General features: G+C 47.5%; 53 protein-coding genes, 1 tRNA gene, 2 pseudogenes and 2 other annotated features (2 of these 58 only partly in view). Of the genes and pseudogenes, 6 read left to right on the top strand and 50 right to left on the bottom strand.

Features of this window, described 5'->3' with window-relative positions:
- The 14 genes and pseudogenes from obgE to KTG14_RS05610 all read right to left on the bottom strand — a co-directional run.
- A protein-coding gene (gene obgE, locus KTG14_RS05545; protein ID WP_216969997.1) for a GTPase ObgE crosses the window boundary here: on the bottom strand, window positions 1–622 show its 5' portion. It extends 668 nt beyond the left edge of the window; only the first 622 of its 1,290 coding nucleotides appear in the window; its start codon is at window positions 620–622; the stop codon falls past the left edge of the window.
- A gap of 1 nt (window position 623) precedes the next feature.
- Window positions 624–1,136, bottom strand: coding sequence for a Spo0B domain-containing protein (locus KTG14_RS05550; protein ID WP_216969998.1), 513 nt, complete (start codon window positions 1,134–1,136; stop codon window positions 624–626).
- A 129-nt stretch (window positions 1,137–1,265) separates the two neighbouring features.
- Entirely contained in the window at window positions 1,266–1,556 is a 291-nt protein-coding gene (rpmA, locus tag KTG14_RS05555) for a 50S ribosomal protein L27 (protein WP_068461850.1), read from the bottom strand.
- A 12-nt stretch (window positions 1,557–1,568) separates the two neighbouring features.
- A complete protein-coding gene (locus KTG14_RS05560; RefSeq protein ID WP_216969999.1) occupies window positions 1,569–1,898 on the bottom strand; it encodes a ribosomal-processing cysteine protease Prp in 330 nt (109 codons plus the stop codon).
- Between the two features lie 2 nt (window positions 1,899–1,900).
- On the bottom strand, window positions 1,901–2,209 hold the full coding sequence (rplU, locus tag KTG14_RS05565) for a 50S ribosomal protein L21 (protein WP_058380995.1): 309 nt from the start codon (window positions 2,207–2,209) through the stop codon (window positions 1,901–1,903).
- 14 nt (window positions 2,210–2,223) lie between these two features.
- Window positions 2,224–2,297: a sequence feature (ribosomal protein L21 leader region), on the bottom strand.
- 1,064 nt (window positions 2,298–3,361) lie between these two features.
- Window positions 3,362–4,165 (bottom strand): septum site-determining protein MinD, encoded by an 804-nt coding sequence (minD, locus tag KTG14_RS05570; protein ID WP_216970000.1) that lies wholly within the window; start codon window positions 4,163–4,165, stop codon window positions 3,362–3,364.
- A 1-nt stretch (window position 4,166) separates the two neighbouring features.
- Entirely contained in the window at window positions 4,167–4,856 is a 690-nt protein-coding gene (gene minC, locus KTG14_RS05575; RefSeq protein WP_216970001.1) for a septum site-determining protein MinC, read from the bottom strand.
- A complete protein-coding gene (gene mreD / locus KTG14_RS05580) occupies window positions 4,856–5,386 on the bottom strand; it encodes a rod shape-determining protein MreD (protein WP_216970002.1) in 531 nt (176 codons plus the stop codon). The genes minC and mreD overlap by 1 nt, the downstream gene beginning before the upstream one ends.
- Entirely contained in the window at window positions 5,383–6,270 is an 888-nt protein-coding gene (gene mreC, locus KTG14_RS05585) for a rod shape-determining protein MreC (protein WP_216970003.1), read from the bottom strand. Before mreC ends, mreD begins: the two co-directional genes overlap by 4 nt.
- A gap of 46 nt (window positions 6,271–6,316) precedes the next feature.
- On the bottom strand, window positions 6,317–7,345 hold the full coding sequence (gene mreB / locus KTG14_RS05590) for a rod shape-determining protein (protein WP_216970004.1): 1,029 nt from the start codon (window positions 7,343–7,345) through the stop codon (window positions 6,317–6,319).
- Between the two features lie 94 nt (window positions 7,346–7,439).
- Window positions 7,440–7,643, bottom strand: a pseudogene (locus tag KTG14_RS05595) (JAB domain-containing protein); the annotation flags it as partial.
- A 104-nt stretch (window positions 7,644–7,747) separates the two neighbouring features.
- Window positions 7,748–9,559, bottom strand: a complete 1,812-nt coding sequence (ltrA, locus tag KTG14_RS05600; RefSeq protein WP_216970005.1) for a group II intron reverse transcriptase/maturase — start codon at window positions 9,557–9,559, stop codon at window positions 7,748–7,750.
- 558 nt (window positions 9,560–10,117) lie between these two features.
- Window positions 10,118–10,612: pseudogene (gene radC, locus KTG14_RS05605) on the bottom strand (RadC family protein); the annotation flags it as partial.
- On the bottom strand, window positions 10,602–11,213 hold the full coding sequence (locus KTG14_RS05610) for a Maf family protein (RefSeq protein WP_216970006.1): 612 nt from the start codon (window positions 11,211–11,213) through the stop codon (window positions 10,602–10,604). The pseudogene radC and the gene KTG14_RS05610, both read right to left, overlap by 11 nt.
- A gap of 378 nt (window positions 11,214–11,591) precedes the next feature.
- Between KTG14_RS05610 and KTG14_RS05615 the strand changes: the two genes are divergently transcribed.
- The gene (locus KTG14_RS05615; protein WP_216970007.1) at window positions 11,592–13,118 is read left to right on the top strand and encodes an AbgT family transporter; all 1,527 of its coding nucleotides are present in this window, start codon (window positions 11,592–11,594) and stop codon (window positions 13,116–13,118) included.
- Window positions 13,119–13,368: 250 nt separating this feature from the next.
- Here KTG14_RS05615 and KTG14_RS05620 read toward each other — a convergent pair whose 3' ends face one another.
- The 10 genes from KTG14_RS05620 to KTG14_RS05665 form a co-directional block, all read right to left on the bottom strand.
- Window positions 13,369–14,124: a prepilin peptidase gene (locus KTG14_RS05620; protein ID WP_216970008.1), complete on the bottom strand. Its 756-nt coding sequence runs from the start codon at window positions 14,122–14,124 to the stop codon at window positions 13,369–13,371.
- A 97-nt stretch (window positions 14,125–14,221) separates the two neighbouring features.
- On the bottom strand, window positions 14,222–14,977 hold the full coding sequence (locus tag KTG14_RS05625) for a pilus assembly protein PilO (protein ID WP_216970009.1): 756 nt from the start codon (window positions 14,975–14,977) through the stop codon (window positions 14,222–14,224).
- Window positions 14,974–15,711 (bottom strand): PilN domain-containing protein, encoded by a 738-nt coding sequence (locus tag KTG14_RS05630; RefSeq protein WP_216970010.1) that lies wholly within the window; start codon window positions 15,709–15,711, stop codon window positions 14,974–14,976. The genes KTG14_RS05625 and KTG14_RS05630 overlap by 4 nt, the downstream gene beginning before the upstream one ends.
- Window positions 15,712–15,714: 3 nt before the next feature.
- Complete coding sequence (pilM, locus tag KTG14_RS05635; RefSeq protein ID WP_216970011.1) at window positions 15,715–16,653, bottom strand: type IV pilus biogenesis protein PilM; 939 nt, start codon at window positions 16,651–16,653, stop codon at window positions 15,715–15,717.
- 40 nt (window positions 16,654–16,693) lie between these two features.
- Window positions 16,694–17,173, bottom strand: a complete 480-nt coding sequence (locus tag KTG14_RS05640) for a prepilin-type N-terminal cleavage/methylation domain-containing protein (RefSeq protein ID WP_216970012.1) — start codon at window positions 17,171–17,173, stop codon at window positions 16,694–16,696.
- Window positions 17,174–17,302: 129 nt separating this feature from the next.
- Window positions 17,303–18,514 carry a type II secretion system F family protein gene (locus KTG14_RS05645; RefSeq protein ID WP_216970013.1) on the bottom strand — a complete coding sequence of 404 codons (1,212 nt, stop codon included), beginning with the start codon at window positions 18,512–18,514 and terminating at the stop codon, window positions 17,303–17,305.
- On the bottom strand, window positions 18,515–19,555 hold the full coding sequence (locus tag KTG14_RS05650) for a type IV pilus twitching motility protein PilT (protein ID WP_216970014.1): 1,041 nt from the start codon (window positions 19,553–19,555) through the stop codon (window positions 18,515–18,517).
- A 4-nt stretch (window positions 19,556–19,559) separates the two neighbouring features.
- Window positions 19,560–21,221 (bottom strand): GspE/PulE family protein, encoded by a 1,662-nt coding sequence (locus KTG14_RS05655; protein ID WP_216970015.1) that lies wholly within the window; start codon window positions 21,219–21,221, stop codon window positions 19,560–19,562.
- Between the two features lie 20 nt (window positions 21,222–21,241).
- Window positions 21,242–22,675 carry a VanW family protein gene (locus KTG14_RS05660; protein ID WP_216970016.1) on the bottom strand — a complete coding sequence of 478 codons (1,434 nt, stop codon included), beginning with the start codon at window positions 22,673–22,675 and terminating at the stop codon, window positions 21,242–21,244.
- 1 nt (window position 22,676) lies between these two features.
- On the bottom strand, window positions 22,677–23,036 hold the full coding sequence (locus tag KTG14_RS05665) for a hypothetical protein (RefSeq protein ID WP_216970017.1): 360 nt from the start codon (window positions 23,034–23,036) through the stop codon (window positions 22,677–22,679).
- A gap of 428 nt (window positions 23,037–23,464) precedes the next feature.
- Between KTG14_RS05665 and KTG14_RS05670 the strand changes: the two genes are divergently transcribed.
- Genes KTG14_RS05670 through KTG14_RS05680 form a run of 3 tightly spaced genes read left to right on the top strand, consistent with a single transcriptional unit; the run spans window position 23,465 to window position 26,194 of the window.
- The gene (locus tag KTG14_RS05670; RefSeq protein WP_216970018.1) at window positions 23,465–23,869 is read left to right on the top strand and encodes a type IV pilus modification PilV family protein; all 405 of its coding nucleotides are present in this window, start codon (window positions 23,465–23,467) and stop codon (window positions 23,867–23,869) included.
- On the top strand, window positions 23,862–24,419 hold the full coding sequence (locus KTG14_RS05675) for a PulJ/GspJ family protein (RefSeq protein WP_216970019.1): 558 nt from the start codon (window positions 23,862–23,864) through the stop codon (window positions 24,417–24,419). The genes KTG14_RS05670 and KTG14_RS05675 overlap by 8 nt, the downstream gene beginning before the upstream one ends.
- A complete protein-coding gene (locus KTG14_RS05680; RefSeq protein ID WP_216970020.1) occupies window positions 24,416–26,194 on the top strand; it encodes a hypothetical protein in 1,779 nt (592 codons plus the stop codon). Before KTG14_RS05675 ends, KTG14_RS05680 begins: the two co-directional genes overlap by 4 nt.
- A gap of 51 nt (window positions 26,195–26,245) precedes the next feature.
- Here the strand turns inward: KTG14_RS05680 and KTG14_RS05685 are convergent, their stop codons facing one another.
- Complete coding sequence (locus KTG14_RS05685; RefSeq protein ID WP_216970021.1) at window positions 26,246–27,952, bottom strand: sensor domain-containing diguanylate cyclase; 1,707 nt, start codon at window positions 27,950–27,952, stop codon at window positions 26,246–26,248.
- 45 nt (window positions 27,953–27,997) lie between these two features.
- Window positions 27,998–29,188: a bifunctional folylpolyglutamate synthase/dihydrofolate synthase gene (locus KTG14_RS05690; protein WP_216970022.1), complete on the bottom strand. Its 1,191-nt coding sequence runs from the start codon at window positions 29,186–29,188 to the stop codon at window positions 27,998–28,000.
- Between the two features lie 71 nt (window positions 29,189–29,259).
- Between KTG14_RS05690 and KTG14_RS05695 the strand changes: the two genes are divergently transcribed.
- Together KTG14_RS05695 and KTG14_RS05700 are read left to right on the top strand one after the other, a co-directional pair.
- Window positions 29,260–30,123 (top strand): ATP-grasp domain-containing protein, encoded by an 864-nt coding sequence (locus KTG14_RS05695; protein ID WP_216970023.1) that lies wholly within the window; start codon window positions 29,260–29,262, stop codon window positions 30,121–30,123.
- Complete coding sequence (locus tag KTG14_RS05700) at window positions 30,120–30,914, top strand: ATP-grasp domain-containing protein (protein ID WP_216970024.1); 795 nt, start codon at window positions 30,120–30,122, stop codon at window positions 30,912–30,914. The genes KTG14_RS05695 and KTG14_RS05700 overlap by 4 nt, the downstream gene beginning before the upstream one ends.
- Window positions 30,915–30,952: 38 nt before the next feature.
- On the opposite strand, the gene KTG14_RS05705 is transcribed toward KTG14_RS05700, so the two are convergent.
- The 24 genes from KTG14_RS05705 to KTG14_RS05820 form a co-directional block, all read right to left on the bottom strand.
- Window positions 30,953–33,586: a valine--tRNA ligase gene (locus tag KTG14_RS05705; protein ID WP_216970025.1), complete on the bottom strand. Its 2,634-nt coding sequence runs from the start codon at window positions 33,584–33,586 to the stop codon at window positions 30,953–30,955.
- 80 nt (window positions 33,587–33,666) lie between these two features.
- Window positions 33,667–33,884, bottom strand: a binding site (T-box leader).
- A gap of 21 nt (window positions 33,885–33,905) precedes the next feature.
- Entirely contained in the window at window positions 33,906–34,973 is a 1,068-nt protein-coding gene (locus KTG14_RS05710; RefSeq protein WP_308461991.1) for an AbrB family transcriptional regulator, read from the bottom strand.
- 150 nt (window positions 34,974–35,123) lie between these two features.
- The gene (hemL, locus tag KTG14_RS05715; protein ID WP_216970026.1) at window positions 35,124–36,410 is read right to left on the bottom strand and encodes a glutamate-1-semialdehyde 2,1-aminomutase; all 1,287 of its coding nucleotides are present in this window, start codon (window positions 36,408–36,410) and stop codon (window positions 35,124–35,126) included.
- Between the two features lies 1 nt (window position 36,411).
- A complete protein-coding gene (hemB, locus tag KTG14_RS05720) occupies window positions 36,412–37,392 on the bottom strand; it encodes a porphobilinogen synthase (protein ID WP_216970027.1) in 981 nt (326 codons plus the stop codon).
- Window positions 37,389–38,075, bottom strand: a complete 687-nt coding sequence (locus KTG14_RS05725; protein ID WP_254178006.1) for a uroporphyrinogen-III synthase — start codon at window positions 38,073–38,075, stop codon at window positions 37,389–37,391. Before KTG14_RS05725 ends, hemB begins: the two co-directional genes overlap by 4 nt.
- Window positions 38,068–38,997: a hydroxymethylbilane synthase gene (gene hemC / locus KTG14_RS05730; protein ID WP_216970029.1), complete on the bottom strand. Its 930-nt coding sequence runs from the start codon at window positions 38,995–38,997 to the stop codon at window positions 38,068–38,070. Before hemC ends, KTG14_RS05725 begins: the two co-directional genes overlap by 8 nt.
- Before the next feature lie 18 nt (window positions 38,998–39,015).
- Window positions 39,016–39,846: a cytochrome C assembly family protein gene (locus KTG14_RS05735; protein WP_216970030.1), complete on the bottom strand. Its 831-nt coding sequence runs from the start codon at window positions 39,844–39,846 to the stop codon at window positions 39,016–39,018.
- Between the two features lie 161 nt (window positions 39,847–40,007).
- Window positions 40,008–41,390, bottom strand: coding sequence for a glutamyl-tRNA reductase (gene hemA, locus KTG14_RS05740; RefSeq protein ID WP_216970031.1), 1,383 nt, complete (start codon window positions 41,388–41,390; stop codon window positions 40,008–40,010).
- A 1,871-nt stretch (window positions 41,391–43,261) separates the two neighbouring features.
- Window positions 43,262–43,843, bottom strand: a complete 582-nt coding sequence (gene yihA / locus KTG14_RS05745; RefSeq protein WP_216970032.1) for a ribosome biogenesis GTP-binding protein YihA/YsxC — start codon at window positions 43,841–43,843, stop codon at window positions 43,262–43,264.
- The gene (lon, locus tag KTG14_RS05750; RefSeq protein WP_216970033.1) at window positions 43,840–46,167 is read right to left on the bottom strand and encodes an endopeptidase La; all 2,328 of its coding nucleotides are present in this window, start codon (window positions 46,165–46,167) and stop codon (window positions 43,840–43,842) included. The genes yihA and lon overlap by 4 nt, the downstream gene beginning before the upstream one ends.
- 163 nt (window positions 46,168–46,330) lie before the next feature.
- On the bottom strand, window positions 46,331–47,602 hold the full coding sequence (clpX, locus tag KTG14_RS05755) for an ATP-dependent protease ATP-binding subunit ClpX (RefSeq protein ID WP_101190147.1): 1,272 nt from the start codon (window positions 47,600–47,602) through the stop codon (window positions 46,331–46,333).
- Window positions 47,603–47,774: 172 nt separating this feature from the next.
- Window positions 47,775–49,076, bottom strand: a complete 1,302-nt coding sequence (tig, locus tag KTG14_RS05760) for a trigger factor (protein WP_216970034.1) — start codon at window positions 49,074–49,076, stop codon at window positions 47,775–47,777.
- A 103-nt stretch (window positions 49,077–49,179) separates the two neighbouring features.
- The gene (locus KTG14_RS05765; protein ID WP_216970035.1) at window positions 49,180–50,160 is read right to left on the bottom strand and encodes a tetratricopeptide repeat protein; all 981 of its coding nucleotides are present in this window, start codon (window positions 50,158–50,160) and stop codon (window positions 49,180–49,182) included.
- Between the two features lie 64 nt (window positions 50,161–50,224).
- Window positions 50,225–50,659: an OsmC family protein gene (locus KTG14_RS05770; RefSeq protein WP_216970036.1), complete on the bottom strand. Its 435-nt coding sequence runs from the start codon at window positions 50,657–50,659 to the stop codon at window positions 50,225–50,227.
- Window positions 50,660–50,758: 99 nt separating this feature from the next.
- A complete protein-coding gene (locus KTG14_RS05775; RefSeq protein WP_216970037.1) occupies window positions 50,759–51,355 on the bottom strand; it encodes a YdcF family protein in 597 nt (198 codons plus the stop codon).
- A 164-nt stretch (window positions 51,356–51,519) separates the two neighbouring features.
- A tRNA-Arg gene (locus tag KTG14_RS05780) sits at window positions 51,520–51,593 on the bottom strand.
- A gap of 83 nt (window positions 51,594–51,676) precedes the next feature.
- Window positions 51,677–52,273: an XTP/dITP diphosphatase gene (locus KTG14_RS05785; RefSeq protein WP_216970038.1), complete on the bottom strand. Its 597-nt coding sequence runs from the start codon at window positions 52,271–52,273 to the stop codon at window positions 51,677–51,679.
- The gene (gene rph, locus KTG14_RS05790) at window positions 52,270–53,019 is read right to left on the bottom strand and encodes a ribonuclease PH (protein ID WP_216970039.1); all 750 of its coding nucleotides are present in this window, start codon (window positions 53,017–53,019) and stop codon (window positions 52,270–52,272) included. Before rph ends, KTG14_RS05785 begins: the two co-directional genes overlap by 4 nt.
- Before the next feature lie 76 nt (window positions 53,020–53,095).
- Window positions 53,096–53,899: a glutamate racemase gene (racE, locus tag KTG14_RS05795; protein ID WP_302054929.1), complete on the bottom strand. Its 804-nt coding sequence runs from the start codon at window positions 53,897–53,899 to the stop codon at window positions 53,096–53,098.
- Window positions 53,900–53,915: 16 nt separating this feature from the next.
- On the bottom strand, window positions 53,916–54,368 hold the full coding sequence (locus KTG14_RS05800) for a MarR family winged helix-turn-helix transcriptional regulator (protein WP_058381035.1): 453 nt from the start codon (window positions 54,366–54,368) through the stop codon (window positions 53,916–53,918).
- Window positions 54,369–54,442: 74 nt separating this feature from the next.
- Complete coding sequence (locus KTG14_RS05805) at window positions 54,443–54,910, bottom strand: acyl-CoA thioesterase (RefSeq protein WP_216970041.1); 468 nt, start codon at window positions 54,908–54,910, stop codon at window positions 54,443–54,445.
- 132 nt (window positions 54,911–55,042) lie between these two features.
- Window positions 55,043–55,813 carry a succinate dehydrogenase iron-sulfur subunit gene (sdhB, locus tag KTG14_RS05810; protein ID WP_121300194.1) on the bottom strand — a complete coding sequence of 257 codons (771 nt, stop codon included), beginning with the start codon at window positions 55,811–55,813 and terminating at the stop codon, window positions 55,043–55,045.
- A gap of 25 nt (window positions 55,814–55,838) precedes the next feature.
- A complete protein-coding gene (gene sdhA / locus KTG14_RS05815) occupies window positions 55,839–57,587 on the bottom strand; it encodes a succinate dehydrogenase flavoprotein subunit (protein WP_216970042.1) in 1,749 nt (582 codons plus the stop codon).
- Between the two features lie 45 nt (window positions 57,588–57,632).
- A protein-coding gene (locus tag KTG14_RS05820; RefSeq protein ID WP_302054928.1) for a succinate dehydrogenase cytochrome b558 subunit crosses the window boundary here: on the bottom strand, window positions 57,633–57,671 show its final stretch. Its footprint extends 573 nt past the window's final position; only the last 39 of its 612 coding nucleotides appear in the window; the start codon falls outside the window, past its right edge — the gene reads right to left on this strand; its stop codon occupies window positions 57,633–57,635.

The raw sequence follows: 57,671 nt of genomic DNA on the forward strand, positions 1-57,671 counted from the left end.
AGCTGCGCTGGTCTTCTGTTTGGACCATACCGAGATTCGGGACGATCGTCGTGAAATGATACGCGCCAATTTTCGGTTTAGCCGCAGTAACGACCGACAATAGCGTCGATTTTCCGACACTTGGGAAGCCGACCAGGCCGACATCCGCCAATACTTTCAATTCCAAGATGACGTTGCGCTCTAAGCCCGGTTCACCCTTTTCCGAAAGTTCAGGAGCCGGGTTTTGAGGCGTCGCAAAACGCGAGTTTCCGCGTCCGCCGCGCCCACCGCGTGCGATAACGGCCGATTGTCCTTCTTCGACCAAATCGGCAATCGTTTCACCAGTTTCTGAGTCTTTCACGACAGTGCCCGGCGGAACTTTGATGATGGTGTCATGCGCTTTGGCACCGTGCTGATTTTTGCTCATGCCATGCGTTCCGCGTTCGGCTTTAAAGATCCGTTTGAAACGGAAATCCATCAATGTGCGCAAGCCTTCATCGACTTGGAAGACGATATCAGCGCCTTTTCCTCCGTCACCGCCGGCTGGCCCGCCATTCGGTACGTATTTTTCGCGCCGGAATGCTACCATGCCATCCCCGCCGTCTCCACCTTTTACATATACTTTTACGTGATCGACAAACATATTATCCCTCCATCTGTGCGTGGATCTCAACTCTCGAGCGATCCGATCCGCACGCTTTACCAATTGCTAATTGCGGTGTATCCAAAATCAGTGACGACCAGTCTCCGGGACCAGAAAGCTCCAGTGAAAACCGGCCGTCCGCTTCCATTATGTGCAGCTCTACCGGATATGGCCAAGCGTCGGAAAACGCTTGTTTTACAGTCTCCGCAAATATCTCGAGCCAGCTGCAGAGTGCCGCATCCAACTCACGCGGCGCCCGCTTCGCTTCACAAAAAACCGCGAGGCGCAATTCCGGAAAACGCCAGCCAGCCGTCAATAGCCACTCTTCCGTTTCGGGCATAGAGAGAGCCGACAGCCGGCTTTGGTGCATAGCCGCTTCGGCATACGTACGAATGAGCGCCTGGGCTCTATCTGTGCGCCCCAAATCCAGATTCAATTTGATCATCTGCAGCTCATTCATAAAATCATGGCGCGCATGCCGAAGCGATTGTGCCACCGTTAGCCTGTCGTCCATAATGCACTTCCTTTTCACACACTTTAAACCAGTATACCAAGTTTCCGGCCGGATTTCCCGGCGCGGGTTTTGGCATATCTCTTGTTTCAAAAGAAAAAGGACTGCGAAAGCAGCCCTTTTCGTTTTTTATTAAGCTTCCTGAGCAACCGGGTAGACGCTCACTTTTTTCTTATCGCGGCCGTAGCGCTCAAAGCGTACTGTTCCGTCGATTTTCGCGAAAAGTGTGTCATCTCCGCCGCGTCCAACGTTCTCGCCTGGATAGATTTTCGTACCGCGTTGACGGTAAAGAATAGATCCGCCAGTTACGATTTGTCCGTCAGCGCGTTTTGCGCCAAGGCGTTTTGATTCCGAATCACGACCGTTCTTCGTTGAACCAACACCTTTTTTGGATGCAAAAAACTGAAGATTTAATTTCAACATATGTCCCACCTCCTAAGCTGTGAAGGTTATTTTTATAAAGTCTGCATAATCATGTTCAATCGTTTCCAGAGAAATGATCATAGCGCGTACCAGCAGTTGAACCTGCTCATCCGTCTTTTTGTCCATGTTCTCCGGAAAGGCGATTTTCAAAAAACCGCTATCCGCCTGTTCGATGTCCGGTTCAATTCCCGTCAGCTCCATAATGGCGTTCACTGCCCCGAAGGAAACAGCGGAAGCCCCAGCGCATACCAGATCCTTGCCATGTTCGGCAAAATCCGCATGCCCCGACATTTCAAAGCCTTTAATGTAGCTGCCGGTTTGATGAATAGTCACCCGGATCATTTTTACAGGTTGATTGCATCAACAGTCAATTTCGTGAATGGCTGACGATGACCTTGTTTTTTGTGATAGTTCTTTTTCGCTTTGTATTTGAAGACAGTGATTTTCTTGCCGCGGCCCTGTTTTTCAACTTTCGCTGTAACAGTTGCTCCTTCTACGAAAGGAACACCCACTTTAGTATCGTCTCCACCTACAAATAGAACTCTGTCAAATGTTACTGTGTCGCCAGCTTCTGCGTTCACTTTCTCAACGTAGATCTCTTGGCCAGCTTCCACTTTGATTTGTTTTCCACCAGTTTCAATAATTGCGTACATATCCTTGCACCTCCTCTTAGACTAAGACTCGCCTCTCCAGGTGATCTTGCGATGCTTAACAACCTGGTTCGAGCGGTTGTAGCACGGGTGCGCTACAAACATAACATTAGAATAATATCATGCGAGAGAGACTCGCGTCAACAGAGAACTGAAAAGAGTTGGTGATGTGTGCTTTTCATTTTTGGGATTGTAGTTAAAGGAATGAAATATCGCTTCTTTACTAGCTTGTGGTTTTGGGAATGAAGAGTGTAGTGATATTGTTTGTGTTCGAGTTTACATGATTGTGGAGTGTCGCCTCCCGGCTTTGGGTTGACCTCTCACAATGAGCCAGAAAGAGCATCTGTCTCATTGCTTCGGCTCACCCTTAGCGCTGGTCGGCTGAGAGATTTCATTGGTTCATGTTTGTTTAAACAGTTCTGCTTTTATAGTTAGTTGCCGGCTAGCGGGGGAATCGCTTCCCTGTCAGGGTTTGTGATTTGCAAGATGAATTGTGCGACGATAAATCCAGTGTTCGAGTTTGCGTCATTATAGAATTTTGCCTCCCGGCTTTGGGTTGGCCTCTCACAATGAGCCAGAAAGAGCATCTGTCTCATTGCTTCGGCTCACCCTTAGCGCTGGTCGGCTGAGAGATTTCATTGGTTTATGTTTGCTTAAGCAGTTCTGCTCTATAATTAATTGCCGGCTATTGGGGGAATCGCTTCCTTGGAGAGGAGAAGAAGTTAATCCTTAGATTATGGCGTCTTGACGGAAAGATAGAGCAAACCTTCTAAAAAGTTATAACATCTCTCACAATGCTGCTTTTATCCGATAAAAATCCTGTTGAAGAAAACCCAACAGTTAGTAACCAATTCCTATTCGAACTATTAAAAACTTGAACAGATTTTAATTGTTGAATATACATATATATTTATCTAAATAGCTGGCTAACACTGAAGAGCAACTCTTTATCTATTTCATCTTAAAACATAGTGAAGCGTAAGGCGGTGACGCCGGGAGGAATAGCGAGACAATTGAGACCTTGCAGGAGCGTAGCGACGAAGCGGCTCAATGCGAGCCCTCCGGCAAGCTTCCGCCTGGAGAGAAACCTTCCTGAAAAAACCTTTCAAAACAAAAACGCCACCGCAAAAGCAGTGGCGTTTCTACTATTGAATATTATTTGCTTGAGAAAATGGATTTGAGTTTGCCGAACATGCCAGGTTTTGGCTTGTCCATGGTCATGAGCGGAACCGATTCACCTAGCAGGCGGCGTGCGATGTTGCGGTAGCCAAGTGCTGCTGGGTTCGATGGGTCCATGACGACTGGTTCGCCTTTGTTCGAACTCGAAATGACACGTTCGTCATCCGGTACGATACCGAGCAAGTCGATCGATAAATGCGTCGTGATCTCATTGACATCGAGTGCGTCTCCCGCTTCCATCAAATGCGAGCGGATGCGGTTGATGATGAGTTTTGGCGCTTCGAGATTTTCCTCGAGCTCCAGTAAACCGATAATGCGGTCAGCATCGCGCACTGCGGAGATTTCCGGAGTCGTGATGACGATCGCGCGATCTGCACCGGCGACAGCGTTTTTATAGCCTTGTTCGATGCCGGCTGGGCAGTCGATGATGATGAAATCGTAGTCCGCTTTCATCCCTTCGATCAATTCTTTCATCTGCTCCGGGTTGACGTCGTTTTTATCGGCCGTCTGTGCTGCCGGAAGCAGGAATAATTTATCTTCGAAGCGCTTGTCTTTGACAAGCGCCTGATGGATTTTGCAACGGCCTTCGAGCACATCGATCAAATCGTAGATGATGCGGTTCTCGAGGCCTAAAATAACATCCAGGTTGCGAAGCCCGATATCAGTATCGATCAAGCACACTTTTTTGCCTTGAAGAGCCAATGCAGTGCCGAGGTTCGCAGTAGACGTCGTTTTGCCGACGCCTCCTTTGCCTGATGTAATTACGATAGCTTCTCCCACACTAGCTTCCTCCTTTAAACGTAGAAATTTGCGGCCGCAGGAATCTCAGTTCCTGCAAACGGTCGATGATGATTTTGCCGCTGGTATGTAAATAAGCACATTCCATTTCAGGCTGCTCCGATAAGCTGTCGAGTTCATCAGTCATCGTCTCGAGTTCATCAGCAATCTTCAGGTGCGTCGCTTCAAGCCAAGATGCGGCGATGACCGCTTCCTTATTGCCGCTTGCGCCTGCGTGGGCAAATCCTTTGAGGCGCCCAAGCACATAGACATTACCGCCCGCTTCGATGCGGCCGTTCTGGTTCACATCGCCGATAACGACGAGGTCGCCTTTTGCCTTGATGACTTGCCCTGAACGGACGATGCCGACATAAGTTTCCGACTGGCGCTCAGCGATCATCCGATTGCATTCTTCGACGGTGACGACATCGCATTTTGTGCCGATCACTTTCATCTTCGAATTATCGTGGATGACTTTCTTGATTTCTTCCAATTGGGCTTTGCTGTAATGGCGCTTTGCCAATTGGATCTGTACTTCCGCGTCCCCTTCGAGCGCAGGATCGGATACTTTCTTCTTCAGCTCATCAAGGATTTCCGTATAGGAGGCCATATCATTGAGCTGGATGAGAAGCCCTTTGTTCGTTCCTTTGATATTCACGATATTTTTCAAAAAACCTGTCACCTGCGCTTTCATTAATATAACCCGAACTTAGTGCCACGCTGTGGATCTTGCGTGACCATCATCGACCTGAACACCCAGCCAAGCAATCCTAGGTACAGGGCGTTGGCGATTAAGGTCGGCCACAATCTGGATGTTAAAAACGTCCCGGCTGGCGCGTCGGTCAAGCCGATCAATAGGAAGAACAGGTAAAGTGCCACTTCCATCGCGATAAGGAGACCAAGTGCCAGCAGCGTCGCCGACAGCAGATTTTGTGGAATCTTTTTGAAAAAGTACGCGGCGATCAGGCAGACGGCCGGATACAGAAAAGAATATAATCCAATAATATCAATGTAAAAGACATCATACAAGAGGCCGAAGAACAAACCGTAAAACAACGCATGACGCAGTTCATAGAAAACAGTCAGGAAAATCAGGAATAAAATGAGGAAACGCGGGACAACGTAATACAGTGAGCCGCTGATCGACAGCGGCGAGAACAGCCCGAAGATCGGTTCGACGAAAAACAGCACGAGGCAGACGATGGGCACGAGGAAGCGGATCATGATTCCTCTTCCTCGTCTTCTGTCATGCCATTATCTTCCCCGTCGACTTCCGGCGCGAGACGGTCTGCAATGACGACGTGATTGAGCATCGAGAAGTCAGCTGCTGGTTTGACGTACGCCAATTTCGTCAAGCCGAATTCATCGATTGTCACTTCAGTGATTTCCCCGATGACGATGCCTTTCGGGAAGATGCCGCCGAGCCCGCTCGAGACGACTTGGTCGCCTTCTTTCAAGTCGACCGAGAAATCGATGCGCTTGAGCAACAGCTCACGGCGCTCAGCATCGTAGCCTTCAATCAACCCGAACACATCATCCTCGCCGAGCACCATCGCCGATACGCGGTAGTTCGGGTTTTGCGTCGTTACCAGTTCCACCGTCGATGTAGTCGGAGTAACAATTGTCACTTTGCCGATCAAGCCGCCGGCGGTCATGACGGCCATATTTTCCTTGACGCCGTGATTGGTCCCACGGTTCAAGATAATTTTTTCTTCCCATTGATCCGGGTTGCGGGCGATGACGACCGCTTGGATCGGGTTGTATTCACGTAAATCTTCTTCTTTGCCGACGAGTTCTTTCAGTTCCTCGTTTTCGGAACGAAGATCGGTCACTTCTGCCTGCACGCCCGCGAATTCTTCAAGGCGCGCTTTCAGCAGGCGGTTTTCTTCAAATGTGTTGATCAGCGAGTCGATATTGTCAAAAACACCGGTCACAAAATGTGCGGGCCGTGAAAATACCGATTGCCCGGCGCCTACCGCTTCCTTGACAATCTGTTCGGGCAGCGACACTTGGCCGCGGTCCCGGAGCGTCAAGGAAATCAAAGCGACGAGCAGGATGACGCCGATCAACAGCAGGATAAGCCGCTTATTCGATAAAAATTGTGGCATGTGAGGCCATCCTCCTTATTGATTGGCTCGTGTAGAGCAGTAAAACTTAGCGTCTTTCGATCGCCGTGCGGTAACGGTCGAAGTTTTCGAGTGCGCGCCCTGTTCCGAGCGCGACACAATCGAGCGGCTGGTCCGCTGTGAACACTGCCATGCCAACCGCATCCGCGATCACTTTGTCGAGATTCTTCAACAGTGCCCCGCCGCCCGTCAAGACGATGCCGCGGTCCATGATATCGGATGCCAGTTCAGGCGGCGTCTTCTCGAGCGTGGTACCGAGGCCTTCGACGATGCGCGACACGGATTCTTTCAACGCTTCTTCCATTTCTTTTGCGGTGATTGTCAAGGTTTTCGGGAAGCCGGTCACGAGGTCGCGCCCGCGGATTTCCATCTCCGCTTGCGCTTCCTCCTCACTCAAGACTGCAGCGGTGCCGATGCCTATTTTTAGGTTTTCGGCTGTACGTTCCCCGATGACGACATTATAGCGCTTGCGGACGTAGTGCTTGATCGCTTCGTCCATCTCGTCCCCGCCGACGCGGATCGATTCACTCGATACGATGCCGCCGAGCGAGATGATGGCGACTTCCGCCGTTCCGCCTCCTATATCGACGACCATGCTGCCGACAGGTTCCCATACCGGGAGCCCTGCGCCGATCGCTGCGGCGAAAGGCTCTTCGATCGTATAAGCTTCCGCTGCCCCAACCGCACGCGCAGCATCCAAAACGGCGCGCTGTTCAATCGATGTCACGCCATAAGGCACGCAGATCATCACTTTGCCGCCGCGCCATTTACCCGGCGCTTTGCCAGTCGCTTCACTGATGCAATGCTTAATCATCGCAAGCGTCGTGTCGTAGTCGGAGATAACACCGTCCTGCATCGGGCGCAAAGCGACGATATTGCCAGGCGTTCTGCCCATCATATCGCGTGCGCGTTTTCCCACAGCGACGATTTCATTCGTGCGGGTATTCTTGATGACAATCGATGGCTCCCGGAGCACGATGCCGCGCCCTTTTAAATAGACGAGCGTATTCGCCGTCCCGAGGTCGATGCCGATATCTTTTGAAGCAAATCCAAACACATGAATCGGTCCTTTCTTATGTAAACCGGGGGTACCGGCAACAGCTTTGCGCAATACCACCCATTATAGAACATCCGGAAAAAAATATACAGTGCTACATGAACCCCTTTTCTTTTAATGAAGTGAATTGATGGTCGCCGATGATAATATGGTCAAGCAGTTCGATGCCGATGATCGAGCCGGCTTCCATGAGCCGCTTGGTGACATCGATGTCTTCTGGCGACGGGGCAGGATTTCCAGAAGGATGGTTATGCGCACAGACAATCGAGGCGGTCGAGCGTCTGACGGCTTCGCGGAAGTAAGGTAAGAACCCGACGCCTTGCTTAATTGCTTAAGTAGGTTTTCAGGAACTCCCTTCCAAACCGTACGTACCCCTCTCAGGGTATACGGCTTTCCATTTATCTAATCTAACTTTCCATTATGCAAATCGAGGTGGCATTTTACACACATCGCAATGGTTTTTCTCCGTCTTGCAATCATTTTCTGTTCCCATTGCTTTTTGCCTTTTAGGTCTTTTAGTTTGTGTATATGATGCATTTCAAGTGGTACGTTCTGTTTACCACACCATTCACATTTTTCAGCTAAAAGACGGTCTATCAGGCTTGTTCTGCCACTGTACGCTAAAGTTTGTCCGATTATATCTACTGTATTGCTTTTAATCTCCGTATTTTTCTCCATCCGCTGTTCGGTGAAATACGCAATGCGAGAGCCTTCCTTTGTTTCATACAGTACACCCAAATTTTTGTTAATACTGAATTTATTGATGATTTTGCTCAAGGTACTTTTATATTTATTAGCATAGGTTTTAATCATGCTGTATTTCATAGTTTGTCGGAAGGATTGAAGTACATGTACATTACTTGCCAATCGGTAGTAATTGTACAGACCTTCTATTTCTGCATTGTATGTGCGTATTATTTCCAGGTCATCGTTGTGAATTAGATACGGGCGATGCACAGGTTTCCATCCATTGTTGTTGCCTATTTTTAATGCACCTAGATCAATGAGTTTTTTGATGTATTTTTCATGTGGCACGAAAAGTTTCGCTTGAAAATTAAATCTCCTTTTCTTAGTTCCGTTTGGCATTTTCATTCTATGCCAATCTCTGGCGACACGGATGTCATATCCTAAGAATCGGGCGTTTTTCTCGCTGTGTGTTATCAATGTTTTTTCAGCACTGAGTTCAAGTTTTAGTTCGCTCGCTAGGAAAGTTGTTAAGTCTCGCTTTGTTTGTTCAGCTTCTTCTTTGCTTCCAATTACACCAATTAGGAAATCATCTGCGTATCTTACATATTTCATTCGGCGGTACTCTGGGTCAAATAGGTTTTTACTATCAAGGCTTTGTAATTTCTTATAAAGAGATTTTATTTCGTTTAGTCTTTTGACTTTTTCTTCTTCACTTAACTCTTCCCACTCACTCTCATTTTTTCTTTTGCGGTGCCCTATTTTGGATGCTAGGTTGTGGTACTCGAGATTGTGTGTTCTCTTTTTACCTTTGTTATATTGAAGTGAATATTTTTCAATATAACGGTCAAGTTCGTTTAGGTAAATGTTCGAGAGAATTGGGCTGATGATTCCACCCTGTGGGGTTCCACTATATGTTTTGTGAAATTCCCATTTTTCCACATATCCCGCTCGGAGAAACTTCCAAATAAGATTAATAAATTTTTCGTCTTTGATTCTTTTACGCAAAAGATTTATTAGAGTGTGGTGTTCGATGTTATCAAAGAAGCCCTTTATATCACCTTCGATAAACCATCTAGTGCCCGTGAATGTGTTTCTAATTTGTACTAATGCAGTATGACAGCTTCTATTTGGTCTGAAAGCATGTGAATTGTCTGAAAACTGCGGTTCATAAATACTTTCCAGTATTCTGCGAGCTACTTCTTGTACCAATTTATCCTCGAAGGACGGAATGCCTAGCGGTCTAGGTTTCCCATTCTTCTTCGGAATATATACTCTTCGTGATGGTTTTGGTTGATAACTCTGGTTTTTTAACTTTTCAATTAGCTTTTCGATTCTCTCTAAACTCATTCCATCAATGGTGTCATCATCAATACCTTTGGTATTGCTACCCTTGTTAGGATAAATTTTCGCATAGGCATCCAGATAAAATTCTGTGTTATACAGATTTCGATATAATCTTTGAAACGTGTATTCCTCGTTTTTTGCATTGGAAGATAAATTGTTTAATACTACTTTTGGATTTCTCATAGAGCCTCACGCTCCTTCCCAATTTAGTATTAAGCTAGATAAACTGCTTCCCTTCGCCATGTAATAGGCTTTCCCTATCTCGGACTACTACGGAAGCTCCGTTACCATATCAGATTTTCAGACACATAATGTCATAGCCGTTTGGCATTCTGACTTAGGTAATCTCCATTTAGACTTTCAGAAACTTCGCTTACGTGATGTCGGATGTGACTTTCGCTCTTTATCTTCTATATGGAAGTTGGTCGGAATTGTATCCCGTCATTATTCTCGAAGTTTTTAAGAATAATGCAAATCCCGTACAGCGTATATCGTTACCTCCCGCTGTAAGTCCCCGTGGTCTACCTCGAGCTATCATTCAGGCAGTTTAGCTTTCATCCTTATTCACGTTTTCATCTCGCCATTCAGTCGTGTCTTGGTAACTAGACAACTCATGGCTTTTCCAACATGCTACACTCCCCGTCTGGTTTCCCTTTCGGATAAGTTGGCTGATGACAGGGTATTGCTCTGAGATATTTCCCTACTGCTTTGCGAGAGCAGATTTTCTGAGAGTCCTTATGGACGCACAATTTCGCGGGGATGGACGATGGAGGCGTTGAGGCTGCCGACAAAAATGGTTTGGCGGTGCATCACTTGGTTTTTGATGTTGAGGAATAAACAGACGAAATGCTCTTGCTTGAGCGACGTCATGTCATCCATTAAATAATTGGCGGCGTCTTTCGGGGAGCGGATCGTAAAGCGTTCATCGGTCTGTTTGGAAGCGAGCCTTCGCCCCAGTTCGATGGCAGCGAGCAGCTGGACGGCTTTCGCTTCGCCGATGCCGTTGATCGCTGTCATTTCTTCGATGGCGGCGTGCTTTAATTCGTGGAGATGTTCGAATTGCTTAAGCACACGGTTTGCGAGATGGAGAACCGATTCTTCGCGGGTGCCGGTCCGCAACAGGATGGCGATGAGCTCTTGATTGGACAAGCTCACCGCGCCTTGTTTAATAAGCCGTTCGCGCGGCCGGTCGGCAATGTGGACATCGCGGATCATCAACGCTTGTTCATTGGGCATAGTCATGCGCTCCCTCCACTTTTACATAGCCTGCTCTCATCAAGTGTTGGAGCAGTTTCGCTACCGGCAAGCCGACAACTGCGTTGTAATCGCCTTCGATTCCTTCGACGAATAAGCCTGACACGGTTTGGATGCCGTACGCCCCCGCTTTGTCATAAGGATCTTCTGTGTCGGTATAGGCATCGATCCATGACGCAGGCAATTCGTAAAAGCGCACACGGACACTTTCGTGGAAACTAACTTCCTCCTCGCCTTGACGCACACATACGGCCGTGACGACTTCATGAGTATTGCCAGACAGCTTGCGCAAATACTCGGACGCTTGTTGTTGGTGTTTCGGCTTCAATAGAATCTCCCCGTTTAATACGACGACAGTATCCGATCCGATGACGAGCGCTTCAGGGTGCTTCCCTGCGATATCTTTCGCTTTTTGTACAGCGCACGCGTGGACATAATCGACCGCTGACTGAAAATCTTGCGGATTGGGTTCCGGGATATCGCTCGGCACAATTTCAAACGGAATTCCGAGCAGGCCCAGCAGTTCTTTACGGCGCGGTGATTGCGACGCCAGGATGAGCGGGTGTTTCGCTGTGAACTTCATTAAAAAAAACCTCCTTTTTTCAAGCCATCATACCATTATCAAAAAGCCGGGGCAAAATGGCGAAATACTGAATTTCATTCAAAACCAGCCTATAAATCCCTTTTTTGATGATAGCGTTTTCACAGGATCAAGGATTATCTTAACTTTTTTATTGTTTTGATAATGTTATTGCACGCTTCTCTATAGCCCGTCCCGAGCGCATTCTCAAGACTTGTCAAACATTATCCAAAATTAGCGCAATTGGCACTTCCTTAAATAGCTTTTCTTATGTTTCTTAAGGTTTTATAATGGGTAGAGTCTTTAATTTTTTGAAAATTACTATTACACAATAATTTAATAGTCTTTTTCACATTTAAGCTTGAAGGGAGTTTGTCTATTTTGAAAAACCAAAAACGGGGATTGTTCCAAAAATCCCTCGACCGCATCGAAACGATCGGTAATAAACTGCCGCATCCGGTGACATTGTTTGCGGTTCTCGCAATCGTCGTCCTCGCGCTTTCCGCTTTGCTGGCGAACCTCGGCATCTCTGTCGAACACCCAGGCCAAGAAGGCGAAATCGTGGAAGTGAAGAACTTATTGAACGCTGAAGGCATTCAATACATCTTCGCAAGCATGGTCGATAACTTCATCGGCTTCGCACCGCTCGGCGTCGTGCTCGTGACGATGCTCGGGATCGGAGTTGCGGAACGCACAGGCCTCATCTCGGCTGTGTTGCGCGGATTCGTCTTATCGATTCCGAAATTCCTCATCACTGGCGGGCTCGTCTTCGCTGGTATTATGTCGAGTGTCGCATCGGATGCTGGATATGTCGTCTTGCCTCCACTCGGCGCAGTGATCTTTATCGCACTTGGGCGCCATCCGCTTGCCGGCCTTGCCGCGGCGTTTGCCGGTGTCTCTGCCGGATTCTCTGCCAACTTGCTCTTATCGGCAACGGACGCGATGCTCGGGGAACTGACCATCGCAGCCGCTTCGATCATCGACCCGGGCTATGCTGAAGGCATGAACATCGCGATGAACTATTACTTCATTATCGTCTCCGTGTTCTTGTTGACGATCGTCGGCGCTGTTGTGACGGAAAAAGTCGTCGAACCACGCCTTGGCGAATACAAAGGCGAGTTCCGCGAAGAAATGACTGGCCTGACAACGCTTGAGAAAAAAGGCTTGCTGTGGGCTGGTATCACGACACTGGTCGGCGTCATTTTGACGGCACTTCTCATCGTGCCGGAAAGCGGCGTATTGCGCGGAGAAGACGGCGGCATCGTCCAATCTCCGTTCATGAGCTCACTCGTTCCGATCATCACCATCCTGTTCTTCTTGCCGGGCCTTGCTTACGGTATCGCCACGAAGAACATCAAGAGCGACAAAGACGTCGCTGCACAAATGTCTGACACAATGGCATCAATGGGCGTCTTCATTGTCCTGGCGTTCACAGCCGGACAATTTGTCGCTTACTTCGCTGAATCAAACATGGGCATGGTGCTCGGCGTCTACGGTGCACAAGCACTGGAATCCATGAGCCTGACGGGCATTCCGTTGATCATCGGCTTCGTCATCGTCGTCGGGATCATCAACTTGTTCATCGGCTCCGCTTCCGCGAAATGGGCGATGCTTGCACCGGTCTTCGTGCCGATCATGATGCAGCTCGGCTATTCGCCGGAATTGACGCAAATGGCTTACCGCATCGCCGATTCATCAACCAACATCATCACACCGCTTATGACGTATTTCGCGATTGTCATTGCATTCGCACAGAAATACGACAAGAAAATGGGCATCGGTACATTGATCTCGGTCATGTTCCCCTACTCAATTTTCTTCATGATTTTCTGGACCATCATGTTGATCGTTTGGATGTTGTTCGGCCTTGATCTTGGGCCAGCTTCACCGATCCGCTATAACGGATAATAGTAAAAAGCGACAGAACCGATTTGGTTCTGTCGCTTTTTTTGTGGATTCAGCGTGTTGATATTCCACAGAACACCTTCGCTTTCCTGCGGGCGAGCGCTTAGCCTCCTCAGTCGCTTCTCGACTTGCGGGGTCTCATCTTTCTCGCTTCCCGCGGGAGTCTCCGGCGTTCTGCTCCATATCTTGTTTATTATTTAAAATGCTAATTCATACTTATATCACTTTTAAGATTACATAATAAAGTTATAATCTACATAAATAAATTAACATACCAGCCAATAAATTGTTCGCCCCATAAATAGACGAGCACAGCGGATAGAGCGATTGAAGGGCCAAAAGGAATCGGTGTTTTTCGGCCTTGTTTTCTTACCCGAAGCAAAATGATGCCGGCGACCGCACCGATAAATGAGGCGAAGAACAACGTCAGCAAAGTCCCGGCCGTTCCGAGCACGAGCCCGATGACAAAAAACAGCTTGATGTCGCCCCCGCCCATGCCGCCTTTAGATAAAATGGCAATCAACAGCAGGACGGAAAATCCGACCGACGCACCGACGAGCGAATCCCACCAAGGATCGAGCGGCACGATCAAGCGCAAGACGAGCAGCACTAAAGCAAACGGCAGCAGCACTTTATCCGGTATGAGCATATAGGCGATATCCGACACTGTGATGATGACGAGCAGCGAAACGAACAACAAGCCGACGATCAATTCCGGCGTCAAGCCGAATTTCAAGAAAACAACCGTAAACAAAACGGCGGTGATCGCTTCCATCATCGGATAGACCCAGTGGATCTTTGAACCGCACGTGCGGCATTGGCCTTTGAGGAATAAATAAGAAAACACAGGCACCAAGTCAAGCACCGTCAAGCGCCGCTCACAGTTCGTACAATGAGATGGTGGATAGGCGATTGACTGTTTCTTCGGCACACGTAAGCCGACGACGTTATAAAACGAGCCGAAGACCAGTCCGAAGACGGCAAACACGGCAGTATAGGCAATAGTCATAACAACCCTCTTTTACTTAATTAGTATAGTTTCATCTATTTTTCTTTATCAAAAAAGGAGAAATCGCCATGATTTCTCCCGTTGTTCATCTAAATGATCATTGTTCCGTCTCTTCTTCAACGACGTCTACCTCTATCTCTACATCTGCTTCGGTTTCAAGTTCCTCTTCCTCGTCCGCTTCGATGACAATAAACGTGCCATCATTTTGCGGCATGGGGTCAACTTTGTTCGCCGGGGCCGGCGCATCGACTTTAGGAGCCGTTTCCGCCAATGAAATCAAATCCGGGCGGTAGAAAGCGGAAAACTGGATAGATACAGCCAAAGCTTCTTCCTCGCTTATTTGCTGCGTCTGTTCTGGATAAGCGGAGAAATCGATCGCTTCGATCACCATGATGCGTTTCATCGCTTCAATTTCTTTGATAAATGCAGTGATGCTTTCATAATCATAAGCTTCGAGTTCAACCGTCGCTAACAGTTCCTGAATGTTCTCGACTCCTTCAACCGGCGCCAAAAGTTCAAGCGGGCCTTCGGTAAAACCGATGGATTGAACCAGTGTGTCCGAAAGCAGCTCGGCTTGTTCGATTTGCAACAACACTTTATCAGTCAATGGCTCTACCGCAACTTTCTGTTGTAAATCGAGCGGATTGATACGTTCGCCTTCAGGCAGTTCCTTCAATTGACCTTCCAGCGCCATCAACACTTCACGTTCCGAAGAAAGCGTTTGTTCACTTTGTTGTTTCGCCGCTTTCGCCGGCGCATAAGTAGCGAAGTAAGCGAAAGCGATGACCGCAATTAAAAACAAACTGGCCAATACGATCAAGGCGTTATCTTTTTGCTGTTTGGAAAAGTTCACAGTGCATCCTCCTCCGTTTCATCCGGCGCAGTTTCTGGCTCTTCCGGAACTACTTCTGGAGTTTCTTCAGTGTCATCTCCGACCGGTTGTTCGGTGTCTCCCTCAACTTCTTCTTCGATAATGGTGCCGTCTTCCGCTACCGTTCCTTCAGCAGGAATCCGGTCATCGACAAACACCAGGCTATAAGTTGCCAAGTATCTCGGATTCAGCATCAAGGCATCCTCATCTTCGATCACATCTTCTTCAAGAAGATTCAATTCTTGATTCGTCACGGAATCCAATGTCGCAGAAGCCAAACTTTCAGCTGTTTTCAGTTGCGTGAGGTAATAAGCCGCTTCGCGCGCTGTATCAAATTGAAGTGTCAGCCTCGCAAGATTCGGGCCGGTAAACGAAAAAGTATTAAAAAACCCTCTTTCCGGCAACACCGCGACCAGTTCTTCAAGCAGAGGCACCGTATCGAATTGATAGCTTTCTGCCCATTCCACCGTTTCTTTTAGTTGCTGTTCGTCGTTCAGGCCTTCCGTCGCGCCGATCTGCTGGCGTATCGTTTCTTGTTCAGCAGCGACTAGCGCAGACTCTTCAATGAGTTCATCTTGAGCCCGTTCTTCCGCTTGGGCCATGAAAAACAGCAAAGCCCAACTAAGTACAGCCAATAACACGAGCACACCGGCAATAATGAGAGGATACGGCCGCTCCTGTTCTTTTTGAGGCAGTAAATTAATATCAATTAGCATCATTTACACCTCTTTCAGCGCAAGGCCGATTGCCCGGTTAAAGCGTGCCGAGACAGAATCCGTTTTATCGGAGGCGATCTCGCCAAGAACAATCGGCAAAAACGGCACCGCAAAACGATTTTCCATCGGTCCGCGCAGTTGTTCGAATTCGAACGGATCGATATTGCAGATGATTTTGGTAATGCCGGACGCGCCCGCATTCAAATTATAGCGGTAGAAATTAGCCAGCTTTTCAGTTTCTTCTTGAATCGTTTCCAGCGTGGATGCCGGTTCCATCGCAATCGTCGTCGCAGATTCCAGATCGACCGAGCGCATGAACAGCGGGTAATGCCCATGAAAGATCGACACGGTCATTTTTTTACGGCGCACGTCAATAAGTAAGACATGCTCCTCTTCTGTGAAATCATGCTCTACATACGCCAGACGGTAAAGGGCGAGCGGCGTGATGTCCGCGACCACCGGCTTCAGTTTTGCTTCATCAAACACCGATTCGTATGATTTCACGATCGATTCTTTGGAGGCGATGATGATCGCTTCTGGTTCTTCCGTATCCATATGGTAAGGCACCACATCAAATACAGGGTCTTCAAAAGGCAGATAAACTGTCGAGCCCATTTCGATAAAGAAGTGGCCCTTCAGTTCATCCGGTTTAACATCTTCGGGGTAGGTGACTTTGCGGATAATAACAAATTCGTCAGGGGCGAGGAATCGGACTGACTTTTTGGAGAGACCCCACTGATTGACAGCCTCATCGAGTATCGTTCCAAGCGTCTTGTCATCGGCAATTTTGCCGTCTTCAATGACGCCAGCCGGAAGAGCAAGCTCTTCGGCGGCGCTTAACTGAAGCGGAGACACCGACTTCAATTCCACATAGCGGATTGCATCTTCTTCTATTGTAATCGTCGCTACGCGCGCTTTTCTCGATAAAAACGATAAGGCCATTTTTTCAGCTCCTAAATTTTTTACTAATAGTCAAATTATTTTATTGACTAATTGTATGACCATCAGCATCAATTTCACTGCCTTTTTCTGGATCATCATTTATTCCATTAACAGTCGCATTAGTAAATGTAATATTCTTATTTCCAGAAAAATTAATAGCAGGTGTAGAAATAGACATAGGGTTTACGTTCTTAAATAATGTTACCCCAGTCCCAGCTGTAGTAGCTGTAGCAGAACCAGAAACCGGCAATTCCCCTGCTGAATCTAAGTAACCATCAGAAACTAAAAGAGTTGCGGTTACTGTTGTTTTATCCGGATTTTCTGTGAAATAAATATTTGCAGCACTTATTCCATTAGTGGCATCCGACTTAACAGCACTATACCGGCTATTCTCAATAATATTCCCAATCGCCGGAATCGCGATTGCTGCAATAATGGCCAAAATGACGATGACCGCCAAAAGCTCAATCAAGGTTAACCCTTTCTGCTCTTTTAACTTGTTTTGAATAAACTTCTTCATTTTTATTGCCTCCTTATTTCTTTCAATTGGTACTTTCTGAGTACATTTTCATTATAGCAACGCACATGGATATAGCAATGATTTTTTTACAAAAATAAGCAATATTTTCTATTCAAATACTATAAAAGTCTACATAGTATCCACATTTTCAAACATACCGAACATCGGCATCATAATAGCAAGGACTATAGTCCCTACTAATACTGCAAGAAAAACGATCATTAACGGCTCGATTAATGCCTTTAAACGATCTGTCTCCGCTTCGACTTCTTTTTCGTAAAACTCGGCGACTTTCGACAACATATGATCGAGCGATCCGGTTTGTTCGCCGATCGAAATCATATGCGGAATGAGCGGTGGAAACGCCCAATGATTTTTCATCGGTTCGGTCAAGGAACCGCCGCGTTCGAGCGAATCCTTTGAAGCGAGCACCACTTTCGAAATGACCGCATTGCCGACAACTTTCTCTACCATCGTCAAAGCTTGAAGAATTGGCACCGAACTGGAGAACAGGGAACTCAATGTCCGAGTCATCCGAGCCAGCGCCGATTTTTTCAATATTTTACCAAAAATCGGCATGCGCAGCATCAGGGCATCGAGCATATATTTACCTTGTTCATTGCGGTACAAAAGCCAGAAACTGCCGACTGTAACGGCGACTCCCGCAATGAGCACATACCAATAATTCATGATGAAATCGCTGGCCCCCATAACGAACACCGTGATCATCGGCAATTCTCCACCGCTGCTTTCGAACATGTCGACAAACATTGGAACGATGGATGACAGCAGGAAGATCACGACACCGATCGCCAATATACCGACGACCGCCGGATACGTCATCGCAGAGATCACTTTTTGTTTCGTTTGGTAGGCTTTTTCATAATGCGTCGCCAAACGGTCCAAAGATTCATCAATATTCCCGGACAACTCGCCCGCTTTAATCAAATTCAACGTCAGCGGCTCGAAGATTTTCGGATATTTTGCCAGCGAGTCCGACAATGAGTTCCCTTTTCTCAACTCCTCATCCACTTCTATCAAGGCATTTTGCAGCGCCTTCGATTCCACTTGCTGTGATAAGATTCGCACCGCATCGACAATGGTCACCCCTGCCCGCATAAGCGTAGAAAACTGGCGCAAGAACATGATGAACTGATCCTGTTTGACCGGATTGCCGATGACGATGTCTTTTTGCAAGGCTGTCGTTTCGAGTTCCCGGATGTCGATCACTTTGATGCCATCGTCTCTCAAACGGATGATGGCGTCCCTTCGAGTCTTTGCAACCAACACACCGGAGCGGATTTTTTTATGGTCACGGCCTTCGTATTTGAAACGGGCCATTTACTCGCCCCCCTCAAGGAACGGTTGTGCGGTTTGACGGCTGATTTTGCCAGTCGCCAATAATTCTTGAACAGACGACACCATCATATGCATGCCGAATGAACGGTTCGTCAAAATGACATTCGGAATTTGATGGACTTTTTCAGTGCGGATCAAGTTCGCCACTGCCGGGTTGTTGATAAGAATTTCAGTGGCAGCAACACGCCCTTTGCCATCCGCTGTCGGCAATAGACGTTGGGATACGACCGCTTTTAAAATCCCGGCGAGCTGAGTGCGTACTTGCGCCTGCTGTCCGTGCGGAAACACATCAATGATCCGTTCAATCGTCGAAGCTGCACTGGACGTATGCAAGGTAGCCATTACCAGGTGACCGGTTTCAGCGGCGGTAATGGCGGTCGAAATCGTCTCCAAATCGCGCATTTCCCCGACCAAAACGACATCTGGGTCTTGGCGCAAAGCTGCGCGTAAACCAGCTGCGAAAGAATCTGTATCAAAACCAACTTCGCGTTGATCGATGATCGATGAGCCGTGGCGATGCAAATACTCAATCGGGTCTTCTAAAGTGATAATGTGTTTGGTCAAATTTTCGTTGATATGGCGGATCATCGCCGCTAGCGTAGTCGACTTCCCTGACCCCGTCGGCCCTGTCACCAAAATGAGCCCTTGCGGTGTCTCCGCTAAATTCGCCAAGGTTTTCGGCATTTGCAAATCAGCGATTGTCGGGATTTCTGTCGGAATCGTCCGGAACGCATGCGAAATCGATCCGCGCTGGTGGAAGGAATTGACGCGGAAGCGGGCAACCCCGGAAAGCGAGTAGGAAAAGTCCATTTCGCCTTTATCGAGAAATTGCTGCCAAAGAATTTCCGGCATCAACGCTTTGGCGATTTCCTTGGTCATGTCAGGCGTCAAGTTTTCATCGCCGTAGCGCTTCAAGGTGCCGTTCATACGGAAAACGGGCGGGATGCCGGTCGTCAAATGAATATCCGAAACATTTAAGTTGCGCGCTTGCGTCAGGACTTTATCTATATAAGTGGTTGGCATATTATCACTCCGCTATCGTGGCGACACGCAAAATTTCTTCTGTGGTCGTCAGTCTCTCCTGTACTTTCATCAGGCCATCATCGATCAAGAAAATCGTATTGTTTTTCACGGCAATTTTGCGGATTTCCGCAGCCGTACCGCTCCGGTTGATCACTTCTTTGATTTCTTCGTCGACGACCAATACTTCGTGGATCGCCATACGCCCGCGATACCCCGTCATATTGCATTGCGAACAGCCTTTTCCTCTGGCGATGGTGTCTATCGTCAAACCGCGCTTATGGAAAATTTCTTTTTCTCTGACAGTCGGCTCCTGCAGTTCACGGCAGTCGCGGCACACTTTCCGCACTAGACGCTGGGCTACTACCGCATTAAGCGAGGCTGTGACCAGAAACGGCTCGACGCCCATATCCATCAGACGCGTTACGGAAGCGATGGAATCGTTCGTATGGATCGTGCTGAGAACCAAGTGGCCGGTCAAAGAGGCGCGTATGGAAATATCAGCGGTTTCTTTATCCCGGATTTCCCCGACCATGACAATATCCGGATCCTGCCGGAGAATAGAACGCAATCCCGCGGCAAATGTCAGCCCGACATTGGTGTTTACTTGAATCTGATTGATCCCTTGCAATTGATATTCCACCGGATCTTCCACGGTGATGATATTGACCGCTTCATCATTCAATTTACTGAGTGCTGCGTATAGAGTGGACGACTTACCCGAACCGGTTGGGCCTGATATCAAGACGATGCCATTCGGTTTTTCAATTTCGTGCATAAAACGTTTCATATTCAACTCGCTGAAACCAAGTTTTGCAATATCGGTCAAGTTATTGCCTAAGTCGAGAATCCGCATGACGATCTTTTCCCCGTAAACCGTCGGCAGAGAGGATACACGCAAATCAATGGGGCGAAAATCAACATTGGTCTTAATGCGCCCATCCTGTGGAATCCGGCTTTCGGTAATGTCCAAGTTTGCCAAGATCTTAATACGCGCAGTCACCATTTGCTGCATCATTTTCGGCAATGTGCGCTCTGTTCGCAACGTCCCGTCAATTCGGTAGCGGACAACGATCTGGCCTTCCTGAGGATCGAAATGGACATCGCTCGCTTTTAAGGAAACCGCGCTGGAGAGAATCTGGTTGACGAGCCGGACAATCGGAGCATCGTTATCGTTGAGCTCTTCTTTCTGTTCTTGTGACACATCTGGCAGTTCACCTAGTAACTCATCGTAAGATTCTTCATCGTAATATTTCGCAATGGTTTTTAAAATATCGTCACGCGAAGCGATTGCCGGTTCGATTTGGAAACCAGTTGTCAGCCGGAGGTCGTCGATAGTGATGAAATCCATCGGGTCGGTCATGGCGATAAACAGCTTATCGCCTTCGACTTTCAATGGCACCAATAAATTGCGCTTGGCAAATTCCTTCGGCACTACATTGAATAATTTCGGGTCGAATGGATAACGGAACAATGTCACGTGCGGGATATTCAACTGGACTTCGAGTGTTTCAATCAATTGCTGCTCTGTGATCAGCGCGCGGGAAAGTAAGGCATCCCCTAATTTTTGGTCTTCTTTTTTCTCTTTCAGCGTCAGTTGAAGATCTTCTTCGGTCAATAGACCTTGCTCGATCAATATATCGCCTAATCTTTTTCGGATGATCGCCAAACTAATTCCTCCTAGACCATTTAAGGGTTGATCAACTTGCCGGATTTATCGTAAACAGGTTCTTCTGATTGTTTTCCGCCGTTTTCTTCATTGCTATTTGCATTGCCACTGTCACTGCCTGCATCTGAACCGCTATCATTTTGGCCGTTCTGGACAATGTCACCATTTTCGTCAAAGATGATCGGATAGCCATCCAAGTCAAAACCTGGATTTTTCGGATCTTCGACAATCACACCGTCTTGTTCTTGTTCGGCATCAGGGTTTCCTGCATCTTCACCGGCTGGATCAGCTGCATCCCCTGGCGACGCGACGTCCGGAGTTTCGAGCGGATAGACTTCTACCCGATGAACGGGTGGATAAAAGTCGGTTGACACCGGTTCAACTTCTAGTTCCTCGTTGTCATCGAAGACGGCACGGCTGACTTCGATGCGCGCGCCATCAGCACCATTCTCTTTAACCGACGTACCAGAAGATACAAACGCGCTATATTGTTTGATCAAGCGCGGCTCGATTTCCGTTTCGCCGCCCGTTTGAACCGAGTAATCGTAAACAAAAGGCAAAGCAGTGAGTGAAGCAGTAATCATTTCGCCAGCTTTATCGACATTCAATGTAAAGGTATTATGATTCGGGTTGGTGAACGCCAGATCGATTGCAAGATCTTGGCTGATAGCTGCTTCAAAACCAAGTGGAATCGACGCCGGCTGCGTAGCGCCGATGCTGCGCTCATCAATCAATAAATTCGTTTTCAATACGGTCGAATAAATGACAGAAGCAATTTCCGTCAATTCCGCATCCGTGATATCCCAGGCATTCAGCTCAGCTAAGACGGCCAATAACGAGAATTGCGATTCGGGCGCTATCTGCATGCCATCCAGCTCTTCGATGACCAAGTTCGCCCCGTCGCTTGCCAGATCATGCGGGAAGCTCGTTTCAGAGACAATAAGCTTTTCCGCTGTCAATGAATCGTCGCTGATATCAACACGGGTTTCTGTCTGTCCGGCTGCTAGTGCCCGCTCCAATGTCGATGTAATACTTTGGATATCGGTTTCAGAAAAAGCCACTTCCGGGAAATTCGATTCTAGAAATGAACGGGTTTTTGCTTCCGGCAAATTGATGACAACATTATTTTGCTGACCACTTTGTGCTTGCGATGTTGTTTCTTCCACTAGAGCTTCCACATGTTTGAGAGGATACTTTGCGGTAGCATCTTGAAAACGTACGAACAATGCAGCGTTCTGTTTCCAAGAATCGAAACTGCTCGAGACAGTCGAAACTGCACTTGCCACTTCCATATTTGAAACATCCGTAGTGCCTATATATGTATTGTCACCGTACTCTTCAGAGGAGAACAACAAATTATCAACCGCATATGAACCGGCATTGGCAATTCCGAAAAAAAACATCGCAGAAGCCAGAACTGCCAAAAACGTCAAACCAAATACTTTATTATCCAAGTTATTGCTCCCCCTTGCCCGTTTCAACCGGGCTCATGCTGAATCGATTTCCAGATGCGTTTTTTGGCGAAGATGCTGCAGCAAGCCTCGACTTTCTTTCTTCCGCATAACGCTGTTGTTCAAGTTGCCGCTTTTCCTCTAGCTTCATATAAACGAGTGTCGCCAGAAGAGCCACTCCAATAATGGCAAGAAACGGCATGTAAAACGGATCGTTCCCTTGCAATGCGACAGCTGCTATAGCAGCTGCCAGACCGCCTCCGACTGCCAGCATTTTTTTCGCCATCGGTATCGATTTAAAGAAAAAATAGGCTAACGCCAGTGCGATAGCTCCGACCATCACTAAAATTAATAAACGGATCATGATTAATCCCCCTCATTTTTCATGCAATTAAGCTGAAGCGTTTTTATCCTTCAAATTTGAAATAGCTCTACCAACAGCCTTATTAATCAGGAGTTTTACTCCAACTGTACAGAATGACTTTAATAAACCAATAATCATTTAATGTCTTTAAATAACAGTAAGGAATAACCCACTAATAAATGTAAATATTTGTAATCATATTAGTTTTTTAAACCCACATTTATATAGCTATCATACAAGATAAATGTTATAAATAAAAGTAGCTATCCACAGTAATATAAATATTTTTTAAATTATATTTTTTACTTTATTGTTAATTTTAATGGCAAAATATATCAATAACCTATATAAAATCATTATTTTACTAATGTCTAGGTACTTGAAATTACTCCCAAACAATAAATTGTTATACAAACTGGAGGTATTAAATGGAAACCGAAAAAGGTTTTACATTAGTGGAAGTTTTGGCTTCCCTCGTCATCATTTCTATTGTCTTGATGAGCTTCATGGCCATCTTCTCCAATACAAATAAACTCGCTGTCAGCAACAGCGAGAAACTCGTGGTGATCAATTTGGCGGATGCTTATTTGGAAAGAGTTAAAGTTAATCCTACAGAATTTATCGCACCCTTCCCACCTACAAAAAAAGATGAAAGTAAGGGACGCACACAAAGCACTGTGAGAATGAATGAGAAAAATTATAAAGTTATTATAAAAGTCACTCAAAGCACATCAGAGTTTAATGAATTATCTCTATTAAATATTGTAGTTACTGTAAGAGCTGAAAAATCCACACACACAAGTTCAGTGGAAGGATATATACCATATGAATAAATTTTTTAAGCTCTTAAAAGATAATAACGGTGTAACATTAGTTGAACTGCTTGCGACCTTGGTCATTGTCAGCATCATTGGCACTTTATCTTATTCTGTTCTTTACCAAGGGTATGCAAATTACCAAAGGATTCAAGTCGAAACGGAGCTGCGTGATGAAGCTGATTTGATTATGGCCAGTATGATAAAGGATTTATTTGTTCTTAAAAAATCGGAAATCACTCTATCTAACAAGTGCAGCGCAAATGACAGCAACTCTTTACTGCTTGTTTCAAAAACTGAAAATGGTTCCTCAAATTCGTATAAGACGGGGTTTGAAAACGGAAAGGTCTTCGTTAAAGATCAGGAGATTAACTTTTATAACGATAATATAGAAGTACTGCAAACAGACTGTAGTGAGACTTCACCTACCATAATAAAAAACGATACTGAAACAGCTGAATACACAGTTATATTTACTTTGCAAGCAATTAAAGGAAACACACCCCACACAATGCGATTTGAAAATACAGTCAAGTTGATAGATGATTCTGCGGAGGTCTCAGAATGACTAAACATATAAAAAACGAAAAAGGCTACTCTCTTCTTCTTACATTAATGCTCGTTCTCTTATTCAGTATCTTGGGGGCGAGTCTGATGGCAATGACTTTCAACGGTGTGCAGAAAAATGAAACTAGGCAAGAAATCGTACAATCCGTTGATTTGGCAGAAAAAGGAATTGATCACATTACTGCACAAATCACAAGTGAAATAAATAAAGCCATAACTGTTGACGGAATTTCTGCTTCACAATACATAGTCAAATTAAACTCAATCACAGACTCATATAAATGTATTGGCGGTACAGCAATTATAGAAAAGGTAGCAACAGAGGCTGGAACAATATATTCAACTTGTATTGAAAGTATAGATAACGATCTGAACAGCAAGATAACAATAGGTTCGAAAACCGAATATCTTAGAAAAATTGTAACTTTTAAGAGTGTAGGTGAATCAAATGAAATTTCAGAAACTCTCTATTCGAAATATAATATTGGAGCATCCCAATATCCTGAAGTTTTAAACTATGCCGTTGGCGCATACAAAGATAAATCAAATTCCAGTCCTATACCCGGTGAAGGAAATCTAATACTTAACGGTGGCGTTCGAATTGATGGAGATATTAAAGTTGATGGAGACTTAATTTCTTCTAATAACGGAGTTTGGCGACAATTTCGAGATAGACGAGATTATGATTATTCAGTGGGTAGTGTATTCCCGGAACTAACTGGATTGGGATCCTCTAAAAGCAGTAAAATTGCAATCGATGGGGACATGTACAAGTTTAAGCATAAATTTAGTGGGTATAGTAACAGTTTTAATTATCAAAAGCATATAGAGGGAACTTCTCTAAAAAACACTGCTTACTATGAAAAAGTTGACAATACTAATGAAGTCTTTTCTGGAAACCCTTCTCCTATCAAGGTGAAAAATAACTTAGAAATTACACCTATCAATTTTATCGAAAAAAACAAAAACTTAGAATTAGCGAAAAGCTCAGGTAATAAATTTAATGTAGGGACAAACAGAGAATTCAATGGAGTTACTAGGTCTAGTGATTCATATTTAGTGTATAGCTCGTGTTTTATTTTTTGGTGTAACGATAGCTATACCGGCACATTTACCGGTAAAGGAACAAATACTTTTAACGAGAAGCTAGCAACTGATGGAACTCTTGTTTTCAACTCGACGAATACTAGTTTCAAAAAAGGCGCTTTTGTTGCTGGTAATCTCGAAATTAAAAATTCATCAGAAAAGAATCCTTCTCAATTATCTGGAATGATTTATGTTGAAAACGATGTGATAATAGAAAATGCATATTTACTAAGTGACCTTATACTTTATGTAGATGGTGATGTTACGATCACTGAATCTGAAATTTTCGGCATTCCTTACAGTAATAGAACAGGTTCATTAATAATTTTTGCGAAAGGCGACATAAACTTAGCTAATAACTCAGTTGATTCTCCAAATCCTAGTGAATTTAAAGGATACTTTTATAGTGAACAAGTGTTGGAACTTTATGGAGTTGGTTCAAACATTAAAATTAAAGGCGGAATTTCTGCTCGAAAAATTATTTTAAATGCAGTTAGAGGTTCCTCATCAAACGGGAAATATGATTCTGAAATCATTCAAAAAGCATTGCCTAAAAATAAATCAAGACTTCAAGTTATCTACGATCAAGATATAATAAAAAATTATTCTCAACAGGATATAGTTACAGAACCTTGGATAAAGAATGTTTCACCACCAGTCAAATTAGATAAATCATTTAGTACACCTTAAAACCATCTAGAAAAGCCCGAGTTCAGTTACCTGAATTCGGGCTTTTCTAGATTATTTCGTATAAGCCGCAACCTTATTCCGCCCTGCTTGCTTCGCCCCGATATACAAAGCCCGGTCCGCATTGCGGATCATGGCCATGGCGTCATCGCTGTCTTGTGGTGCTGAAGAGACGCCAATGCTCATGGTGATCTTGATGCCGGTAGGGCCTCGATGTTCATCCAGGTCGCTGTGGATGGTGAATTCGTGCTTTTCAATTTCCTTGCGAATGTTTTCAGCTAACAGCAGCGCCAATTCTTTGCCATAGCTTGGCAGCAGGACGACAAATTCTTCGCCTCCATAGCGCGCAACAGTTCCTTCGCTGCCGACCATGTCCGTTAATAAATTGGCAAGTCCCACAAGAATTTCATTGCCGCTTTGATGGCCGTATTTATCATTGATCGTTTTGAAATAATCGATGTCCATCATAATGACGGATAAGTTGTCGAGTTCTCCGTTGTTCACTTGTTCCATGCATTTGCCGATCGCTTCATCTAAGTAGCGGTAATTGTATAATTTGGTCAGCCCGCAGCGTTCGCTCTTGGCGATCGCTTTTTGGACGAGCACCGCTTTTTCCAAGGAAACCGCAAAATACGTACTTAAGATGTCCAGAATTTGAAGCTGGTGATGAAGAAATGCGTGCTTCCTGCGGGCAGCGAGAACCAGGACCCCTTCGATTTTATTGTTTCGCGAAATGGGCGTCGCCATGAGGCTCTCTGACTCCGCATGGATATACTCCGTCGGTATGCTCTTCCACTGGGCTTTGCTGCTAAAAATAAAAGAATCGTTTTCAATGATTGCTTTTCCCGCAATGCCTTGGTCGTAGTTGACCGGCTCTATGTCAAGCGGTTTGAATTCGTTATCTTCAAACATGCGCAGCATGATCAATAATTCGTTGTTTCGATAATCGATTACATAGGCATAATCCACTTTGAAAAGTTCAGCGACTTGAATAACGAACTGGTCGAGCACTTCATCTGAAGACAAGCGGGCAGCCAATTGGTGTCCGATCTCCCCCGCTTTCTTCAAATCGTTGTTCACTTTTTCGGAATTGGTGTACATGTGGATGACCGCGGTCATCGTAAAGAACGGAATGCCGAGCAGCAATAAGGCAGCCAGGCCAAAATAAGCTTCTGACATATAAAGGGCAATGGAGAAAGGAAACACTAAAAAGGCAATGGCGAAATCCCAAATCGTATCGAGCGAAAAAAAGTCTTTATGTTCACCAAGGATGCGCGCATAGCCATAGAAGATAAATTGATTTGCGATGAAAGAGACGGCCTGGAACAACAGGCCAAACAAGATAACATCCAATAGATCCAACGAACCGATCTCACCGCCTGCCAGCACAAACGACAAGCCGGCAATTACAGAAATAAAATAAAACATCATGGAATTGAAAGGAATTCGCACCGACAGGCTTTCAGAAGTCCGCAACCGCAAAATAACGATGAGCATCGTTATTTGGGACAGTATGACTTCCACGAATAGCCCGTACTTCAAGAAAACGGCAACCATTAACCATTGAACAAGGTAGGTAGGCACACCGACAATGTTCATCGGGAACAAGCAAGCCAGCACGAAAAAAGCCAAATAGGCTAACAAATCGGCCATTTCCATAGCGGGCGGCGGGTAATATTGATAGATAAGGTAGAGTCCTGGCGGTACGATGAACAACCATGCCGTCCAAAGAATTCTCTTTCTTTTTAATAATGGATCCATCGCTCTTCTCCCTGCTATGTTCTTGCAGCGCCCCTGTTTTAATGATCAGCGGTTTTTGTAATGCCGGAACATTTCATAATTTTGTTGTTTTAAAATGCTAAGTAGGTAAAGAGAACCTGTGACTATTGTCACTTCTTCATCTCCTTGTACAGGTAATATATCATAATCATTTCGAATTGTCTTTATTTTACTTATATTTTCTGAAAATAAAATATGCGCCGGTATTGCACGGTCATCGCTGAAATCAATAAACGTAAAATTAGTGCTAATTTTTTCCAGCTCTCTCAAAATAGATAAATAGTCCTTACCTTGAATTAACCCCATTACGATACAGATTTTTTTATTTGGGTAATTTTGCTGTATGGTTTTCACCAAAGCTTTGATGCTCGCTTCATTGTGGGCCCCGTCAAAAATAACATCGCGGAATACTTCTTCAAAGCGGAATGAAATCGAAGCGTGAGATAAGCCTGAGACCGCTTTTTCTTCATCAAAGTTTCCTGCCAGCAATTGCTCAGCAGCCATCCATGCCAAAGAGGCGTTGATTTTCTGGTGATGCCCTTTCAGTTTCAATGGACCGCTATAGCCCTCTTGAACAGCAAAGACAGCAGAATTTTTTTCATTCGCAATTTCATTGACTATCATGCGGGCAGGATCCGGCAATTGCCCAATGATGACAGGCTTGTTGGATTTGATAATGCCGGCTTTATGCCAGGCAATTTCTTCAATGCTGTCGCCGAGAAACTTTGTGTGTTCCTTGGCAATGCTCGTGATGATCGCAATGAGCGGGTCGATCACATTGGTGCTGTCGAATCTGCCGCCCATGCCCGCTTCGATGACGATGTAATCCAGCGATTTTTCTTTAAATATAAGAAAGACAGCAGCCGTCAGCAATTCGAAATCCGTCAAAGGCGTTTTCACGTTCGTCAGTTGTTCCATTGCCTCGTCGATTTCCGCTGCTCCGACCGGCAGCCGATCGATTTGGATTTGGTCATGGATATCTTCGATCGCAGGGGAAAAGAAATTGCCGACCCGTTTCCCGTGCGCCATGAGAATCGATGAAACGAAAGCTGCTGTGGAGCCTTTGCCATTGGTTCCGGCAATGTGGATAAATGGCAGCCCGTGGTGTGGGTTCCCCAACTCAGCCAAAGCGGATTCCATTGCTTCTAGTCCAGGTTGAATCGAAGCATCCGACCGGACACCCCATTTATCTTTATAGTGATTGAGTCCTGTAATCATAAAAAACCTCTTTCCGTAAGTAAACATGATACACTTTTTACGTATGAGTATATCATGAAGGTGGAATGGAAATGCTGAGTTGTTGGGTTATCTATAACGGAAGCCTCGTTTCCGATAAATTTCAAGACCAAGCGCAATTGATGGCAGAAGCCGCCGAGCGCCAAGGCATCCAAGTGTCAATCAAGAAAAATTACGAAATTCAAATGTCGCTGTCTGAACAGCAGTCGTTTCCCGATTTTGCGGTGCTGCTCGACAAAGACATTTTGCTCGGCTATTTTCTGAAAAGCCGCGGCGTTCCGGTTTACAACGATCCGGCGATCATCGATTTATGCGATAACAAAGCCACGCAATACATCCGCCTGGCGGAACGAAAGATCCCGATGCCAAAGACGATCGTCGCTCCGAAAGTGTATCCGAATTTCACGATCCAAGCTTCCGGCTATTACGAAAGCGTTTTAGATCAACTCGGCTTGCCGATGATCATCAAAGAAGGCCACGGGTCGTTTGGCATGAAAGTGTATTTGATTGAAACGGAAAGTGAATTTTACAAAAAAGTCGAAAGCCTGTCCGGAATCGATTACGTATTCCAAGAATTCATCGCGGAAAGCCGCGGGCGCGACATCCGTGTCAATATCGTCGGAGAAAAAATCGTCGCCGCCATGAAACGACAATCCGATACCGATTTTCGTGCGAACATCACAAACGGCGGCCAGGCCTTCCCAGTCGAACTGACTGCTGAGCAACAACAACTCGCATTGGAGGCGGCACAAGCAGTCGGCGCTGTATTTGCCGGCGTCGACTTGCTATACGGACCCGACGGCCAGACGCTCGTCTGTGAAGTCAATGCGGCGGCACATATCCGCAATATCCTCAATGTCACAGGCATCAATGTCGCAGATGCGATGATCCGCTATATCCAGGAGGATTTGGCATGATCGTTTTGTATGAATCCGCCGCTGCGCAACACAATCAAAGTTTTATTGATGAATTAAAGCGCTTTTGTTCAATTGAGTTACTCACCTGGGAAGATTGGAGCGATTCGGGGCTGGAACAATTACTTAAGCGTGTCCAGGGGCAATCGGTGTTCTTTCGCGTACGCCAGCCGCATGCGGCGCGTTTTTTGGAAGACCGCGGCGTACGGCTCATCAACCGCGCTGAAGTGAACCGCATCGCCAACGACAAATGGCAAAGCTATCAATTGTTTCAGCTGCTCGGAGTGCCGGTGATCCCGACACAAAAAACGCCGCTCGCTCTCCCATATATCGCCAAAACCGCAAACGGTCATGGCGGCAAGGAAGTGTGGCTCGTCGAATCGGAACAAAATGTGCCGGATACCGAATCCCCGCTCCTCTATCAACCAGTGGTCCCACACAGGGCGGATGTCCGGGCGTACGTTATCGGCAAGGAAATTGTCGGTGCGGTCAAACGCAGCGCCACTGAATCTTTCAAAGCGAATTATTCGCTCGGAGCTAGCGCTGAAAGCTTTGAACTGACAGCCGCACAGCGACACGACGTCGAAAAAATTGTCAAAGCGTTGAAAAGTGATTATATCGGCATCGATTTTTTGCTATTGGAAGACGGCCGCCATGTGTTCAATGAACTTGAAGACCCCGTCGGCGCCCGCTCCTTTTATCAAACACACGATGATAATATCGCCGAGCTCTTGGCACAGCATTTCACGAAATTGGAACAAAACTATCCGTTCCGTGACAGCGACCGGAACTAAAAAAAGCGATTCCCCAATTCGGGAATCGCTTTTTCCTATTACAGGTTCTTCAATTCTTCCATGCGTTTTTCAACGGTCGCATGCTTCTCAAGGTAATCCGCTTCTTTTTTGCGTTCTTCTGCCACTACCGCTTCCGGTGCTTTCGACACGAAACGTTCGTTCGACAATTTGCCTTGAACGAGTTTGACTTCTTTCGCCCATTTATCGAGTTCTTTTTGCAGGCGTTTCAATTCTTCTCCGATGTCGATCAAGCCTTCAAGAGGCATGAATAATTCCGCTCCGGATACGACCGCTGACATCGATTTTTCTGGTGCTTCGATGTTGTGGCCGATCGTCAACGTCTCTGGGTTGCAGAAACGTTCGATATACGCTGCGTTTTCTTCGAGCACTGACAACGTCGTCTCGTCTTTCGCGCTGATCGTCATCGGCACTTTCTTGCTCATTGGCGTCTGGACTTCCGCGCGGATCGTACGGACCGAACGGATAACGTCCATCAATAGCTTCATGCTGTCGGCTTTTTTCGCATCGCTCAGTGCCGAGTCGGCTGTCGGCCAAGCGGCAATCGTGATGGATTCGCCTTCAGTCGGCAAGTTCTGCCAGATTTCTTCCGTGATAAACGGCATGAACGGGTGAAGCAAGCGCATCGTGTTATCGAGCACGTATGCGAGCACCGAACGCGTCATTGCTTTTGCCTGTTCATCTTCCCCGTATAATGGCAATTTCGCCATTTCGATGTACCAGTCACAGAAATCATCCCAGATGAAGTTATAAAGCAAACGCCCAACTTCCCCGAATTCGTAGCGTTCCGCAAGGTCAGTCACTTGTTCGATCGTTTCGTTGAGGCGTGTCAAGATCCATGTGTCCGCTACGGATTTCTCGCCGGACAAATCGATGTCTTTGTGTTCCATGCCTTCCATGTTCATCATCGCAAAACGCGAGGCGTTCCAGATTTTATTGGCAAAGTTCCATACCGACTCGACTTTGTCGTTCGAGTAGCGCAGATCCTGTCCTGGAGATGATGCCGTGGCGAGGAAGTAACGCAAGGAATCCGCGCCGTATTCTTCGATAACGTCCATCGGATCGACGCCGTTGCCGAGTGATTTCGACATTTTACGGCCTTCCGCATCCCGTACAAGGCCGTGGATGAGCACGTCTTTGAACGGTTTTTCACCGGTGAATTCAAGCGCCTGGAAAATCATGCGCGATACCCAGAAGTTGATAATGTCATAGCCCGTTACGAGTGCATCGGTCGGGTAGTAACGGCTCAATTCATCGTTTTGTTCCGGCCAGCCGAGTGTCGAGAATGGCCATAGGGCAGATGAGAACCACGTATCCAGTACGTCTTCATCTTGCGTCCAGTTTTCTGCGTCCGCCGGTGCTTCGTGGCCCACATAGATTTCGCCGGTTTCGTTATGATACCAAGCCGGGATCTGATGGCCCCACCACAATTGACGCGAGATGCACCAGTCGCGGATGTTTTCCATCCAGTGAAGGTAAGTTTTCTCAAAGCGGTCCGGTACGAAATTGACGCCGTCTTCGCTCTTCTGGCTGTCGACCGCGGCTTTTGCGAGTGGCTGCATGTCCACGAACCATTGCGTCGACAAATACGGTTCGACGACAGCACCGCTGCGCTCGGAATGCCCGACGGAATGAAGATGTTCTTCAATTTTGAATAAAACGTCCATGTCCTGCAAATCTTTGATGATTGCTTTACGGCATTCGAAGCGGTCCATGCCTTCGTATTTGCCGGCGTTTTCGTTCATCGAGCCGTCTTCATGCATGATGAGAACGCGTTCCAAATTGTGGCGATTGCCGATTTCAAAGTCGTTCGGGTCATGGGCCGGCGTGATTTTCACGGCACCGCTTCCGAATTCGCGATCCACGTAATCGTCGGCAACAATTTCAATTTCACGGCCGATGATCGGTAAGATGACTTTTTTGCCGATCAAATGCTGGTAGCGTTCATCTCTCGGGTGAACGGCAACTGCCGTATCGCCAAGCATCGTCTCCGGACGAGTCGTCGCGATTTCTATATGGCCAGAACCATCAGCAAGCGGGTAGCGCATATGATAGAACGCACCTTGTACGTCTTTGTAGATAACTTCGATATCCGAGATCGCCGTTTGTGTCGCCGGGTCCCAGTTGATGATGTATTTTCCACGGTAAATCAATTTCTTCTCGTATAATTTGACGAATACTTCACGTACCGCTTTTGACAAGCCTTCGTCCAAAGTGAAACGCTCGCGTGAATAGTCGAGTCCAAGCCCGAGCTTCGACCATTGCTGGCGGATATGGCCGGCGTATTCTTCTTTCCATTTCCACGATTCTTCAAGGAACGCTTCGCGGCCCATATCATGGCGGGAACGGCCTTCTTCTTTCAGCTTGCCTTCGACTTTTGCCTGTGTCGCGATGCCGGCATGGTCCATTCCAGGAAGCCATAAAGCGTCAAATCCCTGCATGCGCTTCATGCGGGTCATGATATCCTGCAAAGTCGTGTCCCAGGCATGGCCCAAGTGAAGCTTGCCCGTTACGTTCGGCGGCGGGATGACGATCGTATAGGGCGTCTTGCCGCTTTCCGGTTTCGCTTCGAAGAATTTATTGTCCACCCACCAGTCGTAACGCCCTTGTTCGATTGCCTGCGGTTCGTATTTCGTTGATAATTGCTTGCTCATCCAAATTCCTCCTTTTGGCCAACATGCGGCACATTTTCTGTCGAACTTAAAAATGAATACAAAAAAACTCCTGTCGTCTCGTAAAGGACGAAGGAGTTTTTCGCGGTACCACCTTTATACACAGGCAGAATTCGCCTGGCTCTCAAGTTCGATAACGGATTCGCATCCGGTTCCCGCTACTCATTTCACGGCAACTGCTCCGAGGTGACATTCAAATGCGGTCCATGAAAGCCTCTCACCACTCGGCTCTCTCTCTGAAATGTCCCAGACACTTTACTATCCTCATCAACGCATCAATATCCTGTTAAGCTTATTGTACTCAATAGCCTGATTTAGCGTCAAGCTTTTTCACGTAGTAAGAGACGAGTGGCGCGGCGACGAGGAGAATAAAGAACAAACGGAACAAATGAAAGCTCGTCACCAGCGGCACGTCCGCTCCTGCTTCGAGTGCGGTAATCGTCATCTCCGCCATGCCCCCAGGAGCTGCACTCAAGAAAAAGTCGAGGAATAGATAATCCGGCAAGAGCAACTCCAGCCCGTAGGCAAGACCCGCTGAAAACGCGATGAGCAGTACGGTATTAAGAAATACCGCCCCCGTAATCCGTGCGTCCAAGGAATCACCGAGCTTTTCCATCGATAAGCCGAGATGCGCCCCGATCAACACTTGCGCGATGATGATGACAAGACCCGGCAAATCCACCAAGTCGCTGCCCGTTATAGTCTGGACAATCGCCATTGCAAGGACGGGCGCCATCAATTCCCGTGCTGGAAATGAAATGCGCTTCATGATCCAGTACAATACATAGCCGAAGACGAGCGCGATGCCGAATGCATAAGGCGAAAAACGAAAGCTCGCTTCCGTAATGTCACCTGGCGCGCGTCCCGACAAGAGTCCAGCGGCAAGCGGCACAGTGAAGACGATGAGCAGGATGCGAAAGGTCTGCATGACCGACACGATCGTCACATTGGCAGATTTCACTTCTTCAGAGATCAGCACCATCTGTGACAAGCCACCGGGCATCGAGCCGAGCAATGCGGTCGACATGGTCACCCGCGTCATGCGCTGGAATAACCATCCGAGCACTAAGGAAAACGCAATGACCGCAATCGTCATGATGAACATATACGGCAAATCCGCTGCCATTAACAGCACCGACTCCTGTGTAAATGCTGCGCCGATCTGCACGCCAAGCAGCAATAACCCGAGCGTCCGGAATACTTTCGGCCAGTGGAACTTCATATCGGTCACTTGACGCAAGATAAGAAAAGCCGCCATCGGGCCCAACAGCCACGGCAGGAACAAGCCGGTCAAGCTGAACAAAAAGCCAGCGCTAAGCGCGATGGCCAGAGTTATAAGAAAACGTTTCAATGCGTTACCAACTTTCACTAAATAAAATTCCAAGTAGTTTTATATTACCAAACTATTAGACAGAAAGTGAAATTCCCAAAAAGGTTGTGATATTAAAATTTAATTCAACTGCAAAAAAACCGCCCCTAAAAGCCAGTCTAGATGGCTTTCGAAGACGGTTCATTTTAATTATCTTGCCAGTTTCGCAAACACGTTATGGAATGCTTGAACGGTACGTTCGATATGTTCAGGTGTATGGGCAGTCGATAGGAACATGCCTTCAAACTGGGATGGCGGCAAGTAAATGCCTTCTTCCGCCATCAAACGGTAATACTCCGCAAATAACTCCAGATCGGAACTCGAAGCCGTTTCAAAGTTCGTCACTTCCTCATTCGTGAAGAAGAAGCCGATCATCGAACCAGCACGGTTGACCGTATGCGGGATATTGTATTTTTCAGCCGCTTCGCGGAAACCTTTTTCCAGCTGGTCACCACGTTCAACGAATGTTTCGTAGCTCGCTTCGTTCAAACGCGACAAAGTCTCAAAGCCTGCACGCATCGCGAGCGGGTTTCCGGACAATGTGCCCGCCTGGTAGATCGAGCCGCTCGGTGCGACTTGCTCCATGATTTCACGCTTGCCGCCGAATGCGCCGACAGGCAATCCGCCGCCGATGACTTTGCCGAGACATGTCATGTCCGGCGTGACGCTGTAATGCCCTTGTGCGCAATTATAGCCGACGCGGAAGCCAGTCATGACTTCATCGAAGATCAAGACGGTGCCGTTTTCATGCGTCAAATTGCGCAGCTCTTGAAGGAATCCTTCAGCTGGCGGGACGACGCCCATATTGCCGGCAACCGGCTCGACGATCACAGCCGCCAAGTCTTCACCGAACTCCTGGAACGCAAGACGTACGCTTTCTAAATCGTTGTAAGGAACGGTGATTGTATTTTTCGCCACTGATTCCGGAACGCCTGGTGAATCTGGCAAACCGAGTGTCGCAACACCCGATCCCGCTTTGATCAATAGGCTATCGCCGTGGCCGTGGTAGCAGCCTTCGAATTTCAAAATCTTGTTGCGTCCGGTATAGCCGCGAGCTACGCGAAGTGCGCTCATCGTCGCTTCAGTTCCGGACGATACCATACGGACCATTTCAATCGACGGCACGCGCTCTTGGACGAGTTTTGCCATATCGTTTTCAAGGGTCGTTGGTGTGCCAAATGACGTGCCAAGTGTTGCCTGTTCCTGGATGGCTTTCACCACTTCAGGATGGGCATGGCCCAGAATCAGCGGGCCCCAAGACAAGACGTAATCGATATACGTATTGCCGTCGATATCTGTAATGGTCGCGCCGCTGCCGGATTGCATGAAAATCGGTTCCATATTGACCGATTTAAAGGCACGCACCGGGCTGTTGACGCCGCCTGGCATAAGTGGTTTTGCTTCTTCAAATGCTTGTTTAGAGTTTTCGTATCCCATGTTATTTCCCCTCCAACCAGCGTACCGCATCTTTTGCGTGGTACGACATAAGAATATCTGCTCCAGCACGTTTCATGCTGAGCAAAGTTTCAAGAACGATTTTCTCTTCATCAACCCAGCCGTTCTGTGCGGCTGCTTTAACCATCGCGTATTCGCCGGAAACATTGTAAGCGACGATCGGGATATCAAAGTTATCGCGGACTTCACGGATAATATCAAGATAAGATAATGCCGGTTTAACGATCATGAAATCTGCGCCTTCATTGACATCGGAGGATGCTTCACGAAGTGCTTCCATGCGGTTGGCTGGGTCCATCTGATAGGTTTTGCGATCGCCGAATTGAGGCGTTGAATGCGCCGCCTCGCGGAACGGCCCGTAATATGCAGAAGCATATTTCACGCCATATGACATGATCGGGATGTTTGAGAATCCTGCTTCATCCAGGCCGTAGCGGATCGCTGCCACAAAGCCGTCCATCATATTGGATGGCGCAATGATATCTGCTCCAGCTTTCGCTTGAGACACAGCTGTACGCGCCAATAGATCAAGCGACTCATCGTTCAAGATGACGCCGTCTTCGATAACGCCGCAATGGCCGTGATCTGTATACTGGCATAGGCATGTATCCGCGATGACGACAAGTTCAGGATGGCGCTGTTTCGCAAAACGGATTGCTTCTTGTGTAATCGCATGGTCGTGGTAAGCTTGCGAACCAACCGGGTCTTTATCTTTCGGAACACCGAAAAGAATAACGGACGGAATGCCGAGTTCGACCACTTCATCCAATTCTTCACCGAGGCGGTCAATTGAATAATGATAGACGCCTGGCATAGAAGAAATCTCTTGTTTATAGTTTTCGCCTTCCACGACAAAAATCGGATAAATGAAATCCTCTTTTTGAATAGAAGTTTCACGGACCATTGCACGAAGATTCGCAGAACCGCGCAAACGGCGATGGCGATCAAATTTCAAGTCTTTCATAAACTGCAACTTCCTTTCGCTATTGTCTGGATGATTTCAAGATACGTATACGTTTCAGGGCGGAAATCGACTTCTCCCCCCGCTTCAATAATGGCTCTTTCGGTAATATGGCCGATCGCAGCAGTCCGGATGCCCTCAAAACTTCCGCCGGCTTCCGTGTAGGCAGATACTGCCGAAGGGCTGGCGAAAATAATCGTGACATTGGACATTCCTGCGAGCGCTTGTGCGTTGCTGTGCTTTTTGACGGTATCGTAGACGGTCCATTCATCAATCGCGAGCGGCATCGACAAAATCGTGTCTTTGGCGAGAGCTCCCCGGACAAACAAACAGCGTTCTTTGCCGGCAATGTCCGGAAATTCCTGGACAAAAACATCGGCACTGAACGTTGATGGAATGAAGTCGACCGTATAGCCGTTTTCTTCAAGCATTTCAGCGGTCTTATCGCCGACAGCCGCTATCTTCGCATCGATTTCTGGACGCAGCTTGCAAAAAGCTTCTGCGCTGTTGCGGCTCGTGAAAATCAACCAGCCATAACGCTCAAAATCAGGCGCACGGGTGTTTCTGAGCACCGTCTCGATCAGTGGATAATATTCCACCTGCGCCCCGTTCTGCAGCGCAAGCTCTGCCGCTTCTTTCGGCAAACGGCTGCCGGTAAAAATGATGACCGGTTTTTTCTTACACATTGCTTTCGGCGATGACACGCTGGATCAAATCATATCCGCCTTGTGCGCTGATTTTTTCAGCTACGATGCGGCCTGCTTCAATCGGGTCTTTGCCAGCCGCTGATTCTTTGTACACTTGGTCGCCTTCTGGAGCTGAGATTAATCCTGTGAAGGAAATTTCATCACCTGATACTGTCGCATATCCAGCAATCGGCACTTGGCAACTGCCGTTCATGTCTTTCAAGAATTTACGCTCCGCCGTTACGGCCAGTGCTGTTTCTTTATCGTTCACTTTCGCCAGTTCCGCAAGAAGCTCTTCGTCGTCTTCACGGCATTCAATGGCGAGTGCGCCTTGCCCGATCGCCGGCAGGCAGTCTTCTGTATTCATGAATTCAGTGACGATATCATCGCTCCAGCCCATGCGTTTCAACCCAGCAGCTGCCAGGATGATGGCATCGAAATCACCTGCATGGAGCTTTGCGAGGCGTGTATCGATATTCCCGCGGATCCACTGGACATCGAGGTCCGGGCGCAGTAAAAGTAGTTGCGAGCTCCGGCGCAAGCTGCTTGTGCCGACGACAGCGCCGACTGGCAAATCCATCAATTTCACATGGTCATTCGCAATGAATGCGTCGCGCGGGTCTTCCCGGTCCGGAATACAGCCAATTGCTAGACCTTCCGGAAGAACGGCCGGCATGTCTTTCATGCTGTGGACAGCGAAATCAATTTCCTTAGCATAAAGCGCTTCTTCGATTTCTTTGACGAAAAGCCCTTTGCCCCCCACTTTTGACAATTGAACATCCAGGATGCGGTCGCCTTTAGTGACGATTTCCTTGACCTCGAATTCAAACGGCGCACCTGCTGCTTTCATCTTATCGATGAATTGGTTGGTTTGCGTCAACGCAAGCTTGCTTCTTCTTGACCCTACAATGATTTTTCTCAACTGAATCCTACCTTTCTATTAATACCAAAAATGAAATTCCGATAAACGACTGCCGAAAAAGAAATTAATCAGCAAAATCAAAAACGCATACAAATGGGCCCAGGCATAGTTCATGCCATTCAAGTTGCCTCGCCGGTGACGCCATAGAATAAAGCTATAGACAATCAGCAGGATAAATGAACCCACAATTTTTATATCTAAAATGGAAAATTCCTCGAGCGATACCACTGCCCATTGGAAGCCAAGAACGAGTGAAACGAACAGCATCGGGATACCGACCAGGACAGAGATGGTCATGCCTTGTTCGGTCTGTCCGAGTGACGGCAGGCTGCTCCATTGCTTCGTCCATTTCTTTTGCTTCAATAGCCTGTACAGCAGCAGATGAAGCGCAGAAAAAACGAACGATAACGAAAATGCCGCATAAGACAGGATGGCGAACGTGATGTGGATGAATAACAACTCCGACACCAAGGCTTCCCCGACCGGCGACCGTTCTATCTGAACCGGCGCAAATGTATGAATAACCATAAAGATAAATCCAATGATATTGATCAAAAACACCGCAAAATCAAAACGATAGAAAATCCGCAAGACGAGCGATAGTGTAACCAATAACCACGCATAAAAATAAATACCTTCAAACAAAGTCAGTACCGGAAAGCGCTGGGTCTCTATGATGTAGAGCACCAGGAACACAGTCTGCAATAACCACACGGCCCCAAGAAGTGACATGGCGATCCGGATGGCTTTTTTCGTAGTATATAAGTAATCGACAAAATAAAAGACAAGGCTGACAGCATATAGTATAACCATAGCTTCATGCAGCCTTGCCATTGTTATATCAGCCATCCTATTCCCCTTCGTTTCCATAATTAAAGGCGTTTCGCCTCTACATTTTAACATATAGATTCGAAAACGCCTCATTATAAGATAGCTCTATCCCGCATTTGCGGCCCAGTTGGGTCATTTACAGCGAGGGAGATGAAAATCCACGCTAATAGGAAATGCTTTTATACAGTATAGCCTGGATTTTCTTGTCCTTGCAGCGTTTCTTGCTGCTTTTCAAGGCGTGCACGCTCGGCTTTTTGGCGCGTCGCAAGTGCTTGTTTTTCACGCTGCTCTTCGACTTCTTCTTCAATACCGAAAATCTGCATGAACATTTCAAGCTGTTCGCGTGATTTCTTCGCTGTGCCCATTTCCTTAGCCTGCAAAATCGGCTCTTTCAATAATTGGTTGATGATCGATTTCGTATGCTTATTGAGGATCTTTTTCTCGCGATCCGTCAAATCCGGCATTTTATTCTCGATGCTTTCCATCGTTTCCGCCTGGATGCCAAGCGCTTTTTCACGCAATGCGGAAATGACCGGAACAACGCCTAACGTGCCAAGCCAGTCGTTGAACTGCTCTGCTTCTTGCTCAATCATGCCGGCGATCTGTTTCGCCGCGCGTTCACGTTCAGCGAGGTTTGCTTCGACGATGCCTTGCATATCATCAATGTCATATAGAAAGACATTCTGAAGATCGCCGATGCGTGGATCCATATCACGCGGTACCGCGATATCGACCATGAACAACGGCTTGCCTTTTCTCAGCTTCTCAACAAACTGCATCAATTCAAGATCGATAACGAAATCCGTCGAGCCTGTAGATGAAATCAAGATGTCCGCTTCCAGTAATGCGCATTGCAATTGATTTAAAGGTTTGGCCATTCCGCCGAATTTATCAGCGAGCACTTCCGCTTTCTCGAATGTGCGGTTGATGACCGTGATACGGTCCGCTCCGCTGCCTTGCAGGTTCTTAATGGCGAGTTCACCCATTTTCCCTGCTCCGAGAATGACGACATGCTTGTTTTTTAATGAACCGAAGATTTTTTTGCCAAGCTCAACCGCTGCATAAGAAACCGATACGGCATTCTCGCCGATCGCTGTTTCGTTATGCGCACGTTTTGCCAGCGTCACCGCTTGCTTGAACAATTGATTGAATACCGTTCCGGTCGTGCCGATTTCTTGGCCTGCGAGGAAACTGGATTTCACTTGGCCGAGAATCTGCGTCTCGCCAAGGACCATCGAATCGATTCCGGCAGTGACACGGAACAAATGATCAATCGCTTCGTCCTGTTCATGAAGGAATAAATACTGTGAGAACTGCTCCATCGGAATGTCGAAATACGAAGCCAAAAATTGCTTCACGTAAAAACGACCGGTATGCAATTGATCCACGACGGCATAAATCTCCGTCCGGTTGCATGTCGATACGATGACGTTCTCCAATATGCTTTTTTGTTGTTGCAGGGCTTGCATCGCTTGTGGAAGCTCGCTTTCGATGAACGATAGCTTCTCGCGGATCGATACAGGCGCTGAACGGTAATTGACCCCGACTACGAGTGTATGCATGGGTTTAAAACACCTTTCGCGTTCCATATTTCATTTCCCTAAGTATACCACTTTTCCATCAGTTTATGCCTGCGATTTTGTGAACAAGGCATGAACCTGCTTGAACTTTGCTTTATCATACAAGGGTTTCCGCTATGGAAACTCCACTTTATAATCATTCTAAACTTAAGCTAATTACAATTCTAGCAAAGCGATTATGGTGTCACAAGTATAACGCTCGTAGTCGGAATTGACTGTGAACTTATGCATAATAGATGGTGATTTTCATGGTGTTGAATCGGGAAGAAGTTATGTGAATTACCGAATTTAAACAGGAAATTCTAGTGGTGGAGATTGCGCTTCAAGGGGACGCTTTCCGGAGGGCTCGCATTGAGCCGCTTCGATCGCTGCGCGCTCTGCAGGGTCTCAATTGTCTCGCTGATCCTCCCGGAGTCGCCCCTTTCCGCTCCATCTCTAGTTTTAGAGAGGAAATGAAATTCATCACACACTGAAGTAAGCGTGAAAAATTTTAATCGTCTTCGTAAATTCAAATTGAACAGCGCACGGAACTTCTCTGCAATATCAAGTCCAGCTAAGCGTCGCCAAGAGCGGATGAAAACAATTAACAGTGACACTTCTTCGCAAATCACATCCAATGAAATCTAAAAGCCGAACCGTGCATACGGGCGAGCCGACGCAATAAGACGAGTGTTCTTCTTGGCTTATTGTGGGAGGCATGCCCCAAGCGGGAGGGGGCTAGCTTCACGATGAAGTAATCATCGGCTGATTCATTTCACTATCAAGTCCAGCTAGGTGCCCCCACCAGCGGATGAAGTCAATCAACAGTGATACGTCTTCGCGCGCAATATCCAATGAAATCTAAAAGCCGAACCGCGCACACGGGCGAGCCGACGCAATAAGACAAGCGTTCTTCTTGGCTTATTGCGGGAGGCATGCCCCAAGCGGGAGGCGGCTAGCTTCACGATGAAATAATCGTCGGTCGATTTATTTCACTATCAAGTCTGGCTAGGTGTCCCTACCAGTGGATGAAACTAACTAACAGTGACACTTCTTCACAAATACAGTCCAATGAAATCTAAAAGCCGAACCGCACAAAAACCCGTGCTCAAGCATCGCAGAAAAATCGTTGCTCCCACATCTGCGAGCAGATGCGTCGCAAATGAATGGGCTCAACTTCCTTTCGCCCATTCATTGGCTAGCCGGAGCAATAAGACAAGTGTTCTTCATGGCTTATTGCAAGAGGCATGCCCAAAGCGGGAGGCGGCTAGCTTCACAATGAAGTAATCATCGGCTGATTCATTTCACTATCAAGTCCAGCTAGGTGCCCCCCACCAGCGGATGAAGCCAATTAACAGCGATACTTCCTCACACGCAATATCCAATGAAATCTAAAAGCCGAACCGCGCACACGGGCGAGCCGACGCAATAAGACGAGTGCTCTTCTTGGCTTATTGCGGGAGGCATGCCCCAAGCGGGAGGCGGCTATCTTCACGATGAAGTAATCATCGGTGATTCATTTCACTATCAAGTCCAGCTAGGTGCCCCCCACCAGCGGATGAAACCAATGAACAGTGACACGTCATCGCACGCAATATCCAATGAAATCTAAAAGCCGAACCGCGCATACGGGCGAGCCGTCGCAGTAAGTCAAGTGTTCTTCTTGGCTTATTGCGGGAGGCATGCCCCAAGCTGGAGGCGGCTATCTCGCGACGAACCCTACAAAAAACAATCTATCTCACTCACTTATCTAATTATCTCGTCCATATATTTCAGCTGGTTACTATTTGCAAAACAAAAAACAGGGCCCGGAAAATCATTGATTTTCTGGGCCCTGCCTTATTTCAAGCCAGTCAGGTGAACTACCTGCTTGCTTACATGCGTTTTTCGATTTCCTGCCAGGCGGCTTCTTGGCCGAGCCCAGTTTCGGAAGAAAAGACGATTAATGGATCGCCTTTCTCCATATCCAGTCCTTCACGGACGATTTTCTTATGCTTATCCCATTTGCCTTTCGGGATCTTGTCGGCTTTTGTCGCGATGATGATGCACGGGATGTTGTAATGTTTCATGAAATCATACATCATCTGGTCATCTTTGCTCGGTGGATGGCGCAGGTCGACGATTTGGACCACCGCGCGCAATTGTTCGCGGCTTGTAATATAAGTCTCGATCATCTTGCCCCATGCTTCGCGTTCGGTTTTGGAAACTTTTGCGTATCCGTAGCCTGGAACGTCGACGAAAAATAAGTCTTCTTCGATCTTATAAAAGTTCAAAGTTTGCGTTTTGCCGGGCTTCGACGAAATACGCGCCATGCTTTTGCGGCCGATGAGCTTATTGATAAAAGACGATTTCCCGACATTTGAGCGTCCAGCGAGCGCAAACTCGGGAAGCTCGGTTTCCGGGTATTGCGCTGGGCGAACCGCACTGATTACCAGTTCTACGTTATGGACCTTCATTCTTTTGCTCCTTCCAGCGCAATTTCCAGCGCTTGTTCCGCTTGGCTGACGAGGTGGAATTCCAATTCTTCGCGGATGGTTTCCGGAATGTCGTCGAGGTCGCGTTCATTTTCCGCAGGGACGATAATGGTCTTCAATCCTGCACGGTGGGCGCTCAAGGTTTTTTCCTTCAGTCCCCCGATTGGCAAGACGCGTCCGCGAAGCGTGATTTCCCCTGTCATGCCGACGTCGCGGCGCACGGGCCGCTTCGTGAGTGCTGAAACGAGCGCTGTCGCAATTGTTACACCGGCGGATGGGCCGTCTTTTGGAACGGCTCCTTCCGGTACGTGGATATGAATGTCGTGTGCTTCCTGGAAATTCGGATCGATGCCAAGCGATTCCGCTTGTGCACGCACAAATGACAACGCGGTCTGTGCCGACTCTTTCATGACATCGCCCAGTTTACCGGTCAATTGCAGCTTGCCTTTACCTGCAGATAAAGACACTTCGATCTGCAAAGTGTCACCGCCGACAGCCGTATAGGCGAGGCCAGTCGCAACGCCCACTTGGTTCTCACTTTCAGCCACGCCGTAGCGGAATTTCTTCTTGCCGAGATAGCTTTCGACTTCTGCCGAGCCAACCGTCACGTGTTCTTGTTCTTTCGAAACGATTTGCTTGGTCACTTTCCGGCAAACAGAAGCGATTTGGCGTTCCAGACCGCGCACGCCGGCTTCCCGTGTGTAATAACGGATCATAGAAACGAATGCGTCTTCTTGGAAATCCAATTGTTCCGGTGTCAGGCCATGTTCTTTCAATTGTTTTGGCGCCAAATGGTTTTTGGCGATCAATTTCTTCTCAAGTTCTGTATAGCCAGCAATCGAGATGACTTCCATGCGGTCGCGCAGCGGCCCTGGAATCGATCCGAGGTCATTAGCAGTCGCAATGAACAGCACATTCGATAGATCATAGCTTTCTTCGATGTAATGATCGCTAAAGGAATTGTTTTGTTCCGGGTCCAATACTTCAAGCATCGCTGACGACGGGTCACCGCGGAAGTCATTAGACATTTTATCGATTTCATCGAGCAGGAATACCGGATTGACGGTGCCTGCTTTTTTCATTCCTTGAATGATGCGTCCCGGCATTGCGCCGACATATGTGCGGCGGTGGCCACGGATTTCGGATTCGTCACGCACGCCGCCGAGCGAGATGCGGACGAAATTGCGGTCGAGCGAATCGGCGATCGAACGGGCAAGTGATGTCTTACCGACACCTGGAGGCCCGACGAGGCACAGGATCGGCCCACGCAGCGATTTGGTCATTTGTTGGACGGCCAAATATTCCAGCACGCGTTCTTTAACGGTTTCAAGGCCATCGTGGTCGCGGTTTAGCACTTCTTCTGCATAATTGATATCCAAGCGGTCTTCTGTTGTTTCAGACCAAGGAATCGTTACGAGCCATTCAATGTAATTGCGGATGATGCCGCTTTCCGCCGCAGCTGAAGGCAATTTTTCGTAGCGATCCAACTCTTTCAACGCCGTCTTCTCGGTCGATTCCGGCATGCCGGCTTCTTCGATGCGTTTTTTCAAGTCAGCCACTTCTGCGCCTTTGCCATCCTTGTCGCCGAGTTCGGTTTGGATCGCTTTCATCTGTTCGCGAAGATAGAACTCTTTTTGAGTTTGCTCCATCGCTTTTTTCACACGGTCGTTGATGCGTTTTTCGATGTCCGCCACTTCCTGCTCGTTATGCAGGCGGCTGATCAAGAGTTCAAGGCGTTTCGTGATATCGAAGGTTTCAAGCACTTCCTGCTTGCCTTGCAATTTTAGCGATAGATGGGAAGCGATCATATCCGCTAAACGGCCCGGTTCTTCGATGTCCGCAACTGTATTGAAGGTTTCAGTCGTCACTTTTTTCGAGCCTTTGCCGAAGATTTCGAATTGCTCCAGCAAAATGCGCATCAACGCATCTTGTTCGGCATCGCGTTCCGGTTCATCCGGGAATGAAGTGACTTCCACTTGCGTGAATTTCTCACCTTCTTCGTATTGGTTCCACTGGCCGCGTTCAAGGCCCTCCACTAACACGCGGATCGTGCCATTCGGCAATTTCAGCATTTGTTTTACGTATGCCAAGGTGCCGATTTTATGCAAATCGTCTTTGTCCGGCTGTTCCACTGCCATGTCTTTTTGAGTCGCCAAAAAGACGATTTGGTCATCCATCATCGCTTGCTCCAATGCTGCTACTGAACGCTCCCGGCCAACATCAATATGCAAGACCATCGACGGGAAGACGAGCAGCCCGCGGAGTGGCAAGAGCGGGACTTGTTTTGTCACTTTTTTCTTCGCCATAACTAAGTGCACCTCCGTCATTTCTCTTTCTCTCTATCAGTCTGCGCGAAACTATCTCGAAGACTGTGGTTTTTTCGTGGAAAAAGGGCTGACCCCCATACGCGCGGATGTGCACGATTCAGAGTCAGCCCGTATCATCCTATTCTTGTGCATCAGCCAAACTTTAAGCAGATGTTTTTTCGTTATTGCCGTTATCGTACTCAGTGCCGTCTTCCAGCATCAATTTCGGCTGTGAATTCTCGGTCACCGTTTCTTTTGTAATGATGCATTCGACGATATCTTCACGGGATGGCAAATCATACATGACATCAAGCATGATGTTTTCAATGATTGAGCGCAATCCGCGTGCGCCTGTTTTCCGCTCGATCGCGAGGCGGGAAATTTCAATCAGCGCGTCGTGTTCGAATGTCAATGTAACGCCATCAAGCTCCATCATCTTCTGGTATTGCTTGATGAGTGCGTTTTTCGGCTCTGTTAGAATCTGCACAAGTGCATTTTCATCCAATTGCTCAAGGCTTGCGAGCACTGGCAGACGGCCGATAAATTCAGGGATTAAGCCGAATTTCAATAAATCCTCTGGGATTAATTGGCTAAGAAGGGATTTTTCATCCATTTCTTCTTTGTTCGGATCTGCGCCGAAGCCGATGATTTTATTGCCGAGGCGGCGTTTGATAATTTGGTCGACTCCGTCAAACGCACCCCCTACGATGAACAGGACATTCGTCGTATCGATTTGGATGAATTCCTGATGAGGATGCTTACGCCCGCCTTGTGGGGGAACGCTTGCTGTTGTGCCTTCCAGGATTTTCAGCAAGGCTTGCTGTACGCCCTCACCGGAAACGTCGCGTGTAATCGACGGGTTCTCGGATTTGCGTGCCACTTTATCGATTTCATCGATATAGATGATGCCTTTTTCTGCACGGTCCACATCGTAGTCTGCTGCTTGGATCAATTTGAGCAAGATGTTCTCGACATCTTCCCCGACATAACCAGCTTCAGTAAGCGATGTTGCATCCGCAATGGCAAACGGGACGTTCAAGATGCGCGCGAGTGTTTGCGCTAGCAAAGTTTTCCCGCTGCCTGTTGGCCCAATCAAGACGATATTCGATTTCGAAAGCTCGACATCGTCGATCTTGCTTTGGGAATTGACGCGTTTGTAATGATTGTAAACCGCTACTGCCAAGGATTTTTTCGCCTTGTCCTGGCCGATTACATAGCCGCCAAGGATATCCATGATTTCTTTTGGTTTTGGTACTTCTTTGAACTCAGTTTCTTCTTCTGTGCCGAGTTCCTCTTCTACGATTTCTGTGCAAAGTTCGATGCACTCGTCGCAAATATATACACCTGGCCCTGCGACCAGTTTACGCACTTGTTCCTGCGGCTTACCGCAAAACGAACATTTCAAATGTTCTTTTTCATCGTTAAATTTGAACAATGTAGTCACCCCTATTCAAGCCATTATGTTACAAGATTATTTTGATTGTATCAACTAATTAGAACTATGCCAAAGAAACTGCCTTTATATGTAGGAACGTGAATTTGTTTGCCATTATGTATAGAAAACAAGGTGCGGTTGCCGCACCTTGTCCTATTAAGAATCTTATGTGTTATTCAGCAGCTTTAGCGTCAGTGACTTTAGCGTTTTCTACTAGGAACTCAACCGTGTTCTGCATACGGATGTCGTTTTCTAGCATTTCAGTGCCACCTAGAGCTGTTTTGATTTGTTCAGCGTCCATGTTAAATTGGCCAGCCATTTTCTCAAGCTCTTTGTCGATGTCTTCAGAAGTGACTTCCATGTTTTCCGCTTTCGCGATCGCTTCAAGCGTCAATGATACGCGTACGCGTGTTTCAGCGTCAGCTTTCATCTGCTCGCGAAGTGCGTCTTCGTCCTGGCCCGAGAACTGGAAGTACAATTCCTTGTTCATGCCTTGCTGGCTTAGGCGTTGTTCGAAGTCTTGCATCATGCGGTCGATTTCAGAGTCGATCATCGCTTGCGGGATTTCAACTGTAGCGTTTTCTGCCGCTTTTTGTACAAGCTGATCGCGCATTTGCGTCTCAGAAGCGTTTTCTTTCTCCGCTTTCAAGTTTTCTTTCATTTTCGTGCGAAGTGCATCAAGGCCTTCTACTTCTTCGTCAAGTTCTTTAGCGAACTCGTCGTTTAGTTCAGGCAATTCTTTCGCTTTCACTTCGTTTACCGTTACTTTGAACGTCGCTGATTTTCCAGCAAGCTCTTCAGCGTGGTATTCTTCAGGGAAAGTGACTTCTACGTCTTTTTGTTCGCCAGTTTTAGCGCCGACCAATTGCTCTTCGAAGCCTGGGATGAATGAGTTTGAACCGATTTCTAGCGAGTAGTCATTGCCTGCTCCGCCTTCAAACGCTTCTCCGTCTACAAATCCTTCGAAATCGATAACAGCTGTGTCGCCGTTTTCAATTTGTCCGTCTTCTTTGACAGTCAATTCAGCCATGCGTTCTTGGCTTTCTTTCAATTGCTCTTCGATTTCCTCATCCGTCACGTTCATGTCTTCTTTGGAAACTTCAAGCCCTTTATATTCGCCAAGTTCTACTTCAGGTTTCACTGTTACTTTAGCAGTGAATACCAATGGCTCATTCTTTTCTAATTTTTCGATGTCGATTTCAGGGCGGTCAACCGGGTTGATGCCTGCTTCTTCGACAGCATTCGCGTAAGCGTCAGGAAGGATAAAATCAAGTGCATCCTGGTAAAGAGATTCTACACCGAAACGTTTTTCGAACATTTGGCGTGGCATTTTCCCTTTGCGGAATCCTGGTACGTTAATTTCCTTAACGACTTTTTTGAACGCTTTATCAAGCGCGCCGTTTACTTCTTCAGCCGGCACTTCTACTGTAAGAACTCCGACGTTACCTTCTTGCTTTTCCCATTTTGCTGACATGTATAAGCCCTCCAAACAATTTTTTACAAAGTCATGTACGAAATTTGTACGATTTTTGACAACTTCCACATTATATCACACATACGAGCAGGTTCAACTATTTCTACCCATTGCGCAATTCTATGTACGCCTCTGCCTGTATGAGCAATTCCAGCAGGTTCGGATCGACTTTTGTTTCCACTTCCCCACTGAACAAACTATCGAGATACGCGTGGTAGGCTTCAGCGATCTCCGCTTCCTCAAACTCTTCCCAGAAAAACGGATACAAGAGATAAATGTGCCGGTCGACTAGTTCCATTGCCATCTGCAGCTTGGCGGGCTCTTTTTCCAAAGCCCCCTCCAAGCGCTTGCGAATTCCAAGCAGACGAGAGTCCTTTAATGGATCCGGCAGCTCGTCAATCGACACCTCATTTGAATAATGGAACTTTTCGACACTCACCGTCCCGCTGATCTGTTGTTCACGAAGCATGAGCAGCAGATAGGATTTCGCCACCCAATCCACTTCCGGATGCTTGATCAATTCGACTAGCTGCTTCTTCATGGCACCATACGCTTCTTTTGGCAATTCGGTCACCCGCTGCTCCTGTTCGGCAGCGCTAAGCGGCAAAAATTGCTCCAAGCTGAACTGGCCCGTTTCCCGTTTGGCAGAGGCAGCACTTTCGGCGATGCGTTCATTGAGATCACGCAATTGATGGAATTGCTCCAAACGCTCTTTTGGCAAGACATTTTCCTCGATGAGCACTTCGATCATCTTCTCAGCTTCTTCGAATTCCTTTACTTGCATTAAAATGCTTATGTATAGCTCCATCGTCTCCAAATAATGGATCGGGCCGACGCGCAGCAATTCCTGCACGACTTCAAGTGCTTCCTCGAATTCCCCCAACTCATATAAGCTGTATGCATAGCCCCCGAGCGCCGCTGCATGGTCCGGCTCGTAGACAAGCACTTGGTACAGTTTATCGCGGGCGTCGGCATATTGTTCGTTCTTTAAATTGGTCATCCCTTCCGATAGCAGCCGTGTGACCGTTGTCGGAAAGACGATGACATTGCCCCTGCGCTTCAAATCCCCAAATCTCTTCCGCATCCTACCACCTCTTTGTCCATTCATCATACCATAGGGAAATACGCTGTGAAAACGAAAGCCGGCGCTATTTTGCGCCAGCCTCTTCGCCATTCAAAACCAGTTTGTACGTGACGTCCGCTTTTAAGGAATGGGCGACCGGGCAATATTTCTCCCCGCTTACTTCGATGGCATGCCAGACCTTCTCTCTATCGATATCGCCTTCTACGATAAAGATCACCATAATCGCCAGAAATTCCTTCGGCGGGTTTTGGCGTTTGTCGCCTTCCGTGATGATTTCAATCGAGCGAAGCTCTTTCATCTTGGCGCGCAAGATCATCACGACGTCCATGCCGACGCATCCGGCAAGCGAGCCGAGCAGCGCCTGCATCGGAAGTAAGCCTTGGTCGTTGCCGACTCCCTGATGGGCATCCATCCGGAGCTTATGGCCGCCCTGTCCCGCGGCTTCAAATACAAAATCCCCTTGCCATTTCGTGCTGAGTTTCAGTCCATTGGTTTCCATCTGCAACACGCCCCCCACAGCTTTTTATCAGTGTATCACTCAGGGCTGTGGTGTTCATCTGTTAAATAAAAAAACTGTCCACAAGACGGGACAGTTTCATTAATTGACGGCGTGCATCGCGACGTAAGCCATATAGCAAACGACTTCACGGGCAAAGAACGGGGCGATGTTCGCAAAGCCCTTGAATTCAGTCGAAGGCGTCGGCGAGGAATGGGCGTCGATTCCGGCGTGTTCCGCCATAAGCAGCGCACGCTTCATATGTAAGGGGTCGCTGACGACAAGAAAGCTCGACAAATCGTTTTCTTCTGCCACCTCACCAGCGAAGAGGAAGTTCTCTTCTGTGATGAGTGACTGAGTCTCGATCAAAATATCTTCTTCAGGAATGTTATTGCGGATCGCAAAATCGCGGCTTACGATCGCCTCGGCAAGGTCCGCCCCGTCCGTGATGCCGCCTGTAAAGATGATCTTCTCGACATAGCCTTCCTCGTATAGATCGATGGCGTGGCGTATGCGTTGCTCGAGCACCGGTGAAGGCTCACCGCCGATGACTTTCGTGCCGAGCACAATCGCCGCATCGGCTTCCATCAACTCGGATTCGCCGGCAAAGGTCCAAATACTTGTTGCCGTCGCCGCAATTAAAATGGTTAATATAAGAGAAAATACAATCAAAATCCGTTTCCATTTGTTTCTGAACACTTGTCATTTCCACCTTTAGGTCTGTTTTTTCTCTATCTTTTTCCATTATACGATACGATTCACAAATAAACAGCGAAAAATCAAATGTCCATTATTTCTTCACAACCACTTCTATCAAATAAAAAACCTTGCTTTCCCGGTTAGGGGAAAGCAAGGTTTTGAAACGTCCCAGGAGGGATTCGAACCCCCGACCGACGCCTTAGAAGGGCGTTGCTCTATCCAGCTGAGCTACTGAGACATGACTTCCTCACGAAAGACAATTTTAATTATAGAAATCATCCGAGGAAAAGTCAATGCTATTTCAAAAAAATATCTAAATTCTTATTTCAGCCACTCCGGCATTGCTTCGCTGAGCTCGCGTAATGCTTGGCCGCGGTGGGAGATGGCGGCTTTTTCTTCGGGTTCGAGTTCCGCCATGGCACGCTCCTGGGCAGGCACGTAAAAGACCGGGTCGTAGCCGAAGCCGTTGTCGCCTCTGCGCAAGCGCAGAATTTCGCCTTCACATGCCCCGGAGAACGTTTGGGTTTGTTCCCCAGGCGCCGCGACGGCCAAGACACAGCGGAATCGCGCACTGCGCTCTCCCTCAGGTATGCCAGACAATTTCTCCAGCACTTTATCGATATTGGCGTCGTCGCTCTTTTCGCCTCCCGCATAGCGGGCGGAATAGACGCCTGGCTCTCCGTCCAATGCATCGATCTCAAGGCCACTGTCGTCTGCGATAACTGGGATGCCAAGTTCTTTAGCGACGCCTTCCGCTTTTAGAATGGCATTGGCTTCGAATGTCGTGCCGGTTTCTTCGATATCGAGGTCTTGTGCCACATCTCTCAAGGTCAATACTTCATAGCCTAGAGGAGACAACAAAGTTTCAAAGTCTTTGGCTTTTCCTTTGTTTTGTGTCGCAATGACGATTTTTTTCATAGGGCAGATTCCACCTTTTCGCCGATCCGCGACGACAATTCGCCGATCGCTTGTTGTTGGATTTTGATCAATTGCTGGATCCCCGCTTCGCCGAGATCGAGCATTTCGTTCAATTCCTTGCGGCTGAATGTCGCTTCTTCGCCGGTGCCTTGCATTTCGACGAATTCACCGGATCCTGTCATGACCAGGTTCATATCGACCGCGGCCGTGGAATCTTCTTCATAGTTCAAGTCCAGGATGGCTTGCTTGCCGCTATTGATGCCGACGCTTGTAGCGGCCAAATAATCCGACACCGGGAATACCGGCACGTCCAATTTGCCGAGTGCGATGGTCATGGCGATAAAAGCACCAGTGATGGACGCTGTACGCGTCCCTCCGTCCGCCTGGATGACGTCGCAATCGATCCATAGTGTGCGTTCGCCAATCTTCTCGAGATCGACGACAGCGCGCAGGGAACGGCCGATTAGGCGCTGGATTTCCATCGTGCGCCCGCCGAGCTTGCCGCGCGTCGCTTCGCGCTGGTTGCGGCTTCCTGTCGCGCGTGGCAACATGGAGTATTCTGCCGTTACCCAGCCCTTGCCTTGGCCTCTCAAGAAGCCTGGGACACGCGACTCGATTGTCGCTGTGCAAATCACTTTCGTCTGGCCGACCGTAATCAGGACCGATCCTTCCGGATGTATCAAATAATCCGTCTCTATCTCCACCGGGCGCAGTTCATTTGCTTGTCTATTATCAATTCTTGTCATCATTGAATCCTCCTCATGTACTCAAAAAATTTTACCATAATTCTGCCTTAACGACAAAAACCCGGCGGCTGAGCCGTCAGGTTTTTGGAAACTGGATCGACCGGATGCACGGGTCGTCGATGGCAAGCCATTTTTTTATGATTGTGCGGAAAATCTCCGTCGAACCGGATGTATAGAATTGATGGACAGGCGGTTTGCTGCGATCCGCAAATTTGTCCTGGTAGCTCAAGTGGCGCGAAACGTCTTTAGCTGTTTCTTGTGCTGACGACAGAACCGTTACGGTGCCGCCAAGCTCTTGCTCAATAAATCCTTGAAGCAGCGGATAATGGGTGCATCCGAGGATGGCCGTGTCGAATTCCTTCGATTTGATTGCCGATAAAGTCTCGGCTACCATACGGCGGGCGAACTCCCCTTCATACTCATCACTTTCCACGAGCGGAACAAAGCGTGGGCACGCCAATTGGATAACGTCCGAAGACGACACGAGCGATTTGATAGCTGTTTCATAAGCGCCGCTTTTGACGGTTCCGAATGTGCCGAGCACGGCAATCTTCTTTGTCGAAGAGGATTTGATGGCGGCGCGTGCTCCAGGGAAAATAACGCCGATGACTGGGATCGGCAATTTTTTCTGCAAGGAATTGAGCGCTGCCGCCGTTGCCGTATTGCAGGCAATGACCAGCATTTTAATATTCATTTTCATAAGCGCTTCTGCCATCTGCCACGTATAGCGCCGCACTTCCGCAAGCGGACGCGGGCCATACGGACAGCGTGCATTGTCACCGATATAACAGATTTTCTCATTAGGCAAAAGTTTCATGATTTCTTTGGCGACGGTCAACCCGCCGACGCCCGAATCAATAACTCCGATTGGCGCATTCAATGTCATAGCCCCGCTCCTATTTCATGTTGATATGCATTTTCTCCAACAAGCTTGAAAATTGCTCGACTTCCTCTTCACTGAAGTCTTCAAGTACTGCTTCCAAATAATCCTGGCGCTTCTTGATCACTTCTTCAATGATCCGCTCGCCTTCTTTTAATAGCTTGATGCGTACGACGCGACGGTCCTGTTCCTCGCGGATGCGCACAACCAAATCATTCTTCTCCATCCGGTCGACCAAATCGGTCGTCGTGCTGAAGGCCAAAAACATTTTATTCGACAGGTCGCCGATGGTCATATCACCATGTTCGAACAGCCATTGAAGCGCCACGAACTGCGGCGGTGTAATGGTATACGAATTGAGAATTTCACGGCCTTTTTGCTTGATGATCCCGGATATATAACGCAATTCCTTTTCCATAAATGCCACACGCTCCAAGTCGTGGCGGCGGTTTAAGTTGTCTTCAGTCATGGACTTGGTTCACTCCCTAGCTACTGGTTTTTGTTCCATAGTGATGCTTTCGATCCTGTAAAGCAAGAGACGCATTATTTGCTGGAAGAAGTCAGACTTCCACTGCGCAGCATTGTTTTCTCTGAGTCGCTCCACGGATGGCCCTTGCCACTCGTTTTAGAAATCTGGACCACGGCGCCCCTGCCAGTGAAACAAGTCTCCTGCTGATCGTTCACTGCCCAATAATGGATGTCTGCCGAAGAATTTCCGATCGACTCCACTTTGACGTAAACCTTCAATTGTTCATCGAAAAACACTTGGCGGACGAAATCGACTTGCATATCCGCCACTACAGGAATCAAGTCGCTGTCTTTCGAAAGCCAAGCCTGCATCAAGCCGACTTCTTTCATGAACTCGATCCGTGCGTATTCAAAATAAGCGATCGGCACCGTATTGTTGACATGCCCGAACATATCCGTTTCCGAAAAGCGCACGTGCACCGGCGCATAAAAAGTAAAGCCTTGCTGCCATTTAGTTAAATCCTCTATGTATGTCGCTCTCATTCCCGTTCCCCCTGTAAATCGTTTCTCATTTTGTTAGTATAGCAAAAACTGGCGCAAAGGACATCTGTTTCAGCCAAGCTTAACTATTTTCAATTGAAACAAAAAAACTCCGCCATAAAGGCGGAGTTTAACTTAGTCGACCATATGATCGCTTCCGAAGAAGTTGCGGAACATTTGGATGCTCACGTCGCGGTTCAAAGCTGCGATAGAAGTTGTCAAAGGAATGCCTTTCGGGCAAGATTCCACACAGTTTTGGGAGTTACCGCAATCCGCAAGGCCGCCTTCGCCCATGATAGCGTTCAAACGCTCGTCACGGTTCATGGCACCTGTTGGATGCGCGTTCATCAAGCGGACTTGAGAAAGCGGAGCCGCACCGATAAAGTCGGATTTGTCGTTGACGTTCGGGCAAGCCTCAAGGCATACGCCGCACGTCATACATTTAGACAATTCATAAGCCCATTGGCGTTTGCGTTCAGGCATACGCGGACCTTCGCCAAGATCATGCGTGCCGTCGATCGGCACCCACGCTTTGACTTTCTTCAATGAATCGAACATGCGGCTGCGGTCTACGATCAAATCGCGGACGACCGGGAATGTTCTCATTGGCTGAAGGCGGATCGGCTGTTCCAATTGGTCGACAAGAGCCGTACACGACTGGCGTGCTTTGCCATTGATGACCATAGAACAAGCCCCACAAACTTCCTCAAGGCAGTTCATGTCCCAGTTGACTGGAGTTGTTTTCTTCCCGTCCATATTGACCGGGTTACGCCGAATTTCCATCAACGCGGAAATGACGTTCATGTTGGCACGATATGGCAATTCGAACTTTTCCCAGTACGAACTTTCGTCCGTAGAGTTTTGGCGTTCGATTTCGAAAATAACCGTTTTTGCTGCTTCACCCATAGTGAATTAGCTCCCTTCTTTATTGCTATGCTTTCGCGGAATAGTCGCGTTTGCGTGGCGGGATCAAGCCAGTGTCGACTTCTTCATAATGGAAGATTGGCGCTTCATAACCATTGAACTTCGCCATAGTCGTCTTCAGGAATTCCTCATCATTACGTTCCGGGAATTCCGGTTTGTAATGAGCGCCGCGGCTTTCGTTGCGCTTTAATGCCCCGATGGTGATGACACGTGCTAAATGTAGCATATTTTTCAACTGGCGAGTAAACATTGCCCCTTGGTTGCTCCAAAGTTGCGTATCCGTCATGCTGATGTGGTTAAAGCGTTCAAGCAGTTCCTGGATTTTACGGTCTGTTTCTTCGAGGCGGTCATTATAGCGTACGACCGTCACGTTGTCCGTCATCCATTCGCCAAGTTCCTTGTGCAGGACATAAGCATTTTCAGTTCCGTCAAGCGCCAAGATTTCATCCCATTTACGCTGCTCTTCAGCTTCGTGCTTGTCGTAAATGTCGTTTGGCAAGTCTTCTGCAAGAACTTCCAAGCCTTTGACATAGTCAAGAGCATTCGGCCCAGCAACCATTCCGCCGTAAATAGCTGACAACAGTGAGTTGGCCCCGAGACGGTTTGCACCGTGCTGGGAATAATCACATTCGCCTGCTGCCAAGACGCCAGGGATATTCGTCATCTGATGATCGTCGACCCATAGTCCGCCCATTGAATAATGAACAGCTGGGAAGATTTTCATCGGTACTTTGCGCGGATCGTCGCCTGTGAATTTCTCATAGATTTCGATGATGCCGCCCAATTTGATGTCGAGTTCTTTCGAATCTTTATGGGAAAGGTCCAAGTACACCATGTTCTCGCCGTTGATGCCGAGCTTTTGGTTAACGCACACGTCGAAGATTTCGCGTGTCGCGATGTCACGAGGAACCAAGTTTCCGTAAGCCGGATACTTTTCTTCTAGGAAGTACCAAGGCTTGCCATCTTTATATGTCCAAATCCGTCCGCCTTCACCGCGTGCAGATTCTGACATCAAGCGGAGCTTGTCGTCGCCAGGAATCGCTGTTGGGTGGATTTGAATGAATTCGCCGTTTGCATAATAAGCGCCTTGCTGATAAACGATCGAGGCAGCAGAACCTGTGTTGATGACGGAGTTTGTGGATTTTCCGAAGATAATCCCAGGTCCGCCAGTCGCCATGATGACAGCGTCTGACCGGAACGATTTGATCTCCATTGTCGTCAAGTTTTGTGCAGTGATCCCCTTAGATGCGCCTTCATCATCAATGACGAGACCAAGGAATTCCCAGCCTTCATATTTCGTGATCAAGCCGGCAACTTCATAGCGGCGGACTTGCTCATCCAGTGCGTATAGCAATTGCTGGCCCGTTGTTGCGCCTGCAAATGCCGTTCTATGGTGCATGGTGCCCCCGAAACGACGGAAGTCAAGAAGCCCTTCAGGCGTACGGTTGAACATGACGCCCATGCGGTCAAGCAGGCGGATGATGCCAGGTGCTGCATCGGCCATTGCTTTAACCGGCTTTTGGTTAGCTAGGAAGTCACCGCCGTAAACGGTGTCATCCAAGTGAATTGCTGGGGAATCCCCTTCACCTTTTGTATTCACCGCTCCGTTAATGCCGCCCTGTGCGCACACAGAGTGAGACCGTTTAACGGGAACGATGGAAAATAGATCGGCAGGTGCTCCTGCTTCGGCCACTTTGATTGCTGCCATAAGGCCAGCTAGGCCCCCACCGACGATAGAAATTTTGCCTTTCGCCATTGTAGTGTTCACTCCTCTTTTAATTCACCAATGTTTGGGACATCCTTAAACGAATGCAAACAATGCTCTGATACCAATGATCGA

The organism is Planococcus sp. CP5-4_YE (assembly GCF_019042655.1).
Taxonomy (GTDB): Bacteria; Bacillota; Bacilli; order Bacillales_A; family Planococcaceae; genus Planococcus.

Coding starts and splice junctions, on each gene's coding strand:
- KTG14_RS05785 (WP_216970038.1), bottom strand. CDS start 52,273: ATGAAAAAAATCGTCATTGCGACACAAAACAAAGGAAAAGCCAAAGAC.
- tig (WP_216970034.1), bottom strand. CDS start 49,076: ATGTCAGCAAAATGGGAAAAGCAAGAAGGTAACGTCGGAGTTCTTACA.
- yihA (WP_216970032.1), bottom strand. CDS start 43,843: ATGAAGGTCCATAACGTAGAACTGGTAATCAGTGCGGTTCGCCCAGCG.
- KTG14_RS05670 (WP_216970018.1), top strand. CDS start 23,465: ATGGAAACCGAAAAAGGTTTTACATTAGTGGAAGTTTTGGCTTCCCTC.
- KTG14_RS05735 (WP_216970030.1), bottom strand. CDS start 39,846: ATGGCTGATATAACAATGGCAAGGCTGCATGAAGCTATGGTTATACTA.
- KTG14_RS05770 (WP_216970036.1), bottom strand. CDS start 50,659: ATGGAAACCAATGGACTGAAACTCAGCACGAAATGGCAAGGGGATTTT.
- hemL (WP_216970026.1), bottom strand. CDS start 36,410: ATGGGATACGAAAACTCTAAACAAGCATTTGAAGAAGCAAAACCACTT.
- hemA (WP_216970031.1), bottom strand. CDS start 41,390: ATGCATACACTCGTAGTCGGGGTCAATTACCGTTCAGCGCCTGTATCG.
- minC (WP_216970001.1), bottom strand. CDS start 4,856: ATGAAAGCGCAGGTGACAGGTTTTTTGAAAAATATCGTGAATATCAAA.
- KTG14_RS05560 (WP_216969999.1), bottom strand. CDS start 1,898: ATGATCCGGGTGACTATTCATCAAACCGGCAGCTACATTAAAGGCTTT.
- KTG14_RS05630 (WP_216970010.1), bottom strand. CDS start 15,711: ATGCTAATTGATATTAATTTACTGCCTCAAAAAGAACAGGAGCGGCCG.
- KTG14_RS05805 (WP_216970041.1), bottom strand. CDS start 54,910: ATGAGAGCGACATACATAGAGGATTTAACTAAATGGCAGCAAGGCTTT.
- KTG14_RS05725 (WP_254178006.1), bottom strand. CDS start 38,075: ATGTGTAAGAAAAAACCGGTCATCATTTTTACCGGCAGCCGTTTGCCG.
- mreC (WP_216970003.1), bottom strand. CDS start 6,270: ATGCCACAATTTTTATCGAATAAGCGGCTTATCCTGCTGTTGATCGGC.
- rpmA (WP_068461850.1), bottom strand. CDS start 1,556: ATGTTGAAATTAAATCTTCAGTTTTTTGCATCCAAAAAAGGTGTTGGT.
- KTG14_RS05800 (WP_058381035.1), bottom strand. CDS start 54,368: ATGACTGAAGACAACTTAAACCGCCGCCACGACTTGGAGCGTGTGGCA.
- KTG14_RS05685 (WP_216970021.1), bottom strand. CDS start 27,952: ATGGATCCATTATTAAAAAGAAAGAGAATTCTTTGGACGGCATGGTTG.
- KTG14_RS05695 (WP_216970023.1), top strand. CDS start 29,260: ATGCTGAGTTGTTGGGTTATCTATAACGGAAGCCTCGTTTCCGATAAA.
- rplU (WP_058380995.1), bottom strand. CDS start 2,209: ATGTACGCAATTATTGAAACTGGTGGAAAACAAATCAAAGTGGAAGCT.
- ltrA (WP_216970005.1), bottom strand. CDS start 9,559: ATGAGAAATCCAAAAGTAGTATTAAACAATTTATCTTCCAATGCAAAA.
- KTG14_RS05705 (WP_216970025.1), bottom strand. CDS start 33,586: ATGAGCAAGCAATTATCAACGAAATACGAACCGCAGGCAATCGAACAA.
- KTG14_RS05675 (WP_216970019.1), top strand. CDS start 23,862: ATGAATAAATTTTTTAAGCTCTTAAAAGATAATAACGGTGTAACATTA.
- KTG14_RS05645 (WP_216970013.1), bottom strand. CDS start 18,514: ATGGCCCGTTTCAAATACGAAGGCCGTGACCATAAAAAAATCCGCTCC.
- mreD (WP_216970002.1), bottom strand. CDS start 5,386: ATGATCCGCTTCCTCGTGCCCATCGTCTGCCTCGTGCTGTTTTTCGTC.
- sdhB (WP_121300194.1), bottom strand. CDS start 55,813: ATGGGTGAAGCAGCAAAAACGGTTATTTTCGAAATCGAACGCCAAAAC.
- KTG14_RS05765 (WP_216970035.1), bottom strand. CDS start 50,160: ATGCGGAAGAGATTTGGGGATTTGAAGCGCAGGGGCAATGTCATCGTC.
- KTG14_RS05640 (WP_216970012.1), bottom strand. CDS start 17,173: ATGAAGAAGTTTATTCAAAACAAGTTAAAAGAGCAGAAAGGGTTAACC.
- KTG14_RS05665 (WP_216970017.1), bottom strand. CDS start 23,036: ATGATCCGTTTATTAATTTTAGTGATGGTCGGAGCTATCGCACTGGCG.
- KTG14_RS05680 (WP_216970020.1), top strand. CDS start 24,416: ATGACTAAACATATAAAAAACGAAAAAGGCTACTCTCTTCTTCTTACA.
- KTG14_RS05690 (WP_216970022.1), bottom strand. CDS start 29,188: ATGATTACAGGACTCAATCACTATAAAGATAAATGGGGTGTCCGGTCG.
- sdhA (WP_216970042.1), bottom strand. CDS start 57,587: ATGGCGAAAGGCAAAATTTCTATCGTCGGTGGGGGCCTAGCTGGCCTT.
- pilM (WP_216970011.1), bottom strand. CDS start 16,653: ATGGCCTTATCGTTTTTATCGAGAAAAGCGCGCGTAGCGACGATTACA.
- KTG14_RS05550 (WP_216969998.1), bottom strand. CDS start 1,136: ATGGACGACAGGCTAACGGTGGCACAATCGCTTCGGCATGCGCGCCAT.
- rph (WP_216970039.1), bottom strand. CDS start 53,019: ATGACAAGAATTGATAATAGACAAGCAAATGAACTGCGCCCGGTGGAG.
- KTG14_RS05610 (WP_216970006.1), bottom strand. CDS start 11,213: ATGAAGTTCACAGCGAAACACCCGCTCATCCTGGCGTCGCAATCACCG.
- hemB (WP_216970027.1), bottom strand. CDS start 37,392: ATGAAAGACTTGAAATTTGATCGCCATCGCCGTTTGCGCGGTTCTGCG.
- KTG14_RS05620 (WP_216970008.1), bottom strand. CDS start 14,124: ATGACTATTGCCTATACTGCCGTGTTTGCCGTCTTCGGACTGGTCTTC.
- KTG14_RS05650 (WP_216970014.1), bottom strand. CDS start 19,555: ATGCCAACCACTTATATAGATAAAGTCCTGACGCAAGCGCGCAACTTA.
- lon (WP_216970033.1), bottom strand. CDS start 46,167: ATGGCGAAGAAAAAAGTGACAAAACAAGTCCCGCTCTTGCCACTCCGC.
- KTG14_RS05700 (WP_216970024.1), top strand. CDS start 30,120: ATGATCGTTTTGTATGAATCCGCCGCTGCGCAACACAATCAAAGTTTT.